The organism is Bradyrhizobium betae (assembly GCF_004123905.1).
Lineage (GTDB): Bacteria > Pseudomonadota > Alphaproteobacteria > Rhizobiales > Xanthobacteraceae > Bradyrhizobium > Bradyrhizobium betae_A.
Genome location: NZ_MZXW01000022.1, coordinates 333102 through 382513, shown reverse-complemented (window position 1 = coordinate 382513; position 49412 = coordinate 333102). Strand labels below are relative to the sequence as shown.

At 64.1% G+C, this 49412-nt stretch carries 49 protein-coding genes, 1 tRNA gene and 1 pseudogene; 28 read left to right on the top strand and 23 right to left on the bottom strand.

Going from position 1 to position 49412, the window contains the following annotated elements; genetic code table 11:
• Nucleotides 1-250: 250 nt before the first annotated feature.
• From B5V03_RS21540 to B5V03_RS21530, 3 genes are all read right to left on the bottom strand, one after another.
• Nucleotides 251-1243: a dienelactone hydrolase family protein gene (locus B5V03_RS21540; protein ID WP_129272387.1), complete on the bottom strand. Its 993-nt coding sequence runs from the start codon at nucleotides 1241-1243 to the stop codon at nucleotides 251-253.
• Between the two features lie 178 nt (nucleotides 1244-1421).
• Entirely contained in the window at nucleotides 1422-2015 is a 594-nt protein-coding gene (locus B5V03_RS21535; protein ID WP_164988178.1) for a hypothetical protein, read from the bottom strand.
• Between the two features lie 131 nt (nucleotides 2016-2146).
• Nucleotides 2147-2551, bottom strand: a complete 405-nt coding sequence (locus tag B5V03_RS21530; protein WP_129272385.1) for a DUF4260 domain-containing protein — start codon at nucleotides 2549-2551, stop codon at nucleotides 2147-2149.
• A gap of 149 nt (nucleotides 2552-2700) precedes the next feature.
• On the opposite strand from B5V03_RS21530, the gene B5V03_RS21525 reads away from it, so the two are divergent.
• The 3 genes from B5V03_RS21525 to B5V03_RS21515 all read left to right on the top strand — a co-directional run bounded on the left by B5V03_RS21525 (nucleotide 2701) and on the right by B5V03_RS21515 (nucleotide 5180).
• Nucleotides 2701-4233, top strand: a complete 1533-nt coding sequence (locus tag B5V03_RS21525) for an acyl-CoA carboxylase subunit beta (protein WP_129272384.1) — start codon at nucleotides 2701-2703, stop codon at nucleotides 4231-4233.
• Between the two features lie 112 nt (nucleotides 4234-4345).
• Nucleotides 4346-4828 carry a hypothetical protein gene (locus tag B5V03_RS21520; protein ID WP_129272383.1) on the top strand — a complete coding sequence of 161 codons (483 nt, stop codon included), beginning with the start codon at nucleotides 4346-4348 and terminating at the stop codon, nucleotides 4826-4828.
• A 4-nt stretch (nucleotides 4829-4832) separates the two neighbouring features.
• Nucleotides 4833-5180 carry a hypothetical protein gene (locus tag B5V03_RS21515; RefSeq protein ID WP_129272382.1) on the top strand — a complete coding sequence of 116 codons (348 nt, stop codon included), beginning with the start codon at nucleotides 4833-4835 and terminating at the stop codon, nucleotides 5178-5180.
• Between the two features lie 9 nt (nucleotides 5181-5189).
• Here B5V03_RS21515 and B5V03_RS41560 read toward each other — a convergent pair whose 3' ends face one another.
• The 5 genes from B5V03_RS41560 to B5V03_RS21495 form a co-directional block, all read right to left on the bottom strand.
• Nucleotides 5190-5342, bottom strand: a complete 153-nt coding sequence (locus tag B5V03_RS41560) for a hypothetical protein (protein ID WP_164988177.1) — start codon at nucleotides 5340-5342, stop codon at nucleotides 5190-5192.
• Between the two features lie 91 nt (nucleotides 5343-5433).
• Nucleotides 5434-6087 (bottom strand): glutathione S-transferase family protein, encoded by a 654-nt coding sequence (locus B5V03_RS21510; protein ID WP_129272381.1) that lies wholly within the window; start codon nucleotides 6085-6087, stop codon nucleotides 5434-5436.
• 124 nt (nucleotides 6088-6211) lie between these two features.
• Nucleotides 6212-7033, bottom strand: a complete 822-nt coding sequence (locus B5V03_RS21505; protein WP_129272380.1) for a DUF2182 domain-containing protein — start codon at nucleotides 7031-7033, stop codon at nucleotides 6212-6214.
• Between the two features lie 51 nt (nucleotides 7034-7084).
• A complete protein-coding gene (locus B5V03_RS21500) occupies nucleotides 7085-7741 on the bottom strand; it encodes a DUF1326 domain-containing protein (RefSeq protein ID WP_129272379.1) in 657 nt (218 codons plus the stop codon).
• A gap of 136 nt (nucleotides 7742-7877) precedes the next feature.
• Entirely contained in the window at nucleotides 7878-9839 is a 1962-nt protein-coding gene (locus tag B5V03_RS21495) for an alpha/beta hydrolase domain-containing protein (RefSeq protein ID WP_129272378.1), read from the bottom strand.
• 386 nt (nucleotides 9840-10225) lie between these two features.
• Here B5V03_RS21495 and B5V03_RS21485 point away from each other — a divergent pair, with 386 nt between their 5' ends.
• The gene (locus tag B5V03_RS21485; protein WP_129272377.1) at nucleotides 10226-10507 is read left to right on the top strand and encodes a twin-arginine translocation signal domain-containing protein; all 282 of its coding nucleotides are present in this window, start codon (nucleotides 10226-10228) and stop codon (nucleotides 10505-10507) included.
• A 147-nt stretch (nucleotides 10508-10654) separates the two neighbouring features.
• On the opposite strand, the gene B5V03_RS21480 is transcribed toward B5V03_RS21485, so the two are convergent.
• From B5V03_RS21480 to B5V03_RS21470, 3 genes are all read right to left on the bottom strand, one after another.
• Nucleotides 10655-10891 (bottom strand): GCG_CRPN prefix-to-repeats domain-containing protein, encoded by a 237-nt coding sequence (locus B5V03_RS21480; protein WP_129272376.1) that lies wholly within the window; start codon nucleotides 10889-10891, stop codon nucleotides 10655-10657.
• 221 nt (nucleotides 10892-11112) lie between these two features.
• Nucleotides 11113-12120, bottom strand: coding sequence for an alpha/beta fold hydrolase (locus B5V03_RS21475; RefSeq protein WP_129272375.1), 1008 nt, complete (start codon nucleotides 12118-12120; stop codon nucleotides 11113-11115).
• Between the two features lie 179 nt (nucleotides 12121-12299).
• The gene (locus B5V03_RS21470; RefSeq protein WP_164988176.1) at nucleotides 12300-12998 is read right to left on the bottom strand and encodes an ArsR family transcriptional regulator; all 699 of its coding nucleotides are present in this window, start codon (nucleotides 12996-12998) and stop codon (nucleotides 12300-12302) included.
• Nucleotides 12999-13165: 167 nt separating this feature from the next.
• Between B5V03_RS21470 and B5V03_RS21465 the strand changes: the two genes are divergently transcribed.
• From B5V03_RS21465 to B5V03_RS21455, 3 genes are read left to right on the top strand one after another with little or no spacing between them, the layout of a single operon-like run.
• On the top strand, nucleotides 13166-13474 hold the full coding sequence (locus B5V03_RS21465; RefSeq protein ID WP_129272373.1) for an NIPSNAP family protein: 309 nt from the start codon (nucleotides 13166-13168) through the stop codon (nucleotides 13472-13474).
• Nucleotides 13475-13501: 27 nt separating this feature from the next.
• Nucleotides 13502-13852: an antibiotic biosynthesis monooxygenase family protein gene (locus B5V03_RS21460; protein ID WP_129272372.1), complete on the top strand. Its 351-nt coding sequence runs from the start codon at nucleotides 13502-13504 to the stop codon at nucleotides 13850-13852.
• Between the two features lie 51 nt (nucleotides 13853-13903).
• Nucleotides 13904-14713, top strand: coding sequence for an isocitrate lyase/PEP mutase family protein (locus B5V03_RS21455; protein ID WP_129272371.1), 810 nt, complete (start codon nucleotides 13904-13906; stop codon nucleotides 14711-14713).
• A 74-nt stretch (nucleotides 14714-14787) separates the two neighbouring features.
• Here B5V03_RS21455 and B5V03_RS21450 read toward each other — a convergent pair whose 3' ends face one another.
• Nucleotides 14788-15183, bottom strand: a complete 396-nt coding sequence (locus B5V03_RS21450; protein ID WP_129272370.1) for a hypothetical protein — start codon at nucleotides 15181-15183, stop codon at nucleotides 14788-14790.
• A gap of 166 nt (nucleotides 15184-15349) precedes the next feature.
• Between B5V03_RS21450 and B5V03_RS21445 the strand changes: the two genes are divergently transcribed.
• On the top strand, nucleotides 15350-15994 hold the full coding sequence (locus B5V03_RS21445) for a trimeric intracellular cation channel family protein (protein ID WP_129272369.1): 645 nt from the start codon (nucleotides 15350-15352) through the stop codon (nucleotides 15992-15994).
• A gap of 4 nt (nucleotides 15995-15998) precedes the next feature.
• Here the strand turns inward: B5V03_RS21445 and B5V03_RS21440 are convergent, their stop codons facing one another.
• Nucleotides 15999-17207, bottom strand: coding sequence for a c-type cytochrome (locus B5V03_RS21440; protein WP_129272368.1), 1209 nt, complete (start codon nucleotides 17205-17207; stop codon nucleotides 15999-16001).
• 280 nt (nucleotides 17208-17487) lie between these two features.
• On the opposite strand from B5V03_RS21440, the gene B5V03_RS21435 reads away from it, so the two are divergent.
• The 10 genes from B5V03_RS21435 to B5V03_RS21390 all read left to right on the top strand — a co-directional run bounded on the left by B5V03_RS21435 (nucleotide 17488) and on the right by B5V03_RS21390 (nucleotide 32423).
• Entirely contained in the window at nucleotides 17488-20994 is a 3507-nt protein-coding gene (locus tag B5V03_RS21435) for an indolepyruvate ferredoxin oxidoreductase family protein (protein WP_129272367.1), read from the top strand.
• 215 nt (nucleotides 20995-21209) lie between these two features.
• Complete coding sequence (locus tag B5V03_RS21430; RefSeq protein WP_433995343.1) at nucleotides 21210-22205, top strand: hypothetical protein; 996 nt, start codon at nucleotides 21210-21212, stop codon at nucleotides 22203-22205.
• Nucleotides 22206-23098: 893 nt separating this feature from the next.
• On the top strand, nucleotides 23099-24256 hold the full coding sequence (locus B5V03_RS21425; protein WP_129272365.1) for a thiolase domain-containing protein: 1158 nt from the start codon (nucleotides 23099-23101) through the stop codon (nucleotides 24254-24256).
• Nucleotides 24256-24645: a Zn-ribbon domain-containing OB-fold protein gene (locus B5V03_RS21420; protein WP_129272364.1), complete on the top strand. Its 390-nt coding sequence runs from the start codon at nucleotides 24256-24258 to the stop codon at nucleotides 24643-24645. The genes B5V03_RS21425 and B5V03_RS21420 overlap by 1 nt, the downstream gene beginning before the upstream one ends.
• Before the next feature lie 261 nt (nucleotides 24646-24906).
• Nucleotides 24907-25767 (top strand): MaoC family dehydratase, encoded by an 861-nt coding sequence (locus tag B5V03_RS21415; RefSeq protein ID WP_129272363.1) that lies wholly within the window; start codon nucleotides 24907-24909, stop codon nucleotides 25765-25767.
• 198 nt (nucleotides 25768-25965) lie between these two features.
• Nucleotides 25966-26844, top strand: a complete 879-nt coding sequence (locus tag B5V03_RS21410) for an SDR family oxidoreductase (RefSeq protein WP_129272362.1) — start codon at nucleotides 25966-25968, stop codon at nucleotides 26842-26844.
• A 28-nt stretch (nucleotides 26845-26872) separates the two neighbouring features.
• The gene (locus B5V03_RS21405) at nucleotides 26873-27826 is read left to right on the top strand and encodes a dihydrodipicolinate synthase family protein (protein WP_129272361.1); all 954 of its coding nucleotides are present in this window, start codon (nucleotides 26873-26875) and stop codon (nucleotides 27824-27826) included.
• Nucleotides 27827-27830: 4 nt separating this feature from the next.
• Nucleotides 27831-28625 carry an NUDIX hydrolase gene (locus B5V03_RS21400; RefSeq protein ID WP_129272360.1) on the top strand — a complete coding sequence of 265 codons (795 nt, stop codon included), beginning with the start codon at nucleotides 27831-27833 and terminating at the stop codon, nucleotides 28623-28625.
• Nucleotides 28626-28704: 79 nt separating this feature from the next.
• Nucleotides 28705-29619 carry a DMT family transporter gene (locus tag B5V03_RS21395; RefSeq protein ID WP_129272359.1) on the top strand — a complete coding sequence of 305 codons (915 nt, stop codon included), beginning with the start codon at nucleotides 28705-28707 and terminating at the stop codon, nucleotides 29617-29619.
• Nucleotides 29620-29735: 116 nt separating this feature from the next.
• On the top strand, nucleotides 29736-32423 hold the full coding sequence (locus tag B5V03_RS21390) for a PAS domain S-box protein (RefSeq protein WP_129272358.1): 2688 nt from the start codon (nucleotides 29736-29738) through the stop codon (nucleotides 32421-32423).
• A 1-nt stretch (nucleotide 32424) separates the two neighbouring features.
• Here the strand turns inward: B5V03_RS21390 and B5V03_RS21385 are convergent, their stop codons facing one another.
• Nucleotides 32425-32778, bottom strand: coding sequence for a GrlR family regulatory protein (locus B5V03_RS21385; RefSeq protein ID WP_063986297.1), 354 nt, complete (start codon nucleotides 32776-32778; stop codon nucleotides 32425-32427).
• A 248-nt stretch (nucleotides 32779-33026) separates the two neighbouring features.
• Between B5V03_RS21385 and B5V03_RS21380 the strand changes: the two genes are divergently transcribed.
• Complete coding sequence (locus tag B5V03_RS21380) at nucleotides 33027-33524, top strand: hypothetical protein (RefSeq protein ID WP_129272357.1); 498 nt, start codon at nucleotides 33027-33029, stop codon at nucleotides 33522-33524.
• A gap of 57 nt (nucleotides 33525-33581) precedes the next feature.
• On the opposite strand, the gene B5V03_RS21375 is transcribed toward B5V03_RS21380, so the two are convergent.
• The gene (locus B5V03_RS21375) at nucleotides 33582-33968 is read right to left on the bottom strand and encodes a VOC family protein (RefSeq protein WP_129272356.1); all 387 of its coding nucleotides are present in this window, start codon (nucleotides 33966-33968) and stop codon (nucleotides 33582-33584) included.
• Nucleotides 33969-34148: 180 nt separating this feature from the next.
• Here B5V03_RS21375 and B5V03_RS21370 point away from each other — a divergent pair, with 180 nt between their 5' ends.
• The 3 genes from B5V03_RS21370 (at nucleotide 34149) to B5V03_RS21360 (ending at nucleotide 35644) form a co-directional block, all read left to right on the top strand.
• On the top strand, nucleotides 34149-34709 hold the full coding sequence (locus B5V03_RS21370) for a hypothetical protein (RefSeq protein ID WP_129272355.1): 561 nt from the start codon (nucleotides 34149-34151) through the stop codon (nucleotides 34707-34709).
• A 161-nt stretch (nucleotides 34710-34870) separates the two neighbouring features.
• Nucleotides 34871-35419, top strand: coding sequence for a hypothetical protein (locus tag B5V03_RS21365; protein ID WP_129272354.1), 549 nt, complete (start codon nucleotides 34871-34873; stop codon nucleotides 35417-35419).
• Nucleotides 35420-35567: 148 nt separating this feature from the next.
• Nucleotides 35568-35644: transfer RNA gene (locus B5V03_RS21360), tRNA-Arg, on the top strand.
• A gap of 52 nt (nucleotides 35645-35696) precedes the next feature.
• Here B5V03_RS21360 and B5V03_RS41555 read toward each other — a convergent pair.
• From B5V03_RS41555 to B5V03_RS21345, 3 genes and pseudogenes are all read right to left on the bottom strand, one after another.
• Nucleotides 35697-35849, bottom strand: a complete 153-nt coding sequence (locus tag B5V03_RS41555) for a hypothetical protein (protein ID WP_164988175.1) — start codon at nucleotides 35847-35849, stop codon at nucleotides 35697-35699.
• A 143-nt stretch (nucleotides 35850-35992) separates the two neighbouring features.
• Nucleotides 35993-36959, bottom strand: a pseudogene (locus B5V03_RS21355) (helix-turn-helix domain-containing protein).
• Nucleotides 36960-37408: 449 nt separating this feature from the next.
• A complete protein-coding gene (locus tag B5V03_RS21345; protein ID WP_129272353.1) occupies nucleotides 37409-37690 on the bottom strand; it encodes a hypothetical protein in 282 nt (93 codons plus the stop codon).
• A gap of 296 nt (nucleotides 37691-37986) precedes the next feature.
• Between B5V03_RS21345 and B5V03_RS21340 the strand changes: the two genes are divergently transcribed.
• Complete coding sequence (locus B5V03_RS21340) at nucleotides 37987-38466, top strand: host attachment protein (protein ID WP_129272352.1); 480 nt, start codon at nucleotides 37987-37989, stop codon at nucleotides 38464-38466.
• Nucleotides 38467-38496: 30 nt separating this feature from the next.
• Here B5V03_RS21340 and B5V03_RS21335 read toward each other — a convergent pair whose 3' ends face one another.
• Nucleotides 38497-38760 (bottom strand): hypothetical protein, encoded by a 264-nt coding sequence (locus tag B5V03_RS21335; protein ID WP_129272351.1) that lies wholly within the window; start codon nucleotides 38758-38760, stop codon nucleotides 38497-38499.
• 288 nt (nucleotides 38761-39048) lie between these two features.
• On the opposite strand from B5V03_RS21335, the gene B5V03_RS21330 reads away from it, so the two are divergent.
• The 3 genes from B5V03_RS21330 to B5V03_RS21320 all read left to right on the top strand — a co-directional run bounded on the left by B5V03_RS21330 (nucleotide 39049) and on the right by B5V03_RS21320 (nucleotide 41296).
• Nucleotides 39049-39495, top strand: a complete 447-nt coding sequence (locus tag B5V03_RS21330) for a hypothetical protein (protein WP_129272350.1) — start codon at nucleotides 39049-39051, stop codon at nucleotides 39493-39495.
• A gap of 98 nt (nucleotides 39496-39593) precedes the next feature.
• A complete protein-coding gene (locus B5V03_RS21325; protein WP_129272349.1) occupies nucleotides 39594-40466 on the top strand; it encodes a DMT family transporter in 873 nt (290 codons plus the stop codon).
• 86 nt (nucleotides 40467-40552) lie between these two features.
• Entirely contained in the window at nucleotides 40553-41296 is a 744-nt protein-coding gene (locus B5V03_RS21320; protein ID WP_164988174.1) for a hypothetical protein, read from the top strand.
• Between the two features lie 56 nt (nucleotides 41297-41352).
• Here B5V03_RS21320 and B5V03_RS21315 read toward each other — a convergent pair whose 3' ends face one another.
• A complete protein-coding gene (locus B5V03_RS21315) occupies nucleotides 41353-41640 on the bottom strand; it encodes a histone (protein ID WP_164988173.1) in 288 nt (95 codons plus the stop codon).
• 66 nt (nucleotides 41641-41706) lie between these two features.
• Nucleotides 41707-43098, bottom strand: coding sequence for a cryptochrome/photolyase family protein (locus tag B5V03_RS21310; protein WP_245502289.1), 1392 nt, complete (start codon nucleotides 43096-43098; stop codon nucleotides 41707-41709).
• 166 nt (nucleotides 43099-43264) lie between these two features.
• Between B5V03_RS21310 and B5V03_RS21305 the strand changes: the two genes are divergently transcribed.
• Nucleotides 43265-44995, top strand: a complete 1731-nt coding sequence (locus B5V03_RS21305; RefSeq protein WP_129272346.1) for a methyl-accepting chemotaxis protein — start codon at nucleotides 43265-43267, stop codon at nucleotides 44993-44995.
• Nucleotides 44996-45053: 58 nt separating this feature from the next.
• On the opposite strand, the gene B5V03_RS21300 is transcribed toward B5V03_RS21305, so the two are convergent.
• Nucleotides 45054-45713 (bottom strand): peroxiredoxin, encoded by a 660-nt coding sequence (locus B5V03_RS21300; RefSeq protein ID WP_129272345.1) that lies wholly within the window; start codon nucleotides 45711-45713, stop codon nucleotides 45054-45056.
• Nucleotides 45714-46104: 391 nt separating this feature from the next.
• Between B5V03_RS21300 and B5V03_RS21295 the strand changes: the two genes are divergently transcribed.
• Nucleotides 46105-46677 carry a hypothetical protein gene (locus tag B5V03_RS21295; protein WP_129272344.1) on the top strand — a complete coding sequence of 191 codons (573 nt, stop codon included), beginning with the start codon at nucleotides 46105-46107 and terminating at the stop codon, nucleotides 46675-46677.
• 51 nt (nucleotides 46678-46728) lie between these two features.
• On the opposite strand, the gene B5V03_RS21290 is transcribed toward B5V03_RS21295, so the two are convergent.
• Nucleotides 46729-48585 carry an alkaline phosphatase family protein gene (locus tag B5V03_RS21290; protein WP_129272343.1) on the bottom strand — a complete coding sequence of 619 codons (1857 nt, stop codon included), beginning with the start codon at nucleotides 48583-48585 and terminating at the stop codon, nucleotides 46729-46731.
• Between the last annotated feature and the right edge of the window lie 827 nt (nucleotides 48586-49412).

The following is a 49412-nucleotide window of genomic DNA, read 5'->3' as shown; positions in this document are numbered from 1 at the left end:
TCGAGTTGCACTCCCGTATACCCACAAATTAAGCTCCTCCCGAACAACCAAAAAAAAAGGGTGGGTGGTAAACGAACCACGCAACGCCTCTTTGGTGTTGGCGCAAGCCGGGTGAGCCGTAGGGACGCGCCCTCCCGACCTGTCATGGCGAGGAGCCCTTGCGACGAAGCAATCCAGACTTGCTCCGCGGCGCGATTCTGGATTGCTTCGGTGCGCGCGCAATGACGGAGTGTATGGCGGCGCGCGGCTTCTATCCCAGCTTGAACAGCGCCTGCAAAAATTCCACCACTGCATTGCGCGACTCGGCCGCCGTGGTGGGATTGCCGCCGACATGCGGGTTCAGCTCGACGCAGGCATCCTTGTAGGTGAAGGGCGCGTTGGTCTCGCCGTTCATCAACACGCCGCCGTCGCCTTCCTTGATGTTGCAGTTGCGCACGGTCTGCGCGCTGGTGGACACCGTAACGGTGTTGACGCCGAGCAGGCCGCTGTCAAAGCCGTGCGCACTCTCGGGGTATTCGGTCAGCACGACGTCGCGCCCGGCGGCCTTGAGCCGCTCGACGAACGCCTTGCAGCTCTTCACGGGATTGTAGTCGTCGGGCGCGCCGTGGAAGATGCGGATCGGGCGCGCGGCGACCTCTGCGTCGCCAACGTACGTCGTCGAGCAATCCGGATAGAACGGGATGTAGGCGGCGAACTGGACGCCGGATTTATTCCAGAGCTTGTTGAAGCGTTCGAGGCTGGCATAGAGCGTCGCCTGTCCGCCGCGCGAAAAGCCCATCAGCACCATGCGATCAGGATCGACGCGCGGATGTTTCGCCAGAATCTCCAGCGAGCGGTAGATGTCGACGATCAGATTGAGCCGGCCTAGCAGCGCCTGGTTCGGTCCGACCACCGTCAGGCCGCGGCCGGTAAAGCCGTCGATCACGAAGGTGGAGATGCCCATGGCGTTGAACGCGTGCACCCAGGCTTCCATGGTGGCACCGACGCCGCTGGAGCCGTGCATTAGCACCACGACGGGAAGTTTGCCTGTGCCTTGGGCAACGCGGAATTCGCCGGCGACCGTTACGGGCTTGGCGGCGGCGGCATCGCCGCTGAGGAATTGCTGGTCCGACAAAGTGAGCGAGGGGATCGGATAGATCTCGGCGCGGGTGGCGACCTCCTTGGGAAGGGCTTGAGCATTGGCGAGCATGATGGAAGCGCAGAGCGCAGTAAGTGCTGCAATGACGCGAAATGCCGTCGGCATCGGATGCTCCCTTTTGATTTTCAGAGAGTAGAACAACGGACCCGCGCGCTGTCAATTTCGTGCCGTCTGCCTCCACGGCGGTCATGGCCGGGCTTGTCCCGGCCATCCCCGGACTTTCTTCAACGGTGGCAAAGAACGTGGATGCCCGGGACAAGCCCGGGCATGACGACTCGGAGCCTCAGGCGGTGTCCGTCTTCTTCACCGTCAGGGCCTGGTCGATCGCAAAGCCGCCGATCTCGCTCATCGCCTGCGAGATCACGTCGCCCTTGCGGGCAAATCCGGCGGAGAGGACATCGAACTGGGTGCGCGCCAGCCGCAGCACCTCGATCGGCACCGAGACCACGGTCTCGTTGAAACTCTCGACGGAGGCGCGCAAGCTGTCGAGCTCGGTGGTAAGCTTGCCGATATGGCTCTCCGCATGCTGCATCAGGCCGAGCAGTTTGTTGCGTTCGGTATCGAACGCCGCGCGCTCGGCGGCGGCCGCCGCGGTGACCTCGGCAAGCTGCGTCCGCAGCGCCTCGATCTGGCCGACCATGGCATCGGAGGCGAGCTCGGCGGCCTCGCGCAGCTCGACATGGCGCGTGCTCTCTTCTTGCGTCTGGTGATAGAGCCGCTCGGCCGTCATCGCCCGCTGTGCCAGCGACTCGATCAGACCGGCGGCGCGCAGCAGCATCTCGCCGTTCCGCCCCGACACCATGCTGGCCATGCGCCGCAGGAAGTCGACGGTTTCGGACGATGGCTTCGGCGGCAGTGGGACGACCGTCGCGGACATGAGGTGATGCTTGAGCCAGGGCATAATGACAGCCGCCGTACCGACTGGGCTCACGCAACATTCGGCGCCTGATCGCAAGCCCGAGCAAGCCTGAATCGGCTGGCCGGGTCAACTGGCTGGCGCGGCAAATATCAGGCGTCCTTCTGCCGCCCGATCCGGCCGAGATGGGTGAAGCCGAATCCGGCCGAATATTTCAACCCGTAGCCCAGCGCCCGGTCGAAGCCGATATGGGCGAGCCAGATCATGGCGATGGACAGGGTGAGGGGGGAGGCGAGACCAAAACCCAGCGTCAGCAGCGCCACCGGCGCCATGTAGCTGTGCGCGGCGTTGTAGATCAATGCGCCGAATCTGGCGTCGGCGAGGTAGGCCAGGAAGCTCAGATCGGGCACGAAGAACAGCAGGGCGAACACCAGCCAGGAGCCCTCCCAGCATGCGTAGAGCATCACCATCCCTGCGAACAGGGTCAGGCCCTCCAGCCGCAGCAGGATCTTGACGCCGCCTGTTGCGGAGCCTGTCTCGGCCGATCCTTGGTCCATCGTCGCCTCCCGGGCAAAACTTTGTAATTCCTTGCGCTTTCACGCTGCGGCAAGGCAGCCCTGCGGCGCCGAAAGCGGCTTCCCGGCCCGCAAAATGCCGTGTTAGAACCCCCGCCAATCGCATTTAGGCTAAGAACTGGCGGGAGCAAATGAAGAATATTCTGGACGCCCTTGAAGACCGTCGTGCCGGCGCAAAGCTCGGCGGCGGGGAGAAGCGCATCGAGGCGCAGCACGCCCGCGGCAAGCTGACCGCGCGCGAGCGCATCGAGCTCTTGCTCGACAAGGGATCGTTCGAGGAGTTCGACATGTTCGTCGAGCACCGCTCCACCGAGTTCGGCATGGAGAAGAACAAGGTGCCCGGCGACGGCGTCGTCACCGGCTGGGGCACCGTCAACGGCCGCAAGACGTTTGTGTTTGCCAAGGACTTTACCGTGTTCGGCGGCTCGCTGTCCGAGACCCACGCGCTGAAGATCACAAAACTCCAGGACATGGCGATGAAGGCGCGGGCGCCCATCATCGGCCTCTATGATGCTGGCGGCGCCCGCATCCAGGAGGGCGTCGCCGCGCTCGCCGGCTATTCCTACGTGTTTCGCCGCAATGTGCTCGCCTCCGGCGTGATCCCGCAGATCTCCGTCATCATGGGCCCCTGCGCCGGCGGCGACGTCTATTCCCCTGCGATGACCGACTTCATCTTCATGGTGAAGAACACCAGCTACATGTTCGTCACCGGCCCCGACGTGGTCAAGACCGTCACCAACGAGGTCGTCACCGCCGAAGAACTCGGCGGCGCCTCGGTGCACGCCACGCGCTCCTCGATCGCGGACGGCGCCTTCGAGAACGACGTCGAGACGCTGTTGCAGATGCGGCGCCTGATCGATTTCCTGCCGTCCAACAACACCGACGGCGTGCCGGAATGGCCGAGTTTTGACGACATCGGCCGGGTCGACATGTCCTTGGACACGCTGATCCCCGATAATCCGAACAAGCCCTACGACATGAAGGAGCTGATCCTGAAGGTCGTGGACGAGGGCGATTTCTTCGAGATCGCGGATTTGTTTGCGAAGAACATCGTCACCGGCTTCGGCCGCATCGCCGGCCGCACCGTCGGCTTCGTCGCCAACCAGCCGATGGTGCTGGCCGGCGTGCTCGACTCTGACGCCTCACGCAAGGCCGCGCGTTTCGTCCGCTTCTGCGATGCCTTCAACATCCCGATCGTCACCTTCGTCGACGTGCCGGGCTTCCTGCCGGGCACCGCGCAGGAATACGGCGGCCTGATCAAGCACGGCGCAAAGCTCTTGTTCGCCTACTCGCAGTGCACCGTGCCGCTGGTGACTATCATCACCCGAAAAGCCTATGGCGGCGCCTTCGACGTCATGGCCTCCAAGGAGATCGGCGCCGACATGAACTACGCCTGGCCGACCGCCCAGATCGCCGTGATGGGCGCCAAGGGCGCGGTCGAGATCATCTTCCGCGCAGACATCGGCGACCCCGACAAGATCGCGGCGCGCACCAGGGAATACGAAGACCGTTTCCTGTCGCCCTTCATCGCCGCCGAGCGCGGCTACATCGACGACGTCATCATGCCGCACTCGACCCGCAAGCGCATCGCGCGGGCGCTGGCGATGCTGAAGGACAAGAAGGTGGAAATGCCGGCGAAGAAGCACGACAATTTGCCGTTGTGAGGGATGCGTAGCCCGGAGGGAGCGTAGCGAAATCCGGGTTTTCGTTTCCGTTCCGCAAGTCGTCGCGTTCATGCTACTCGACCAGTCTCTCTAGCAGTGCATCGTTGTCGGAATGTCCCGTCCCGCGAGCTTGTTCATCAGAATCCCGCTGTTGCTCGCAATGATACTCGCGACGGGCATTCCTCGCGCTGAGGCCGCGGAGCTGTGGGACTTCATCAGAGTTGGAAAGAGCTTCGCGTCAGGGCCGAAATGGGTGCCGAAGGGTGGAAAGGGGGAGGTCGCGTTTCGCGGAAGCAAAATCGAGCTTCGCGTTTTTGACGCAGCCGATTCAGGAGAGGCGGCGCCGGATCAATTGGGGCGCGAGACGATCAGGATCGTCGGCACGCTTGGATCTGACCGGACCATTCAAGCGACCTGCACGTTCCTGGAGACTGATGCAAATCCGCTCAAGATAACCGGTCGATACATCTCTCGTGACGAAGTCCAGACATGGGGCGACAAACGAAAGATCGTCACCCAGTCGGAGATCGTATTCCCGCATCCACCCAATTTTGAGTTCTTTGGATTTCTCAGGCAGTTTGCTCGGGACGAGTGAAGCGATGACCGAAGACGATCCGACCGACGAAATCTCCGATATCGAAGATCGGATCGAGCGGCTCGCCGAAATCGCCGAGCGATGCCGGAAGTACATTCTGGCATCCAAGATCGCGATCGGCGGCGGTGGCGCGCTGCTGTTGTTCACGATCCTCGGGCTGTTTGGGGCAGGTCTGACCGCCGCGCTGGGATCGATCGCCCTGGTGCTGGGCGGGATCGTGTCGCTCGGTTCGAACATCAGCACGTTGCAGCAAACTGAGGCCGCTATTGGCGCTGCGGAGGCGCGCCGCGCGGCGTTGATTGGAACGTTTGACCTGCGCGTGGTTGCCGATACGCCGATGAAGCTGGTGTGACGCGCTTCCTTACGCGGCGGTCCTGCGCGACAGGACCTGCAACTCCCCGCGGCATTCGGCTGCGAAGGTTTGAAGCCGCTCCACGGTTTGCTGGTCGAGGATCGCCTTCGCCAGTCGCTCGACGCGGGCAAGCTGATCCTTGAGATATTCGATGCGGGCCATGTGTCACCTTCGCCGGATTAATCTGAAGGAAATTGCTTCGTTCCGATGGCAGTGATCTTACGGCGAACCCCGCTCGATTGTGTGCGGCAGGTCACGCCCCGCGCGCTTTATCCGCCGCAGCGAAATGCGCCATCTGGTCTGCCCGGGCTTTTGCGAAGGCCGGGCGGCCGGTGGCGCGCGCGACATAGGCGCGGCAGGCTGGACTGACCGCCAGCCCGTCGAAGCCATCGACGACGCGCAGCACGTCCGACATCAGGATGTCGGCGACGGAGAAGGAGCCCGCCAGCCACTCGCGGGCAGCCAGCACCGTCTCCATGTGCTTGAGGCGAAGCTTGAGGAAGTCGTCGACGAATTTCCAGGCCGGCGTGTCGGTCGGATGTCCCATGAATTTCGACATCGTCCAGGGCAGGCTCGCCATCTCCACCGAATTGAGTGCCGCGAACACCCATTCCGTCGCCTCAGCGCGGCCGCGCGGATCCGGCGGCATCAGCTTTGCGCTGTGCCCGCCCAGATGCAGCAGGATCGCGCCGCTCTCGAAGATCGAGAGGTCGCCGTCGGTCAGCCACGGCACCTGGCCGAACGGCTGGTGCGCGAAATGCGCGGCTCCGCGATCGCCGAACGGCACGCTCGCGACGCGATAGGGCAGGGCGGCTTCTTCGAGCGCCCAGCGCACGCGAAGGTCGCGCACGAAGCCGCGCGGCGGCTCGGGAACCCATTCGAAGGTGGTGAGCGTGAGGTCGGGCATGCGGCGTCTCCGTGCTGTCTTGGCATAGGACGGATGTGAGGCGTGCGTCCCGACATGGTCGCAGGTTATTTTCGTCGTCGGGTCGATCGCGGTCGAGTTCCGGCGATCGGCCGAGCTGCGCCGGTCACCGCAGCGACGACACCAGGAGCCACGCGCCGGCCATCGCACAGGCAACGCCGGCCGCACGCGCGATCCATCGTCCGACCGGCGTCAGCTTCTCCAGCAGCACGAGCAGTGCCAGCAGCGCGATCCAGAGCACGTTCATCACGCCGCCGACGAAAAGGATCGCCATCAGGAGCCAGCAGCAGCCGACACAATAGCCTCCGTGCCGAAGCCCCAGCAGAAGGCAGCCACGCGGATGGTCGCGAAAGCCGCCATGGCGAATCAGGAACAGAAGCGGTGACTGGCATTGGACGAGACAGACGTCCTTGAGCGGCGTCCATTGATAGATGCCGGCTGCGATCAGCACGACTGCGCCGAGCAGGTTGCTGGCGAGCGTCATCCGGGAGTCCAGCAGGGCCGCCCGCTCGACCAGCCATTGCAGAAAGGTTGCGACAAGCGAAAAGCCGCTCCAGGCGAGGAGATAACCGGCTGCAAACCAGCCCGTCGCCGCGAATGGCTTGCCTTGCGCCTTTGCCTGTCGAGCCACGCGGGCGTACATGAGGATCATGGGTGCTGCCGATGGCGCCATCATTCCGACCATCATCACCGCCCACATCAGGAACACGTAGGCGAACTCGATCGCCCGCCACGGCTCGTCGGCCGGCAGCATGATTCCGATCCCCGCCGGAATCATGCGGAATCCGGTCATGTCCATGCCGCCCATGTCCATGTCGCGGGCGAGCCAGAGCACATAGCCCCATGCCAGCGCGACGATGATTCCGATCGCGCCGCCGACGATCCAGCGGTCGCGCCGCAGCACGGTTTCGAGGGCGCTGTCGGTCATTTGCGAAGCGTGTTGCCGGCCTTCTCGCAAGCCGTCACGTCAGAAGCGCCATCAAGCCTGGTTCGACCACTGGATCGGCGCATAGAGGCCGTTCTTGCCCGAATTATCCCAGCGCATGCCATGATCGCTGAAAATATTGCCGGGGGCGCCGACCGCCATCACCATTCTGTCGGGGCTCACGGGATGGCCGATGTTCGCCCACATTTCCCCGCTCGGATGCATGGTCGGCAACGGATCGACGGACATGTGCAGAATGCCAGGGATTTCCGCGGATCGCGTCTTGCCGTCGATCCGGAATGTGATCGGGACTTTGCTCACCCCGAGGTTCTTGCTGATCAGCGGCGCGAACGCGGCCATGGGACCACCGGCCGTGCCGCCGAAGATCGCCGCCAGCGCCTCGGTCTGCCGATCGTCCGCGCGCTGATCGACATAGGTGGCCTGCGACCAGTCTCCGTCGGCCATGATGCCCGGCGCGTGGAGAATGACCAGAACGTTGAGTCCATCGAGCGCAGTGTCACCGTAGCGGCCACTCGCGATGTGGAAGATCAGCGGCACGTTGCAGAAGCCCTCGGTCGGTCGCGCCGTCAGCGGGGCACCCGCCGATACGAGGCACGGACACACGATGTTGCAGCTGCAATTTTCGAAATAGTCACCGACAAGGTGCCATGAGATTTGAGACGAGACCTGAGATGAGACTTCGTCCACCATCGCTGCCTCCCGCCAGGCCGAACCCGGCAGATCGCCTTCGAACGCGCTACCTGCGGTGGAAGGCTACGCCGCGTACACAGGAACCGCAAGGCAATGCATCGATCAAGCTGATGTGATGCGCCGGCTGGCGCGCGTGTCAATACGGCCCGAGCTTTTCCAAAGTGCGTTGCTTTGCGGCCTCGATCGCGCGTTCCGCATCCTCCGGCAACAGCAATCTCTCCGCCACCTGCCGCGCCGCCTCGCGCTTCACCGCCGCCACATACGCCCCATCATCCGCATATCGCTCCGCGATCGACAGCCTGGGATCATGCACTTCCTTGCGCGCGGCCTCCGTCGGCGCGAATGGCACGACTGCGCCTTGCAATGGATAGAGCGCCGTCGAGCCAAATCCCAGCGCGCGCGGATTCCATGCGGTGTAGGTCGCGCGCGGCACGGCCAGCGCAAGCTGGCGGACACCAGCGATGGCCATGCCGCCATCGTCCGCCTTCGGCACGAACACGGGATAGCGGCCGATCTCCTTCGGCGGCAGCACACTCTGGTCGGAGAAGGCGGCGAGCGTGTGGATGCCGGCATAGGGCAGGCCGGGGATATCCGTCGGCACCGCGCCTTGCGCCGGCACAAGCGTGCCGTGGGCCCGCATGGGGACGCGGCTGGCAGGCGGTTTGATGCCGTCGCTGATCCAGGCGTTGAGGTCGGTGAGCAGCGCACGCATCGGCATGCCCGCATGCATCGGGTTCTGCGGCAGCGACATCGCGGGCACGCCCTTGCGCATGGTGTCGGCGGCTTCGGCGAAATGCGGCGTGCCAGAAATCATGTAGGCGCGGACGTTGTCGGGGAGGTCGAGGTGGTTGCCGGCGAGGTCGGTGACGAGCAGCGAGGCGTGCGAGGCCCACCATTCATGCTCGCTGTCGGTCTGCATCACCTTCGGGCAGGTGGCCGAGAGCGAGCAGCGGTGCAAGAGGCCGTCGGTCTTGCCGGAATAGGGATCGCTGAGACTCGCGTAGGTGAAGGGGAAGAGGTCGGCCTGCCACGCCGGATCCTGGAGATGGCGCGGGTTGCGGCCGGGTTGGCCGAAGCGGACATTGGTCGCCATCCGCCGCGTGCCCGCGACATGCGGCATCAGGCCGTCGAACACCGTGCGTCCCGACAAATCCTCGTTGAAACCGAGATAGAGGAAGTCGCGCAGGAAGCGGCCGGATTGCGAGACACCAAAACCGATGGTGCGGCTGACGGACGGATGCAGGCCGTTCAGCAGCGGATTCGCTTGTGTCTCGTCGTGGCGGAGGAAGCTGACGATTTCGCGCACGGCGGCATAGCCCATGCCGAGCGGCACAGGATCGCGCGCGGTGTAGGTGATCTCGTAGAGCGCGCCGGCGTCAAAGTTTTCGGGGCGGGTGATCTCCACCGTCGCGGGATCGACCAGCTTTGCCGAGAGGCCCGGCGGCGTCTGCCGCGGATCGGCCCAGGCGGCGCGCACGGTGATATTGAGATTGGCAGCATCGGCCGCTGGCCATGTGAGCGTCGCGCGTGCGGGATTGGTCGTGTTGTCGAAGACGAATTCTTCGCGCGCTGGCCCAGCGATGGTCTTGATCACCGGTGCGGTCAGCGCGAGTTGTCCGGGCTTGGAGGGGATGTCGCCCTGCCAGCCGACCCAGACCATCGTAAAACCCTGACGGTGCAGGAAGCCGATGCCGGCATCCTCGGCCTTGTCGGCATTGTTGGCGCCGGGCTGGGCGGAATCGTCGAACAATTGCGGCGCCAGCTTGCGGCCGCGATTGGGCACCTCCAGCAACAGCGTGCCGTTGCCGTGCGTGGGATCGATGGGCCTGAGGATCACGACATCGGCGACGGCCTCGACCTTGCCGTTGGTATTGCGCGGCGCGAGCGCGAGATCGGTGATGACGGCATTGCGGTCGTCGGCCGGGTTCAGCGCAAAAGTCGCGCGGGCGGTGATGCGCTCATAGGGGCCAACAGTGCCGAAGCTGCGCCCGGCGAAGGCGGGCTCGCGCGCGAGGATGTCGAAGCGGACGATTTCGGCCGGCGAGGCGGCCGGCCACAGGCTGGCAATCGCAACGAGACCCGTGATGATCCTGCGCATGGCCATTCCTTCCCTTATTGGCGCGGCGGTTTTGTCCGTCGTGCGGGCTTTTTGTTGATGCCACTATAACCGTCAATGCTGCGGCCGAACAACAGGAGGAAACACATGCCCGCTGCACCAGGCTATGTATCAGTTCGATGACGAGGCCAAGCTGGCCGCGATGCTGAAGGGTTGATGCGCTCAAGCAGCTCGTTGCCGATTTCAACCGCGGCTGGCCCGAGGTGAAGCGCTCGCGCGAGACGCTGGTGCTGACGCAGGAGTTTGGGAAGTAGGAACGAATCCTGTCACCGTTGCAATGAATCTGAACGCGCGATTCAGCCGCAGTTCATGTCGCGCGCCCGACACTTGTTCCGCATCATGCAACGCTCGCCTGAGAGGAAGATGTCATGGAACGCCGCAATTTTCTGAAGCTCGCATTCGGTGCCGCCGCGGGGGCCGCCGCGTTCGCGACCGCCGCACAGGCCGCGCCGCTGTCGCCGCAGCCGCTCGGCGGTACCGCCCGCATGCCGGAAGGCAATCCGGATGCTCATCCCGCCGTCACCACCAGCGAGGAAGCCGCGCAACTCAAGCCCGAGCAGGTGCATTGGCGCGGTCGTGGTCATCACTGGGGCTGGCGCCACCGCCATTGGGGCTGGCGCCGCCGCCGTTGGCATCGTCACCACTGGTAAGCTTCGCGCAAGCCAGGTTTTGAACGGGGATCGCGATTGCGGTCCCCGTTTTGATTCCAGCCTGGCTGGTGCGACGTCAGGCGCGCAAAAAGAAAGTGGCCGCGCAGCTTTCGCCGCGCGGCCACTTCGCAATGCGAAAAGACGAGATCAGAACGGGCGGCAGCGGCCGGCGTACCAGCGGAAGCCATAGGGGCACCCGCGCGGACGCACGACCACGACCGGAGCAGGTCGGACCACGACAACGGGACCACGGGCGGCCATGGGACGGCAGCCACCATAGGGGCCGCGGGCCCAGCCGGGGCCGCAGCCCTGCATGGCGCTGGCGGACTCGCTGAAACCGACGGCCGCGCTGGCGAGCATGACGGCGGCGAACAGATATTTCATTTGGTCTTCCTTCTCGTCCTTGGGGCAGGTTCTTGGGGGGCAGGTTCTTGAGGGCAAGTTCTTGAGGAGCAGGGCGCTCGCGGCGCACAATGAATCAAAAGACACGATTCGACATGTTAAATTTTGCAACACATCGACACGTCGCGATCCAAATCTGCCAATCAAGACCTGAATGCGGCATGAATGGTCTCCGCATGCGGCTTCGCGCGACAGCAGTGGCGCTAGCGGCCGAGGAAGCCCAGCACCAACTCCTTGTACTTCTCCGGCGCCTCCAGGAAAACGAGATGGCCGGTGTCCGGGATCACCTCGGCCCGCGCATTCGGCATCTTCGCGGCAAGCGCTTTTGCCAGCTCGGCGTTCTGCCCCATTTTCGCGCGCAGCGCTTCCGGCGCCAATGGGCGGCCCGGCGCATTGTGGTCGTCGGCGCCCATGATGAACAGTGTCGGCTCGGTGATCAGGGGAATCTCATGCGCAACCGGCTCGCGGTAGAGCATCTGGCCCGAGCTGACATAAGCGCGCAGCCAGCGTGGATAATCCGGGCTGTTCTTGATGTTGAAGCGGGCGTCGATGAACGGCGCGATCTGATCCGGCGGCAGCTTGATCGCATAGTTGGTCTGGAGCTGCTTGCGATAGCCGTCCGCGGTGAGCTTGTCCTCGGATTCGATGATCTTCTCGGTCGGCGTCGGCGGCACGTAGAGGCGGTAGTCTTCGAGACCAATCGGGGTTGTCAGAACAAGGTGGGCGACGCGGTCCGGATAGGCACGCGCAATGCGCACGCCCAGCATGCCGCCGAGCGAATGCGCCACGACCTCTGCTTTATCGATCTTGAGATGGTCGAGCAGTGCGACGGTGTTGCGCGCCAGCGTGTCGAAATGCAATTCGCCCTGCGGCTTGGAGGATTTGCCAAAACCGATCTGGTCCGGCACCACGACGCGGTAACCCGCCTCGCTCAGCATCTTGATCACGGGCGCCCAGTAGCTCGACGGAAAATTGCGCCCGTGCAGCAGCACCACGGTGCGGCCGTTCGGCTGCTGAGGCGCGACGTCCATATAGGCCATGCTGAGCTGCTCACCGTCATTGACGACGGGCAGCAAGTGCACGGGATAAGGATAGGCAAAGCCTTCGAGCGCAATGCCATAGGGCTCGCGGGGAGCGGTGTCGGCGGCGTGGGATGCAAGCGGGATAGCAAGGAGGGCGCCAGCGAGCGCGGCCGAGAAGATGCGGTTCATAGGGATGCTCTGGGTGGAAGTGAGGTCAGAGACACAATCACCGTCATGCCCGGGCTTGTCCCGGGCATCCACGTGATGCGGCGTGAACTGGACTAAAGGCGTGGTTGGCCGGGTCAAGCCCGGCCATGACGACGGTGAGAGTTCACACGCAAATGTGCGATTTCACGCGGCCTGCCTGATCAGTCTTTCCCATTCCCGAACAGCGTCGCAAATTGCTTCTCGCCGGTGCGGGTAAAGTTCACCACACGGCTGCCGGGCGTGGCGTCGCGCGCGGCCCATTTCAGCTCGTTGAAGCGCTGCATCATGGCAGCGCCCAAGGTGCCGGCGAGGTGATGGCGCCGCTCGCTCCAGTCGAGGCAGGCCTTGCATACCGGGCGGCGCGGATGGGCCAGCATCTCGGGCGAGATCTGCAAATGCTTGGCAAGAAAACGCTCGCCCTCGGCGGTCAGCTCGATCTCCTGCTTCTTCTGCCTGACCAGGTTCCGGTCGCGCATGGTGTCGAGCATCTGCACGCCGAGATCGCCGGCGAGATGGTCGTAGCAGATCCGCGCGCGCCGCAGCGCCGGATCCTTCGGACCCGTGCGCACGCGCATATGGCCGGTGCGTGCGGCGAGGCCCGCAAGTCCTTCGAGCACGCCGGCGACGTCGTCGTCCGTGAGGCGGTAGTAGCGGTGCCGGCCCTGCTTCTCCAGCTCGACCAGCCCGCCGGCCTCGAGCTTGGAGAGATGCGAGCTCGCGGTCTGCGGCGTGATGCCGGCCTCCTGCGCCAGCTCGCTCGCGGTGAGCGCGCGGCCGTTCATCAGCGCCGTGAGCATGTTGGCGCGGGCGGGATCGCCAACCAGCGCGGCGACCATGGCGATGTCAGGACCTGATTTCATGCTTCGATGGTAGCCGAAGCATTGTGGTCGGGCAAGCCAGTAATCTCTCAACACGTCGTCATTGCGAGGAGCGAAGCGACGAAGCAATCCAGACTGTCCCCGCGGAGGGATTCCTGGATTGCTTCGCTGCGCTCGCAATGACGGTGTGGGAACAGAGGAGAACTTGCATGTCCGTCACCGTCTTCATCCGCTACCAGCTCGATCCGTTCAAGCGCGCGCAGTTCGAGGAGTATTCAAAACGCTGGCTCACCATCATCCCGAAATGCGGCGGCGACCTGATCGGCTATTTCATGCCGCACGAAGGCACCAACAACATCGCCTTCGCGCTGATCACCTTCGAGAGTCTGGCGGCCTACGAGTCCTATCGCGCCCGGCTGCGGCAGGATGCGGAGGGCATGGCCAACTTCCATTTCGCCGAGGAGAGCAAATTCATCCTCGCGGAAGAGCGCACGTTTTTGCGCAAGGTGGTATTGTAGCCACGACATCGTTAGCAGGAGACGCCTATGATTGCCGTGATTTTCGAAGTCTGGCCCAAGCCGGAACATCGCCAGGACTATTTCGACCTCGCGGCCGATCTGAAGCCGATCCTGCAAACCATCGATGGCTTCATCTCGGTCGAGCGTTTTGAAAGCCTGACCGAGAAGGGTAAGATCCTGTCGGTGTCGTTCTGGCGGGACGAGGCCGCCGTGCAAGCCTGGCGCAATACGATGGAGCATCGCCGCACCCAGGCCAAGAGCAGGGCAAAGATCTTCGCCGATTATCATCTGCGCATCGCCAGCGTCGTCAGGGACTATAGCATGAATGATCGCGAGCAGGCGCCGAAGGACAGCCGCGCCGTGCACGATGCGCACTAGCAAGCGCGACAAGGCGCGCCTATGTCTGCGCGGCCAACAAGGGAGAGAAACATGCATGTGACAACCGCTGACAAGCGCGCGGCGTTCAAGAAGATGCACGAGAGCGGCTGCTTCATCCTGCCCAATCCGGTCGATGTCGGCAGCGCCAAGGCGTTGCAGCATCTCGGTTTCAAGGCGCTGGCCTCATCCAGCGCGGGCTTTGCCTGGACCATCGGCAAGGCCGACAACCACGTCACCGTCGAGGATGTCTGTCAGCATCTGGCAGCATTGAGCTCGTCCGTCGACATCCCCGTGAACGCGGATTTCGAGGGCGGTTTCGCGGTCGAGCCCGACAAGGTCGCCGACAATGTCGAGCGCTGTGTGCGCACTGGCGTCGCGGGCCTGTCGATCGAGGACTCCGCCGGCGACAAGGACAAGCCGATCTACGAGCGCGCGCTCGCGGTCGAGCGCATCAAGGCTTCGCGCAAGGCGATCGGCGACAGCAACACGATGCTGGTCGGCCGTTGCGAGGCTTATCTCTGGGGCGTCACCGATCTCAAGCTCGTCATCGACCGGCTCACCGCCTACGCCGATGCCGGCGCCGACTGCCTCTACGCGCCGGGCCTGAAGACCCGCGAGGACATCGCCGCGGTGGTGAAGGCTGTCGCACCAAAACCGTTCAACCTGCTGATCGGTGGCTCCGGCCTGTCGCTCAGGGAAGCCGAGGATCTCGGCGTGCGCCGCATCAGCGTCGGCGGCTCGCTCGCCCGTGCCGCTTGGGGTGGTTTTATGCGCGCGGCAAAGGAGATGGCGGAGAAGGGCACCTTCACCGAGCTCGGCAGCGGCTATCCCGGCGGCGAGCTCAACAAGATGTTCAGCTAGGCGAACAGTCAGCCAGGCAAACGAAAAGCGGCGGGATGTTGTGTCCCGCCGCTCTCACATGTCATTGCAAACTGTTACTTCGCACCCTCAGACGGGGCCGCCGGATCAGGCGCGGCCGGCTTGCTCGGCGCGGCACCCGTGGTCACGCCCGGCTCGGTGTTGCGCGGCGTCACGTCGCGCATGCCGGGAGGTGCGGCCGGATTGGTCACAGGCGCCTGCTGGGCGGTCTGCGTCGTCGGTGCGTTGCTCGCCTGGTTGCCCGTGCTGCTGTTGTTCAGGCCGTAGAACACGGCGCCCAGCACCAGGGCGACAGCTACGGCAAACAAAGCGACCTTGCCGCTGGAGGCGGGACCTTCGCCGAGTTCGGGATCGGCCTGGAGGTTCGCATCCTGGCGCCGCGCCATGCGAAGATATTCTTCGTCGGTGAGGTTCGGGCGATACGGATCGTTGGGAAAACGGTCGTCAGCCATCGATTGGGTCTCCTCGTTTATTGCGGCCTGACAACCCGTAGATGCGAGATTCTGTTCCGCCCACTTTATGCTTTCGTCGCATGTTGCTCCCGCCCCGGGAATCGGGAACCTGTTCATCGGGGAACCCGGGACGTAAGTTCCATCACAGGGAGGAGGGAACAAGGCGATGTGGAGCCTGCCACCGACCGATAGCGTGTTGCATTTCCTGTCTCTGATCGCCGTCGCCGCGCAAGGCATGAGCGCCGCGCTCGCCGCCGGCCGGCGCAGCATGGACTGGCTAGGGGTCTGCTTCCTCGGCTGCATTACCGCGCTCGGCGGCGGCACGCTGCGCGATCTCTTTCTCGGCCACTATCCGCTGGCCTGGGTGCAGAGCCCGATCTATCTCGCGCTGGCCGGCGGCGCGGCCTTCCTCACCATTCTGACCACCCGGCTTGTGCACCGCTTGAGGCTCGCCTTCATCGTGCTCGATGCCATCGGCCTCGTCGTCTTCACCATGGCCGGCTGCGACATCGCCTGGCAGATGGACGCCACGCTGCCGATCGTCATCGTCTCTGGCATGGTCACGGGCTGCGCCGGCGGTGTGTTGCGCGACGTGCTCTGCAACGACGTGCCGCTGCTGTTTCGCTCCGAGCTCTACGCCAGCGTCTCAGTGGTGACGGGGCTGTTCTATGCCACAGCCTTCGGCTTCAATCTCAATGCCGAGCTCTGGACCATCTTGACCTTCATCCTCGGCATCAGCTTCCGCCTGCTCGCGGTGCGCTACAAATGGGAGATGCCGAAATTCGTGTTCATGGGGGATGAGGAGAAGTAGGCGATCAATCCTGCTTCCGCGCCTTCGCCACCTGCGACGGCGTCACCAGCGGCCCCGCATTGCCCCAGGAGTTACGCATGTAGTTCGTCACCGCCGCGATCTCGTCGTCGGACAATTGTTTTGCGTAACCCGGCATCTCGCCGGTGTTGGGCGCGCGCGGCGTCGTCACGGTGTGGGCGCCGTCGAGGATGATGCGCAAGGTCGAGGACGGATTGACCGATTGCAGCAGCGCATTGCCGGGCAGTGGCGGATAGATGCGCGGGGCGCCGGAGCCATCGGCCTCGTGGCAGGCGATGCAGAGTTTTGCATAGACCGCCTGGCCGGCTTTCATCTCGGCCTCGTCGGGCGGCGTGACGATGGTCTCGCGCCGCGACGGCGGCAGGCTCTTCAGGTAGGTCGCGATCGCGCGCACATCGGCATCGCTCATCTTCGAGGTCGAGTTGACGATCACCTCCGCCATCAGCCCGCCGGCGTGGCTTTTGGCGTTGCGGCCGCTTTGTAGATATTCGGTGATGTCCTCGGCGCTCCATGATTTGAGCCCGGTGCGCGCGGCGCCATCGAGCCGTGGGGCATACCAGCCGCCGACCTCGCTGCCTGACAGCGCCTGAGCGGTCTTGTCCGCGCCAAAATAGTTCTTCGGGGTATGGCAGGCGCCGCAATGGCCGAGCCCGGTGACGAGGTAGCCGCCCCTGTTCCACGCCGCGCTCTGGCTCTGGTCCGGCTCGAACAGGCCGGGCTTGAAGAACATGGCGTTCCAGACCCGCATCAGGCCGCGATAACCAAACGGCCAGCGCAGCTCCGGCGGCTTGTTGCGGCTTACGACGGGTGCGAGCGTGCCGAGATAGGCCCGGATCGCCAGCGTGTCGTCCTTGGTCATCCTGGTGAAGTAGGGGTAGGGGAAGGCCGGATAATAGTTCGAGCCGTCTGGCGCGACGCCTGTGCGCACCGCACGGGTGAAATCGGCATCCGTCCAGGCGCCGATCCCGGTGCCGCTATCCGGCGTCAGGTTCGGCGCGTAGATCGCGCCAAAGGGCGTGTCGATGCGCTTGCCGCCCGCGAACGGCTTTGCCGGATCGGCGGTGTGGCAGCCCGCGCAGTCGCCGGCCTCGACCAGCGTCTTGCCATAGGCGATCAGCTCCGGCGGAGGCTCGGCAGCGAGGGCCGTGCTTGCAACGGCACTGCACAACGCGAGACCAGCCAGAATCGTCCGCATCCTGAGGCCTCCTGCGACCAATTCTCCCCATCGCGCATGAGACATGCGTCGATTCATTTCGCGACGGCGGGGGTATGGTGACACAAATTGAAAATGCGTGATGCCTTTGCAGCCACGAAATTGCGATTTTTACCCGGCGCTCGCTTTGGCCCAGATTTGTGATGCGCGGCGTTAAATATCCGACATAGAGTGGCGGAATTGGTCGGCGCGCCCTAGCTAAAAACAACGGGCAGGCAACGGCTTAGGCAGCCAAGCTCAAAAAAGGGCGGAAGAGGACATAATGGGTATCAACCAGGGTCCGATCAGTCTCGATCAAAAATACACGCAAAGTACCGGCCATATTTTCACGACCGGCATTCAGGCGCTGGTCCGCCTGCCCATGGCCCAGATCCGCCGAGACCGTGCCGCGGGGCTGAACACCGCAGGCTTCATCTCCGGCTACCGCGGCTCGCCGCTCGGCGGCTACGACCAGCAGCTCTTCGCCGCCCGGAAACATCTCGAACAGTACAACATCAAGTTTCAGCCCGGCGTGAACGAGGACCTTGCGGCGACCGCAGTCTGGGGCTCGCAGCAGCTCAACCTCTCGCCCGGCGCCAAATACGACGGTGTGGTCGGCATCTGGTACGGCAAAGGACCGGGCGTCGACCGCTGCGGCGACGTGTTCCGCCACGGCAATGCCGCGGGTTCCGCCAAGAACGGCGGCGTCTTGTGTCTGGCCGGCGACGACCACGGCGCGAAATCCTCCACCGTCCCGCATCAGTCCGACCACGCCTTCATGTCGGCGCTGATGCCGTATCTCTATCCCTCGAGCATCCACGAGATGATCGAGATGGGCCTGCTCGGCATCGCGATGTCGCGCTATTCCGGATGCTGGGTCGGCATGAAGGTGATCACGGAGACGGTGGAGACCACCGCCGAGATCGACCTCACCGACGAGATGACGCCGTTCGTGATCCCCGCCGATTTCGAGATGCCCGAGGGTGGCCTCAATCTGCGCTGGCCCGACGACCGCTTTGCCCAGGACCGCCGCCTGCAGGACTACAAGGGCTTTGCCGCCATTGCCTTCGCGCGCGCCAACAAGGTCAACCGCATCACCATGGATTCGCCGAACGCCCGCTACGGCATCATGGCGTCCGGGAAGAGCTACGAGGATATAAGGCAGGCGCTGCGCGAGCTCGGTATCACGCCCGAGGTCGCCGCCAAGATCGGACTTCGATTGTACAAGATCGGCATGCCCTGGCCGCTGGAGCCGGAAGGCGTCAGGCAATTCGCCGTAGGCCTCGAGGAAATCTTCATCATCGAAGAGCGCCGCGAGATCGTCGAGAATCAGGTGAAGCAGGAACTGTTCAACTGGCGCGACGATGTCCGTCCCCGCATCATCGGAAAGATGGACGATCACGACAAGCGCTTCCTCCCCTTCGCCGAAGAGCTCAGCGTCGCCTCACTGGCCAGTTCGCTCACCGAGCGCCTGCTTCGACTTGATCTCAATCCGGAAATCGCAGCCATGCTGCGCGCCAAGGCCGACTGGTTCAACGGCCGGCAGGCCTCGCAAATGCAGGCGACCGCGCCTGTCTCCCGCACTCCGTATTTCTGCTCCGGCTGCCCGCACAACACCTCGACCAAGGTGCCCGAAGGGAGCCGCGCCTTTGCCGGCATCGGCTGCCACTTCATGGCGCTGTGGATGGATCGCTCCACCGAGACCTTTACGCATATGGGCGGCGAGGGCGTGCCGTGGGTCGGCGTTGCCCCCTTTACCAAGGAAGAGCACGTGTTCGCCAATCTCGGCGACGGCACGTATTTCCACTCCGGCAGCCTTGCGATCCGCCAGGCGATCGCCTCCGGCGCCAACATCACCTACAAGATCCTCTATAACGACGCGACCGCGATGACCGGCGGCCAGCATGTCGACGGCGAATTGTCGCCGCAGCAGATCACCTTCCAGCTCCACAGCGAAGGCATCCGCGAGATCTATCTGGTTTCCGAAAATCCCGACGCCTATCCGGCGAGCGAGATTGCGCCCGGCGTCAAGACCGCGCATCGGGACGAACTCGACACGGTTCAGAAGACGCTACGCAAAGTGAAGGGCGCATCCGCGATCGTCTTCGTGCAGACCTGCGCTGCCGAAAAGCGCCGCCGCCGCAAGCGCGGCACGCTGGAGGATCCCGCGCGCCGTGTACTGATCAACCCCGCGGTATGTGAAGGCTGCGGCGATTGCTCCGTGCAATCGAACTGCATTTCGGTCGAGCCGCTGGAGACGGCGATGGGGCGCAAGCGCGCCATTAACCAGTCGACCTGCAACAAGGACTATTCCTGCGTCAAAGGCTTCTGCCCGTCCTTCGTCACCATCGACGGTGGCAAGATGCGCAAGCGCGCGCCGGCAAATCTTGGCGAAAATAGCGTCGGTGATATTGGCGATCTGCCGGAGCCGGCGTCGCGGCCGACGCTGGAGCGGCCTTACAACGTCGCGGTCGGTGGGGTCGGCGGCACCGGCGTGCTGACGATCGGCGCGCTGCTCGGCATGGCCGCCCATATCGAGGGCAAGGCCAGCATGATCCTCGACATGTCCGGTCTCGCGCAAAAGGGCGGCGCGGTGCTGAGCCACGTTCGGCTTTCCGAGCACACCGCCGATGTCACCTGCTCGCGCATCGTCACCGGCACGGCCGATCTCGTGCTCGCCGCCGATGAGGTGGTCGCCGTTGCCAAGGACACGATCTCGCTCTGCGACACCAGCCGCACTCACGGTATCATCAACAGCCACGTCATCCCCACCGCCGATTTCGTCCTCAACCGCGACTTCAACTTCCAGACCCGTAAGCTGAGCGGCCTCCTGGAAACGGCGCTGCACAAGGACTCGGTGTTCTTCGACTTCACCAAGCCGGCCGAGCAGCTGCTTGGCGACAGCATCGCCACCAACATGATGATGATGGGCTATGCTTATCAGAAGGGGCTCTTGCCCTTGTCGGCGGCAGCGATCGAGCAGGCGATCGAGGTCAACGGCGTCTCGATCAAGATGAACAAGGAAGCCTTCCGCCTCGGTCGCCTCGCGGTCGCCGAGCCCGCACGTCTTGCCGATATGCTGAAGGGCACAGACGAAGTTGTCGCGCCGAAGACGCTGGACGCCATGACATTCGACGAGGTCGTCGAGCATCGCGCCAAGCATCTGACCGCTTATCAAAACAGCCGCCTTGCCAAACGCTATCGCAAGCTGGTCGACCAGGTCAGCAACGCCGCGAAGCAGGGCGGTTATGACGATGCGCTGCCGCGCGCGGTCGCGGTGAACTACGCCAAACTGCTGGCCTACAAGGACGAATACGAAGTCGCGCGCCTGTTCACCGATGGTGCTTTCGAGCAGCAGCTGCGCGACCAGTTCGAGGGCGACTTCAAGTTCAGTTTCAATCTGGCACCGCCGATCCTCGGCGGCGGCGTCGATGCGCTGGGACGCCCGAAGAAGCGTGCCTTCGGCCCATGGATGCTGAAGGCGTTCCGCGTGCTGGCAAAGTTCAAGTTCCTGCGCGGCACCCCGCTCGACATTTTCGGCGGCAGTGCCGACCGCAAGCTCGAGCGCGATCTGATCACGGGCTACGAGAAGGACGTCGCCACCGTGCTGGGCCTGCTGTCGCCCGTCACTGTCGACACCGCCGTGGAATTGCTGTCGCTGCCCGACCGCATCCGCGGCTACGGCCCGGTCAAGGAGAAGGCTGTGGCGGATGCGAAGGTGCGTTACGCCCAGCTCGCCGCCGACCTCGCGAGCCCGCCGACGGCACCGAGGCAGATCGCGGCGGAGTAGGTGCCGTAGGGTGGGCAAAGGCGCACTTGCGCCGTGCCCACCATCTCACCATGAGCAAAAGACGTGGGCACGCTTCGCTTTGCCCACCCTACAGACATGTTTGACAAAAGTTGCGCCAGCAGGATATCAGCAACTTGCGATAGTGAAGCGCGCCGGGCGACGTGGTCGTGCGCTAAGCGAGGCGGCGATCGATGTCATTGCGCAATGTGTTGATAGTGTTTTTGGCCGTCGGCGTGTTGGCGACGTTGGGGCTGTACTGGAATCAGCATGCCATCGAACGCGTCATGCGCGATGGCTACGGCGCCACGGGGAAAATCACTTCGGCCCAAGCCGTCTCGCCGCGATTTCCGTTCGTGTTCGACGGAGTCTGGCCGCGCTATGTCGACGAAAACCTGTCGATCGGATTGCAATGGACTGGACGGGATGGCGTTGCGCGCGAGCGCAAGGGCATCGCGGTCAGCGCCGCCTATGCGGCGCGGGTCACGGTTGGCAATCAGCTCAGGCTCCTGACGATTCCCATTCAGGTCGTTGACGACGATTCATCGCTTCCGGTGGCGGTTGAGGATCTCGACGACCATCTGAGCCATCTCCGGTCCCTGTCCGGCTTCATGCTGGCGGGAACAGCCATTTGCGCCGTCATCCTGTTGCCCGTGATCGGATGGCAGGCATGGTCGGCGCGTCGAGGCGGGCCCGGAAGCGCCGCAATCGCCAGCCGAGCGCGGCGTCCCTTTCCTTACACCCTCGCGCTGCTGGCCGCCGTGATGCTTTCATTCGGCGGCTACATGCTGGTGAGCTCCTATGCCGAGCAAGGCACGTTGAAGGAGATATTCGACCACGGCGATGAAGCGACTGCGGATATCACCCGTGCCTATGGTGAAGTGAACAAGGCCGGCGAGCCCCCGAGCTATCTCGTTACGCTAGCGTGGACCGACAGAAGCGGACAACAGCAGACCTACGGGCCGACCCATATCAGCCCGGCCTTCTGGCGGCAGATCACGCGTAACGGCGTTCAGACGGTCAGGCAGACCAGGATCCGCTATCTCACTGGCAGGCCGGATGCGCGGCCTCTCATCGTCGACGACGCGGCCGAACACCAATACCAGAACAGTTTTGGCGTGAAGGGCGGCGCTGCTTTCCTGGCCTTCGGCCTGATCCTGGCCGGGGTGATGCTGTTCTTCCGTTATCGCAGGCGTCCGAGTGCCAGCTCCTAGCTCGGGTGAGCGTAGCGACACCCGAGACGGTTTGCGCGGAATCTCCTGGATTCGCTGCGCTGATCCGGGCTGCACACCATCCCTTGCGTGGCCCGCCGGGCAAAACACCCATGCCGTGGGTCAATCCAGACGCGTAAAAACATTCCGCTTTACCGAAATTCGGAATTGTCGTATCCATCCGTCACCTCATCCCTCTCAGAGGGGCGTATCGCGATCGTCACGAAACGCGGGGTGAGTGGCGGTGGACGCGGGCTGCGTCGCACGAGCGATTGCTCGTGTACGACGGGCGCGGTTTCGCGTACGGCAAAATCGTGTGGTCCTGACGCCCGGGGTCTGTGCGTCAAGTCTTGCGGTTACTCGCAAAGGCGACGGGGGCAATAGTGCAACGCTCCCCGGGGAGAGCACGACATAAGCCGTAAAGCCACTGCGCAGGGAAGGCCGGATGTTTGGCCGCACCTGTATGCCGCTGTGCAGCCCCTTGTAGCGCAACCTTCGCACAGTGGACCGTGGGTGCCCAGCCGGCACCCGGTCTTCCCTGCGCCCTCTGTTTTCAGAGGGAGGCAAGACGGAGGCAAGGCTCGGGCAAAACATGCCGCGAGGATGCGGGGGTGTGTCTGCGAGCCAAGCTCTCGTGCCCCGGACGCGGCGCAGCGCGGAGCGGTGCGCTGCAGAGCCGGGGCCCAGAGCCTTCGTGCACCGGGTTCGCGGCCGCATGGGTCCCGGCTCTGCGCAGCAACGCTGGAGCGTTGCAGCGCGTCCGGGACACGAGAGCATCACCTCACTTGCGCCAACCCGCTGCCCTCTCGCCCGACGGAATATTTCCGCGCTTGCCAATCTGCCCAGTGCGGTTCAGAAAAAAGAGCCAAGAAGAAACGCGACCGGAGACCTCTGTTTTGACCATCAAGGGCAAGGCCTACATTGCCGGGATTTTCGAACACCCGACCCGGCATGCGCCGGACAAATCCACCGCCCAGCTCCATGCCGAGGTCGCCAAGGGCGCGATCGAGGATGCCGGGCTCAGCAAGGACGATGTCGACGGCTATTTCTGCGCAGGCGATGCGCCCGGCGGCGCCTGGCCGATGGTCGATTATCTCGGCTTGAACACCAAAAAGCTCCGCCACGTCGATTCCACCGAGACCGGCGGCTGTTCCTACATCATTCATCTCGGTCATGCCGCGGAAGCCATCGCCGCGGGCAGGTGCTCGATCGCGCTGATCACGCTCGCGGGCAAGCCGCGCACCGGCGCGATGCCGCCGCGTGCGGCCGGCGCCGAGGCCGATTTCGAGTCCGCTTACGGCGCGACCACGCACAATGCCTATGGCATGTGTGCCATGCGCCATATGCACGACTATGGCACCACCAGCGAGCAGCTCGCCTGGATCAAGGTCGCGGCCTCCCATCACGCGCAATACAATCCGCATGCGATGCTCAAGGACGTCGTCACCGTCGAGGACGTCCTGAACTCGCCGATGATCTCCGATCCCCTGCATCGCATGGATTGCTGCGTCGTCTCCGACGGCGGCGGCGCGCTGATCGTGACGACGCCGGAGATAGCGAAGAGCCTGAAGAAGCCGCTGGTCAAGTTGATCGGCCATGGCGAGGCGATGAAGGGCCCGCGCGGCGGCAAGGATCTCGATCTCACGTATTCCGCCGGCATCTGGTCCGGCCCGCGTGCGTTCGCCGAAGCCGGCATTACGCCGCAGGATATCAAATACGCCTCGATCTACGACAGCTTCACCATCACGGTGCTGATGCAGCTCGAGGACCTCGGCTTCTGCAAGAAGGGCGAGGGCGGCAAGTTCGTCGCCGACGGCAATCTGATCTCGGGCGTCGGCAAGCTCCCGTTCAACACCGACGGCGGCGGTCTCTGCAGCAACCACCCGGTCAACCGCGGCGGCATGACCAAGATCATCGAGGCCGTGCGGCAGCTGCGCGGCGAGGCGCATCCGAAGGTGCAGGTCAAGAATTGCGATCTCGCCATCGCTCACGGCACCGGCGGCCTCCTGGGTGTTCGCCACGCCGCCTCGACGGCCATTCTGGAGCGCGTGTGATGAGCGAAGCAAAGAAGTATCCCGCCCCGGTGACCAATCCGGAGACTGCCGCGTTTTGGGACGCCGCCAGCCGCGGCAAGTTCATGATCAAACGCTGCACGGCGTGCGGCGAAGCGCATTACTTCCCGCGTTCGATCTGCCCGTTCTGCTACTCCGACAAAACGGTGTGGGAGGAAGCGTCGGGCGAGGGCACGATCTACACCTGGAGCCTGATGCGGAAGTCGCCGACCGGCCCTTACGCCATCGGCTACGTCACGCTGAAGGAGGGGCCGTCGGTGCAGACCAATTTCGTCGACTGCGATCTCGAGAAGCTCAAGATCGGCCAGAAGGTGAAGGTGGTGTTCAAGCCGACCGACGGCGCCCCGCTGCCGTTCTTTACGCCGGCCTGATTGCTTTCTTCCTTCCCCCTTGTGGGGGAAGGTGGCATAGGCCGCCTCCGGCGGCCGTTCTAAAAATGGACGCCGAAGCGAAGCTTCGGCTACGGCGCCGGATGAGGGGTATCGCTCCGCAGAGAGACTTTCACTGCGGAGCCGACCCCTCACCCAAACGAGTTTGTTGCGGGCAGCATTCTGGCCCTCTCCCACAAGGGGAGAGGGCACATCAATAGGCGCCGCCGCCCGCTGAAAGAACGCCGGGAGGAAACACACAAAATGTCCGCCAGATACGAAGAGCTCAAAGCCCTCAAAAACCTCGGCCAGAAATATGCCTACAGCGATCGCGAGGTCATGCTCTACGCCTACGGTATCGGCCTCGGCGCCGATCCGATGGATGAGAAAGAACTCGCTTTCGTCAACGAAGGCACGCTGACGCCGCGGCCGCTGAAAGTTGTGCCGACCTTCGCCTCCGTCGCAGCGTGGGGCTCGGGGCCCGGCGAGATGAACCTCAATCGTGTGATGGTGGTGGACGGCGAGCGCGACATCACCTTCCACCAGCCGCTGCCGGTGGCCGCGCACATCACCGCGGACTCCTCCGTTATCGAGGTCTACGACAAGGGCAAGGACAAGGGTGTCGTGATCGCTCACCAGACCGTGCTGAAGAACGAGAAGGGCGAGAAGCTGGCTACGCTCGTTGCCTCGCGTTTCGCCCGCGGCGACGGCGGGTTCGGCGGGCCCAACCTGACCCAGCCTGATCCGCACAAGATTCCACCGCGCGCGCCAGACAAGACCATCGACATCGTCACGCGCCCGGACCAGGCGCTGGTCTATCGCCTCTGCGGCGACCGCAATCCGCTGCACTCGGATCCCGAGTTCGCCAAGAAGGCCGGCTTCCCGCGCCCGATCCTGCACGGCATGTGCACCTACGGCATCACCTGCCGCGGCGTGCTGCAGACCTATGCTGATTATGACGCCAGCGCCTTCCGCCAGCACGTCGCGCGGTTCTCTTCGCCGGTCTATCCCGGCGAGACTGTGACCATGGACCTCTGGAAGGACGGCAACACGATCTCGTTCGAAGCCAAGGTGAAGGCGAGGGGCGTCACCGTGATCAAGAACGGCAAGGCGGTGTTGGGTTAGGGCAGTCTCGTGCCCCGGACGCAGCGCAGCGCCATAAGCGCGTCTACGCGCGTCTTCGACGCACTATGGTGGTGCGCTGCAGAGCCGGGGCCCAGCGAGCCTGAGCGAAGAAAGAACTGGGTCCCGGCTCTGCGACGCAGCGTTTCACGCTGCATCGCGTCCGGGACACGCAAGAAAAACCAACAGGGAGAAGCCACCATGGGACTACTCGATGGCAAGGTTGCGCTGATCACCGGCGCGGGCGGGGGGCTCGGTGAGGCCTATGCAAAGCTGTTCGCGCGGGAAGGGGCGTCCATCGTCGTCAACGATCTCGGCGGCCCCCGTGACGGCTCCGGCGCCGACAAGTCGATGGCGCAGACGGTGGTCGACGCGATCAAGGCCGAGGGCGGCAAGGCGGTCGCCAACGGCGCCGACATCTCCACCATGGAAGGCGGACAGTCGCTGTTCGACGACGCCATCAAGCACTTTGGCCGCGCCGACATCCTCGTCAACAACGCCGGCATCCTGCGCGACCAGACCTTTTCCAAGGCTTCCGAATCCGACTGGGACAAGGTCATCAAGGTGCATCTGAAGGGTACCTTTTGTTGCACCATGCCGGTGTTTCGCTGGATGCGGGAAAACGGCGGCGGCGTCATCGTCAACACCTCCTCGACGTCAGGCCTGATCGGCAATTTCGGCCAGACCAATTACGGTGCGGCCAAGGGCGGCATCTGGGGTCTGTCCAACGTGCTGGCGATCGAGGGCCGGAAATACAACATCCGGATCTGGACTCTGGCCCCGGGCGCCCTGACCCGCATGACCGCAGACCTGCCCCGCTATAAGGAGAACCCCTCGGCGGCGCTGGGGCCGGACGGCATCGCGCCGGCCGTGCTATACATGGTCAGCGATTTGTCGGGCGATCAGACCGGCAAGGTGCTGGGTGTGTCCGGGCCCCGCGGTGTGCGCGAAATGCGGATGATGGAAATGGAAGGCTGGAAACCGCCGCACACGGGCTGGAACGCCCGGGACATCGCTGAGCATGCCAAGGAGATCTTCTTCTCCGACGAGCAGATCAAGATGGGCGCGAGGCGGTTTTAGCCATCGACAGAGAGAAACAAGGACAACGATGAAACTGACCGCCGACGCCAAGGGCACCTTCGCAATCGCGCCGACGCCGTTCCACGACGACGGCCGGATCGACGAACGCTCGATCGATCGCCTGACCGACTTCTACGAGGAGGTCGGCTGCGACGGTGTCACCGTGCTCGGCATTCTCGGTGAGGCGCCGAAGCTCGACGCCGTCGAGGCCGAGCAGGTCGCGGTGCGCTTCGTCAAGCGCGCCAAAAAGATGCAGGTGATCGTCGGCGTCTCCGCACCGGGCTTTGCCACCATGCGTTCGCTGGCCAAGGCCTCGATGGATGCAGGCGCCGCCGGCGTCATGATCGCGCCGCCGCCCTCGCTTCGCACCGACGACCAGATCGTCGGCTATTACAAGCAGGCGGCCGAGGCGATCGGGCCTGATGTGCCCTGGGTGCTGCAGGACTATCCGCTGACCTTGCAGGTGATCTTCACCCCCGCGGTCATCCGCAAGATCGTCATGGACAATCCGAACTGCGTGATGCTCAAGCATGAGGACTGGCCGGGGCTGGAGAAGATCACGACCCTGCGCGGTTTCCAGAAGGACGGCTCGCTCCGTCCGCTCTCGATCCTCTGCGGCAATGGCGGTACGTTCCTCGACTTCGAGATGGAGCGCGGCGCCGACGGTGCCATGACCGGCTATGCTTTCCCGGAGCTTCTGATCGACGTCGTGAACCTCTCGAAGGCCGGCAAGCGCGATGCCGCGCATGATCTGTTCGACGCCCACCTGCCGCTGATCCGTTACGAGCAGCAGCCCGGTGCCGGCCTTGCCGTGCGCAAATACGTGCTGCAGAAGCGCGGGATCATCTCGTCCAGCGCCCAGCGCAAGCCCGGCGCGACCATCACGCCGACGGCGAAGGCCGAGGTCGAGTATCTGCTGTCGCGCGTCGCCCGCATCGACAAGCGCGCCAATCTCGGCCCGCAATCCAGCGCCGCAGGCTAGTTGAATGCCCGAGACATCAGCATCACGCCCGGCCTCGACGATCCTTCTGCTCCGTGACGGAGCGAAGGAAGTTGAGGTGTTCATGATGGTCCGCCATCATCAGATCGAGTTCAACTCCGGCGCGCTGGTGTTTCCGGGCGGCAGCGTCGATGCCGGTGATCAGGAGATCGTCAAGCGGTCCGACCTGTATTCGGGTGGCGAGGGCCTGAGTGAATCGGATCGCGGTTTTCGGATCGCCGCGATCCGCGAGACCTTTGAGGAGAGCGGCATTTTGCTGGCGCGGTCGAAGGATTCGGGCGCACCGGTCGATGCCAAGTGCGCCGGCGAGATCGCCGATGCGCATCGCGTCGCGCTCAACGAGCACAAGATCAGCTTCCTCAGCATCTTGGCCGACAACGGCCTCCAGCTAGCGCTCGACACGCTCGTACCTTACGCGCACTGGATCACGCCGGAGGGCATGCCGAAGCGGTTCGACACCTGGTTCTTTCTCGCCGCGGCACCGCCCGACCAGCTCGGTGCCCATGATGGCCGCGAGTCCACCGACTCGATCTGGGTGTCAGCACGCGAAGCAGTGGAGGGCGGCGAGAGCGGTCGCTTCAAGCTGCCGTTCCCGACCACCCGCAATCTGATCCGGCTTGCCAAGCAGCCAAACGTGAGCACCGCGCTCGACCATGCCAAGGGAATGTCCATCGTCACGGTGATGCCGGTGATGACCAAGACCGAAACCGGCCGCCAGCTTCGCATCCCCCGCGAGGCCGGCTATGACGGCGAGGTGTTCGAGGTCGGCGCGGTCGGCTAGGACACTTCGACACGCAACGAAGTATTGGCGACCACGGACGCGCTAGGTTCCATCCATCGCGGAATGGACGGGACGCATCATGGACATCAGGCAGGACACCAACATCGCCGTCGAACTGGCGCTGCTGGTCGCGCTCGCAACACTGTGGGGCGGCTCCTACACCTTCATCAAGCTCGGTGTCGCCACCATTCCGCCGATCACGCTGATTGCGGCCCGCACGGCGATTGCGGGCCTGCTGCTGCTCGTCGTGATGTGGGCGCGCGGCGTCAGGATGCCCGCGGATGCCGCGACCTGGCAGCGCTTCGCCTTCCAGGCCGTGCTCAACAGCGTCATCCCCTGGACGCTGATCGCCTGGGGTGAGCGCCACGTCGATGCCGCGCTCGCCACCATCCTCAACTCGGCCGGGCCGATTTTTACCTTCCTGCTGACGGCGGTCGTCACTCGCCACGAGGTGACGAGCCCGCGAAAGCTGTTCGGAGTCGTGGCGGGCATGGCCGGCATCCTGCTGATCGTCGGCGTCGATGCCTTTCAGGACATCGGCAGCGGCCTCGTCGCGGAGGCGGCGATTGTCGCCGCCACCATCTGCTATGCCTGCGCCGCGATCTTCGGCCGGAGCTTTAAAGGCCTCGATCCCATGGCGCCCGCCGCCGGCTCGCTGCTAACAGGCGCGGCCGCGCTGATCCCGGCCTCGCTGATCGTCGAGCAGCCCTGGACGCTGACGCCCTCGCTGAGCTCAGTCCTGGCGCTGCTGGCACTTGCGACCTTTTCGACCGCTGCGGCCTTCGCAATCTACTTCCGCCTGATCCAGACGCTCGGCTCGGTCGGGACCACCGCGCAGGCCTATCTGCGCGTCCCCATCGGGGTCGCCATCAGCGTCGCCTTCCTCGGGGAAAGCCTGAGCCAGACGGCCTGGGTCGGCCTGGCCTGCGTCGTCCTCGGCGTCGCCGCCATGACGATCCCGGCCCGGCGGGCGGCCAGCGTCAAAACGTCATAAAGCCAGGCGATCGTGCCGCGATATTAAGGATATTTGGCAGCCCCAGGCATGTTCCCCCGGGGCCGCAATACGTCGTATATTGGGCCCTCCAGTAGCCCGGTTCCTCAAAAGCCCCAATGTCCGCCGAATTGACGCCGACCCCTGAGAAAAAGCGAACATTCTCGCTCTCCATCGGCCAGCTCACCTTCGGCAGCTTCCTCCTGGTGCTGGCGGTGATCATCGTCACCTCGACCGCGAGCGTGATCGCGATCCGGCACATCGACACGACCTTCGCCGAGTTGCAGCGGCTCCAGAGCGTCGGCGACCTCGCCGAGGACATCGACCGCCGCATGAACGAATTGCGGCTCGCCGCGCGCGACTTCGTCACCGATCCCGGCGCCGGCATCCAGTTCAAGCAGGTGGGCGAGGCGGCCTCGACGCTGAGCGATATCCTGAAGAAGACCCGCATCGAGCTCGCTCCCGAGCAGCAGGACATGATCGACGGCGTCACCGAGCGCCTTGCGACCTATCGCAATGGCCTTGAGCGGATCTCGACCCTGATCGACCGCCGCGCCCAGCTGCTCGCCGGGCTGCCGCCGTTGCGTGACCAGTTCGACGCGGCCGTCGGAGCCACGGCGGACCGCGAGCTGGCCTCCCGCCTGTCGGAGGCACAAAGCCGGATCGCGCTCGGGCTGCTCGCGCGCAACCCGTCCGCGGCGGAGCAGGCTGCGCAGAACATGCGGACGATGGACATCGCGGATGCCAAATTGAGGGCGGCGGTGAACGACTACGCCGAGGCGATCATTGCGGTGGCGGTCCGGGAAAGGCAGATCGCCGATATCGACCGCGAGGTGCTGGGCACCGAGGGCCGGCTGATCGGCCGCGTCACCGAATTGCTGCGCGAGGTCAGCGCAAGGCGTGGTCACGTGCTGTCGCGCGATTTCGCCCGCACGCTGACCGAGGCGCGATGGCAGAGCATCGTGTTCGGGACCATCGGCGTGCTGATCGGCATGGTCGCGGCCGCCTTCGTGGTGCGGCGGACGGTTCGGCCGCTGGCGAAGATCGCAAGGTCGATCCGCGCGCTCGCCGCCGGCGAGAAAGACACCTCGATCCCGTCCGCCGACCTCGACAACGAGATCGGCGACATCGCACGCGCCGCCGAAGTGTTCCGCCGCGCGCTGGAGGAGGCCGACACCGCGCGCGAGGCGGCCGTGCGCGCGCTCACCGAGCAGCGGCTGGCCGAAGAGAGCTATCGAAAGCTGTTCGAGGGTTCGGTCGACGGCATCTATGTCACGACGCCGTCCGGCGATCTCCTCAACGCCAATCCGGCGCTGGCGCGGATGATGGGCTATGACAGCCCGCAACAGCTGATCGAGAGCATCAACGACATCGCCCACACCATCTACGTCCATCCTGAGGCGCGCGTCGAATATCAGCGGCTGATGACGCGCGACGGCATCGTGCGCGAGTTCGAGTACCAGGTGCGCCAGCGCAGCGGCAATATCCTGTGGCTTTCCGACAGCGCCACCGGCGTGCGGGACGAGGCCGGCAACATCGTCCGCTACGAGGGCACGCTGCGCGACATCACCGACCAGAAGCGGGCGGAAGACGCCATCGCCGAAGGACGGCGGCTGCTCCAGCAGGTCATCGACACCGTGCCCGCGGTCATCAACGTCAAGGACCGCGATCTGCGCTATGTCTTGATGAACCGCTACATGGCCGGCATCTTCGGCATCGAGCCCGGCGACGCGCTCGGCCGCACCACGGCGGACCTGATGTCGCGCTATGGCGCGGCCAAGACCGACGAGAACGACAAGCGCGTGCTCAGCCTCCGCAAGGGGCTCGGCTTCTACGAGGAAGAATACAAGGATGCCTCCGGCAACATGCGGCAATGGCTGGTCAACAAGCTGCCGCTGCTCGATGCCGAGGGCGAGATCGAGCGGATCGTGACCGTGGCGCTCGACATCGGCGAGCGCAAGCGCGGCGAGCAGGAAATGCGCAAGGCCAAGGAATCCGCCGAGACCGCGCTGCGCAATCTGCGCGAGACCCAGGCCTCGCTGATCGAGGCGGAGAAGCTCGCTGCGCTCGGACGTCTCGTCGCGGGCGTCGCGCACGAGGTCAACAATCCCGTCGGCATCAGCCTCACGGTCGCCTCCGCGCTGGAGCGCAAGACCGCGATGTTCACGTCGGAAGTGGAGCGCGGCGAGCTTCGCCGCTCCACGCTCAACGACTTCCTCAACACCAGCCGCGATGCATCCTCGCAGCTCGTCTCCAATCTCAACCGCGCCGCCGAGCTGATCCAGTCGTTCAAGCAGGTCGCCGCCGACCGCAACTATTCGGACCAGCGCTCATTCGATCTCGGCGATCTCACCGAGCAGGTGGTGATGAGCCTGCGGCCGGGACTGCGCAAACACAATCTGACGCTCAATGTCGAGTGCCAGCCCGATCTGACGATGAACAGCTATCCCGGCCCGTATGGTCAGGTGCTGACCAATCTGTTTCTCAATTCGGTGGCGCACGCCTTCCCCGACGGCCGCCCCGGGACCATCGACATCCAGGTGCGCGCGTCCGGCAAGGACAATGTCGAGATCATCTTTTCCGATAATGGCTGCGGCATGTCGCTCGACGTTCGCCGCCGCGCATTCGATCCGTTCTTCACCACAAGACGCGATCAGGGCGGTACCGGCCTTGGGCTGCACATCGTCTACAGCATCGTTACCAACCGGCTTGGCGGGCGACTCGATCTCGATTCAGAGCAAGGCGAGGGGACGCGCATCCAGATCATCCTGCCGCGCACCGCGCCGCTGGAGCAGGCCGCGGAGTGATCTAATCGGCCTCTGCGAGCTTGTGCAGGGTGGCGCCGAAAATCAGGCTCGCCTTGCCGACCAGCGCAGTGCCCGTCATCTCCGCGCGCGTATCCGTGTAGGTCCCGCTGACGCCGATGCCGACCGGGGCAGGGCCGCCGAACAGTGGATTGTCGTCGCCTCGCGGCGAGGTGTGCCGTTGCACTAGCACCTCGCCTTTGAAGGTATGGTCGTCCTTCACCACGTAGCTGCCGGTGTAATAGAGGTAGGCATCGCCGCCGAGGATCTTGCCGTCGCGGAAAAGAATCACGCCGCTGCCCTTGCCGACTCGACCATCGAGCAGGTTGACGTGGATCGAATAGAGGCCGTTCTTCATAACGTCCCGAGGCCGGCCGCCATCGCCCAGTGGCGTAACCGGTAGCGCTTTTATGCCAAAGCGCATCCCCTGGCGCAACGTGGCAGTTTGCGGTTGGCAAGTCTTCAAACCGTAATTGTCCCGGCTTGTCTGTGACGCACTTATGACTGTCTCATCATGGGGCGAGGCTGACAGTTGCGAATCAGAGTTGGCCCGCAACATGCATAACCATAGTTGCACTGGCCGCGGGGTGCTGGAGCAAGACAAACGTGAGCAACTGGATCTATTCCGGCGGCAATGAGCCGCGTCTGTACAGTGCGCGTTCCACGACATGCAAAAGCGAAAAATGGAGGACAGGCAACGCGACACGCTGGCGAAGCGTGACGAGGCTGGCTTGCGCCATGGCTCTGATCGCGCTCGCAGCCCCTTTGGGGCATGCACGCGACCGCGGTCAGTTCGTCAACACCAATGCCGAATTGAAGGCCTGGTTCGACGGCCTGCGCAGCGGCAAGGGGCCATGCTGCTCGGATGCCGACGGCTCGGCGCTCTCGGACTCCGACTGGGACAGCAAGGACGGACACTATCGTGTCCGCGTCCCGCGCCTCGGCTACGTGCTCGATGGTCAGCAGCAGGAGCTGGTCTGGGTCGACGTGCCGGAGGAGGCCGTGATCTCTGAGCCGAACCGGGTCGGGCGCACCATGGTCTGGCCGATCTACGGCTACATGGGCGTGACCATCCGCTGCTTTATGCCCGGTAGCATGACATAAGCGCGCCAGGCGGCATGCCGCCAAGCCTCGCTGTTACCTGATGCGGCTCGTGCCGCGTCAGGTATATTTCTTGTCGCGCTCGAGCAGCTCGATGGAGATGCCTTCGGGGCCGCGGATGAAGCAGATGCGTACGCCGGGGCGGATCGTCGTCGGCTCGCGCGTGAAGGTGACGCCCTTGGCCTTGATCTCGGCCGCGACGGCGTCGATGTCCTTTACCGTGAGTCCGAAATGGTCGAGGCCCTGATGCGGGTGCGGCGGCGGCGGGTTGACGGCGTTGTCGCCCTCGAGCGACGCGATGAAGATTTTTGCGCCGCCGAGATTCACGTCGATCCGTCCCGGCGCGCGCACGACCTCGCCACCGAGGATGTCCTGCAGCCAGGCCGCCGTGGCCTCCGGATCGGGGCTGCGCAGATGGACGTGATCCCAGGTGACGGCGACTGGCATTTCATGTTCTCCCAACGGGGGCTTTGGATGTTGCGGCGCATGTTAGCGGCCTCAGGCAGTGATCGCTACCGTCCTTGCCGACTCGCATGAAGCGCGGGAACCTTAGTTCGTGTGCCGGATTAAGGTAAGCAGTGGTCTGGTCCGTCGTCGAATCTGTTTCGGCCACCATCGGTGATACCCATGAACGCCAGGCTTGACCTGACAGGGTTGGGACGCTTCGCCGGGATCGGTGAGCGCTTGGCGCGGGCCGTGACGGTCGCGAGCGTGTCGTTGGGCCGAAGCCTGCTTTGGCTGATGGCTGCGATCATCGTCGGGTGCAGCGTCTGGATGCTGCTGCCCCTCTCCAAGGGCAACGGCACTGAGCCGGTGAAGCCGGAGCTGGCAGCCGTCGAACCGGCTGCCCCTGGCGATGCGGCAGCCGTGGCCTCGCCGATTGCCCAAGCTTCGGCTGAGCTCGATCGTCTCAAGGTCTCATCGCAGACCTGGCGCCGCGGTGGCCTCGGCTCGAAGGCGCTGGTGACGTTCACGCTGCGAAACGACAATGACTATGCCGTAAAGGATCTGGAGATCGTTTGCGCATTCGCACGACGCGATGGCAGTCATCTCACCGACCGCAGCCGCGTGCTGGCCGACACGGTCACGATGAAGAGCCGCAAGACCTTTGCGCGCATTCCTGTCGGCTTCGTCAACGTGAATGCCGATCAGGCGAAGTGTTCGCTGGTTGCGGCCCGGCGCGCGTAAAGGCCGGCGCTTTCGGGTAGCGGAAAAGTTACCGTTATTGCCCCTTGGTCAAAATTCCTGGCGTTGCCATTTGAACCAAAGGCTGGGTGTAGGAACCAATTAGAGTATCGCCTGTTAAGGCGAAGAGCCCACGCGGGGATGCGGGGGGCGGAGCGTGGCCAATGCCCATCTTTCGGTATTTCGTTTTTGTCGGTGGAGCCCTGCTCACACTGCTGTTCGCGGTGAGTTACCTCGTGCCGGCGTCACCCGTCGCGCAAGCGGTTGCGACCGCTAGCAACGATCAACCCCTGATCCGGATTCGGTCCGATCGCCATCTGCCTGAGCGTGTCGTGCTCGACACCAGTCAGCCGACGATCGCCGCGCCTGTGGTGAGGACCGCCTCTGTCGCTGCCCCTCAGCCTCCGGTGCATGATGCCGCGTCGCCGGCCCTTGCCGAGATGTCGGCCAAGGCCCGGGTGCGCGAGACGTTCGCCCAGTTCACGCCCAATTTGAAGGTCGACACCGCCTCGGCCAGGAAGGGCGAGGCGAAGCCGCAGATCCAGGCCCAGCAGGCTCAAGCGCAGGCTGCTCCGGCCCAGGCTCAGCCCAAGCGCAAGGTTGCCAGAGCACGCCCCCCGGCGCCGCAGTATCAGTATGGCGGACCGCAGTTCGGCCGGCCGATGATGGTGGCGCAGCAGCCGCATTTCGGCCTGTTCAACACGACCTGGTGACAGTGTCTTTGATCCGCCTCGATCGAGGCGGGGAGGGCTTTTTATTGGGCAGCCTCTCTGCTAATTCGAACGCGTCCGAACGTCGGCCGGCGATGGCAGTCCAGCACCGTCAGGTGGCGTTCGGCCACGGTCCGTCTGCCGGGCCAGGGCGCTCGTAGCTCAGCTGGATAGAGCATCGGATTTCGATTCCGAGGGTCGGAGGTTCGAATCCTTCCGAGCGCGCCATTCGTCAGGCCGGGGCGATCAGGGCCGGCCTGGTTGGTCCGTGCACCCCCACTTACTTGCCTTGGATCTTCAACCCATTGGGTCCGACATTGATCTGCAGGCCGTCAGGCTGCTTCTTCGCCTGGTAGAGATTGTAGCCAAGCACGGCCGCCGTGACGACCAGAGCGCCGATGATCAGAAACAGGACGTTGCGGCTGATGGACATTCGCTTCCCTGAACCCCTTGGTTGACGGCGAGAAAAACCCCGCGTGCAGGATGCGCGGGGTGCCTGAGGCTGTAACGTGGCGCGAAGGAACTGGTTCCACGACGCTCGACGCGCGTGCCGGCTGGCGCGTCGGTGTGTGTGTGTCAACCTGCCCGAAGACCGGTCTGCCGCCCCCGTGCCAGCGTATCCGAGGGTGCCTCGTGGAAGGTCGCGCGGTAGGCGGAGGCGAACTCGCCCAGGTGATGAAAGCCCTGAGCGCGCGCGCAGGTCGCAACCGATGCGCCACTGCTCCTGAGGAGCTGGGTGCGGGTGGCCCACAGCCGCTTCAGGCGTATGTATTGATGCAGGCTCATGCCGCGCACCTTGGCCACCGCTCCGCTGAGGGTCCGAACCGAGACGCCGAATTCGTCGGCGAGATTGGCGGTATAGATCGGTGAGGTCGGATAGGCTGCGACGTAATCGTCGATCTGCTGCACGAGCCTGGCGGATCGCGCGCTTGCACAGGGGGCGCTGCGCGCCGACATCGGGTCAATTTGAAACAGGTCGTCGAAGGCGAGCAGCAGGCCTTCCTGGAGGTGTGCGGCGACCTCTCGCGTTTCGAACATGTAGGGATTTACGGACGCGGTCCTCAGGATATCGAGCACAAGCTGTCGGGCATGAAGATGCGCAGCCGGGTCTGCGATGCGAACCCACAGTGCATCGGCGCGATCGAACCAGCCGCGATCCCGCAGCGCGGGTGAGAACATGATCAGCGCGTGGTAATTGGTCTGATGCTCGACGAAATGGCAATGATGATTGCCGCGCAAGGCGATGAAGATGCGCGAGTCGAGATCGATCCCGCTCGAGGAGGCCCGCAGATCGTCGGTCATCGGCAGGATCACCATGCCACCCGGCGCGCGATAGGTGGTCTCCAGAATGCGCGCAAACGACCGTGCCACGATGATCCGGCACCCCGGCAGGTTCACGACCGCGCGGGCTGCCGCGAAATTCGCGACGTCCAGGGGAATGCTGCGGGCATCCTCCAACTGCTCGGCCGGCCGAAACGCGTCGACATCGGCGAACTGGACCAACTGAAGTGCGGAAGAGGGGGGCGAGAGCGTCGAAAAACATGCGCCTGGCCGGATGCTGAAATGTGACAATGAAATGAACGTCGGTACATCGCCATCAATGGCGAAACATGACGATTCAGTAAACCGGATTCCTGGCCGTAGTATTGCGGACATCATGCCACGCTGCGCGGCAAATCGATGTCACCCTCAACGGTCCCGGCTCATTGGCTGGCCGGAGGCGAGGTCGATGAAATGCAGGCGCGTGCAGGCGGGACAGGCGAAGGACTCGAAGCTGCGCCCTTCGGGTCTCTGCTGCTTCTCCAGATGCGTCTGCACATTCATGCCCGTCTGGGGGCATCGGAAAACAATAAGATCCGCCATCGGCGCAGCATGACGGGACGGGGCTCGTCGTCCTTGATCTAGATCAGTTTTGGAGCCGCTCCAGATCGCAAGAGCGCATCGCCACCCGCATCTCGCAAAAGCGAAGGGGCCCGAAGGCCCCCTCATGAATCACCAGCGGCGATAGCGTGGCCCGTAATAGCGGGGGCCATAATAGCGTGGCCCACCATATCCATAATAGCGCGGGCCGTAATACGGCGCCGGCGCGCCGTAGTATCCATAGTTCGGGCGCCAGAAACAGCGTCCCCAGGCGTCGCAGACCATACGGACCTGCTCGACGTCGGAGGCCTGCGGCACAGCAGGTACGGGCGCGATGGGCATGGCGGACGCCGCCGGCGATGCCATGATGGCACCGAACAGGGATGCGGCGACGAGGCCAATCTTAAAGTTCATGATGTCTTCCTCCGCTTACGCAATACAGGATATCGAAGTTGTTCTGATCAAATTGTGGCGGAACCGAAATGTAATGCTGATGAACAAATCTTCAGCTGGCAGCCGCCGCAGCCCTGACCTCACGCGCCCCTAGACTATCCCAGGTTTGCGCGGGTGACCAATGCTGCGTCTGCGCTGGCGCTGCCCCCGCGAACATTGCTGCGATGCTTGATCCTGCGCAATTCGCCGGCGCTACTTCGTCCCTAATCTTGTCGTCGTGGCCAGTCTTTCGAGAAATTCGAAGGGCAGGCTCACAGATGCTTGGAGCTGTGCAATGGACAAGATGGAGACTGGACAAGGGCGACTGGCTGGTCGTGTGCGACGGGCGCAAGGCGCTCATTCTGGAAAACCTCGGCGACGAGATGTTTCCGCACCTCCACACCAGGGAGGTGCACGAGCAGCCCAATCCCGCGACCAGCGCGCAAGGGACCGATGCGCCGGGCCGGCTGCATGCGGCCGCCGGCGGTGCGCGCAGCTCGGTCGAGCAAACCGATTGGCACGATGAGGCAGAGCGCGCCTTCCTGCGGAGCCTGGCCGGTCGGCTTGATGCCGCCGTCAGCGCGGGCGAGACCTCGGCCCTGACCATGGTGGCCTCGCCGCGGGCGCTCGGCATGATCCGCGCCGATTGTTCCGACGTTGTGCGGAAGGCTCTCCAGAACGAGGTCGGCAAGGACCTCGTCAAGCTGCCGGTCTACGAGATCGCGAGGCAATTGCTGCTGTCGGGCGCGGCGAAATAGCGACGCCCTTGGCGGACGCGCCGGCGGCCCTCAGTAGCAGGGATGCCGGCGGCGGTCCTGGCCGACATAGGCGGCCGAGCTCTGGTAGCAATGGTTGGTCGACGGGCCGTCGTAATAGGCGAAGGTGCCGGGGGTGATGCCGGGGCCGTAATTGTGGACGTAGCTGATCGGGTAGGGCAGCGGGTTGGTGGTGTAGCGGTGGTACCGGTGATGTCCCCGTGCCTCCGCCAGGCTGGGGGCGAGGATTGCGGCCGACAGGGCAGCAACTGCGGCTACAAGCTTCAACGTGCTCATCTCGATTCTCCGGAACCCGCGTAAATAACCCAGCCGTTATAGCCATTTCAGGCCGCCAGGGCACCCGTCGGGCGGCCGGAAAACCGAGCCAGTCCCGCAGATTTCCGGGTGGGTGTGACAGAATTGCCCGATGCGCCCTCCAGGCCTGCCCATTTTTGGCCTTTTCGGGATGCTTAACGAATTCCCCACACAAGTGTGACCAAAGAGACTTCGGTTAAAGATTCCTGCCGGCCCCTTGGGGTCCTTCGAGGCCGGTCCATTCATGCAAGGTTTCGCCGTCACCTCGCCATGCGCATCACGCTTCTGAGCCTGCTGTTGCTCTGCCTCGCCGCCGCCATGCCGGCGCGGGCCGAGCTGCATATCACCCGCGACCACGGCGGCTATGTCGAGGAATACAAGACCAAGTACAAGCGCGTCCGCGAGAAGGGCGAGCGGGTCATCATCGACGGCATCTGCAACTCGGCCTGCACGCTCGTGCTCGGCATCGTGCCGATGAACAAGATCTGCGTGACGCCGCGCGCCAGCCTCGGCTTCCACCAGGCCTATTACGACAAGGCCTTCACCTTCGGCATCAAGGTCACCAGTTCGGAAGGGACGTCCGACCTGATGTCCTACTATCCTGACACGGTGAAGGACTGGATCCGCCGCAATGGCGGGCTCACCACCGACATGAAGAAGATCAAGAACGGCGTCGACCTCTGGAAGATCATCGACCCCTGTCCGGAAGAATGGTGAGCGGCTGAGCTGAGGCTGTCGCAGCGCAGCATCGTCAGGACCAAACTCGCCGAAATTCGCATTGCCGCATCGGCCTCCATCGGGCAATGAGGGCGGCAATGAACCATAATCAAGAAGCCCTGACCGCCCGCGCCGCGCCGATCCTGTTCGTGCTGCTGTGGAGCACCGGGTTCATCGGCACCAAATACGTCATCAACAACGCTGATCCCTTGACCTATCTCGCCATCCGCATGGCGATCGTGGTCGGCCTGATGGCGATCATTGTTGGCGTGGCGCGGCCGAAATGGCCTGATAGTATCGGCATCGCGCATAGCGCGGTCGCAGGCATCCTCGTCCACGGCTTCTATCTCGGCGGCACGGCAATCGCGATCGCTCATTCGATTCCGGCCGGGCTCTCTGCGCTCATCCCAGGCCTTCAGCCGATCCTGACCTCGACCATCGCCAACCGCTGGCTCGGCGAGAAGGTGACGCCGGTGCAATGGGCCGGCCTCGTGCTCGGCCTTGGCGGCGTGGTGCTGATCCTGCACAATCGTCCTATGACCGGCGAAGCCGGGCTCGGCTGGCTCGCCTCGGTGGTCTCGCTGATCTCCATCACGCTCGGCACCCTCTACCAACGCCGCTACTGCAACCATATCGACTGGCGCGCGGGCAATCTCGTGCAGTACGTGGCCGTCACCATCTTCTTCGCGATCGGTGCCTTCCTGTTCGAGGACCGCGTGGTGCACTGGACGCGGGAATTCGTGTTCGCACTGGCCTGGCTCGCGGTGGCGCTCTCGATCGGCTCGATCGGACTGCTGTACTGGCTGATCCGCCACGCCGCGGCGACATCGGTGGCGAGCCTGTTCTACCTCGTGCCCGCCGTCACGGCGCTGATGGCCTATCTGCTGTTCGGCGAGAAGCTCGATGCCCTGGCGATTGCCGGCATGGCGATGTGTGCGGCGGCGGTGTTCGTGGTCAACCGGCGCTTCTAGGCTGCGTCTGAATACATCCCTGACGTGCGCGGCGCACCGTGTTAGGCTGGGCCTATTTCAGCTTCCCTTTCGCAACGGTGATTTTCATGAAAAAGGCGAGACGTGCGCTGCTCGGCAGGTCCCTGAAGCCGGTCCGGATTGCCTGCATCAACTACGCGGAGGAGACGATCAGCGGCCGCATGATGCGCGAGCTCACCGCGGCGCTCCAGAAATGCTACGACCGGCATTTCCTGCCGGTGTGGGGCTATCCGGTTGACCTCTATGTCACGAAGACGCCGAAGCCCGCGGATTGGCAACTGGTCTATTTCGACGATGCCTCGCACAAGAACATGCTCGGGCGCCACGAGCTAACGCATCAGGGCCAGCCGATCTCAAAGATCTTCGTCAAGGCGCTGGGCGATGAGCCCGTCAGCGTCGCGGCCTCGCACGAGCTGTTCGAGATGGTGCTCGACCCCATGGCCAACCTCTGGGCCGACAAGAACCCGAACACCCAATATGCCTATGAGGTCTGCGACGCCGTGGAGGAGGACTCCTTCCACGTCAGCGGCTTCGAGATGTCGAACTTCGTCTATCCGTCCTGGTTCGAACCGTTCAAGCATCCCCGGGGCACCAAATTCGACCACAAGGGAACGCTGAACGAGCCGTTCTCGATGACCGAGGGCGGCTACGTCATCAAGAAGGTCAATGGCCGGAAGGTGATCAGGGCGTTCGGCTCGCCGGCGAAGCGGCGGCGGTTCAATGCCGAAGACCGGCGCGGCCATCGCAGCGAATTTCGCGATCCGCAAGGCAAGCATCACCCGGGCCGGCGCGCCGACAAGAAGCAGGGCTAGGGGGATCGCGGGCGAGGTCTCCGGGCGCCCCCGGAGACCTGCTTCAAGTGCTGCGATCAGCGCTTGGACTTCTTGGCCTTCTTTTTTGTCTTGGCGGCCTTCTTCGCGGATTTCTTCACCGCCTTCTTCGCGCTCTTCTTGGCTGCTTTCTTTGACGACTTCTTTGCAGCCTTCTTCGCAGTCTTCTTGGCTTTTTTGGCCTTCTTCGGCGCTACTTTCTTCGCGACCTTCTTGGCGGCTTTCTTCACCTTCTTGACGGCGGTAACGGCTGCGTCCTTGGTCGCTTCCACGGCGGTGGTCATTGTCTCCATCACCTGTTCGGTGACCGGCTTCTCGTCGTCCATATCGTCCCCCACGGTTTGTATGGAGTGATGACGATAGCGGGTTTCATAATTGTGTCAAAGCGACGCTCAACCTTTGCGGATCTTTGCATAGGCGGCGAGCGCGCGCTCGCGTCCCTTTGCATGGTCGATGATCGGTTGCGGATAGGTCTTGCCAAGCGTAACGCCGGCGCTCGCAAGCTCGATCGGTGTCGCCTGCCAGGGCTGGTGGATCAGCTTGGCCGGCACATCTTTCAGCTCCGGCACCCAGCGCCGGACATAGGTTCCGTCAGGGTCGAACTTCTCGCCCTGGAGCGTCGGGTTGAACACGCGGAAGTAGGGCGCTGCGTCAGCGCCACAGCCGGCGCCCCATTGCCAGTTGGCGGGATTGCTGCCGGCATCCGCATCGACCAGCGTGTCCCAGAACCAGCTCTCGCCGTCGCGCCAGTCGATCAGCAGGTGCTTGACCAGGAAGGACGCGACCACCATCCGCACCCGGTTGTGCATCACGCCAGTGTGCCAGAGCTCGCGCAGGCCGGCATCGACGATGGGGTAGCCGGTGTGCCCGCGCTGCCAGGCGGCAAGCGCGTTCTTGTCGCCCTTCCAGGGGAAGCCGTCGAAATTGGTTTGCAGGTTTTCGGTGGCAAGGCTCGGATGGTCGTGGAGCAAATGGCGGCAGAATTCGCGCCAGCCGAGTTCGCTGAGGAACTTTTCGATGCCGGGGCCGAGCGCGGGATTCTCGGCCGCGGCGAATCGCGCGGCGTGCCAGACCTGACGCGGGCTGAGCTCGCCGAACCGCAAATGCGGCGACAGGCCTGAGGTGCCTTCGCGATCCGGACGGTCGCGATCGCCGACATATCCGCGCGCGGTGTGCTTGAGGAAGTCGCGCAGGCGGGCGCGAGCCGAAGTTTCGCCCGGCGTCCAGCTCTCGCGCAGACCGCCGGCCCAGTCGGGCTTGGTCGGCTCGAGCTTCCAGCTCTCCAGCCCGTCGCTGGCGAGCTTCGGACCCTGGCGCAGCTCCTTCGGCGCAGGCAGCGGCTTGGGCGGATCGCCAAGCGACAGCACCCGCCGCCAGAACGGCGTGAACACGCGCAGGCCCCGGCCTTCCTTGTTGCGGATCGCCGAGGGCGGGACCAGCAGGTCGCCAGGAAAACTTTGCGAGTCCACGCCGAGCTTTGCCAGCGACGCTTCGAGCTGTTTCTCCACAGCCTGATGCGGGGCCTGAGCGATCGTGTTCCAGTAGACGGCGCCGGCGCCGCTCTCGCGCGCGACGTCAGCGATCACCGTGGCCGCCGGTCCCTTACGCAGGACCAGCGATCCGCCGCGCGCGGCGATCTCGGCGCCGAGCGCCCGCAGCGACTGTGCCAGCCACCACCGCGCCGCGCCGCCCGGCGCACGCCCGGCCGCGTCATCCAGCACGTAAAGGCAGACCACCGGCGCGCCGGTCTTCGCGGCGGCGTGCAGGGCGGGGTGGTCGGACAGGCGGAGGTCATCGCGAACCCAGACGATGATGGGCGACGTGCTTGGCGGGGGCAGGGGTGTCCTCGTTTACAATTTGTAAAACATGCCGGGTCGGCGGCTGTGAACGGTCGTTAATGCGGTCGTAAGCCGACTGCAGGTATATGCAGGAATTACGGGGGTGGTTCCATTGACCAAGGTTTTGACGGGGAAGTTCTTGCCGCAGTTCAAGTTAGGTACCAAGGCCGTCCTGTGTGCCGTGCTGCTGATCGCCGTGAATACGGCGCTCGTGGTCGGCGCCGGCTATTGGTCGCTGACCACCGCCTTCAATGATCGTGCGCTGCGCGACATCGAGGTCAATCTGCGTACCTTGGCGCTGGCCTTTGCAGAGGTCATTCCCGACGCCAAGATCACGATGCGGGATGGCGCGGTCGCGCGCGCCGAGATCCCCAAGATGCCGGACTTCAAAGATCACGCCATCGTCGACCGCGCGGTGTCCTATGTCGGGGGTAACGCGACCCTGTTCGTGTTTGACGAGGCGAGCGGGCAGTTCGTGCGACGCTCGACCAATGTGAAAAAGGAAAACGGCGATCGCGCCGTCGGCACCCAGCTCGCCGCTGACCATCCGGCGCAGGCCGGCTTGCGCCGTGGTGAGGCCTATAAGGGCCCGGCCACCCTGTTCGGCAAGTCGTTCATGACCGCCTATTTCCCGGTCGTGGACGCGGCCGGCAAGGTCGCCGGCATCCTCTATGTCGGCATCCCCATGGCGCAGTACGAGAGTATGCTGGCCCAGGCGATTGAGAGCATGGCGATTGCGGCCGGCATTGCCGCGCTGCTCGTCCTGGTCCTCACCTTGCTGGTCGTCCGCCGCATCACCAAGCCGCTCACCTCGGTCACGCGCTCGCTCACGGCGCTTGCCAACGGCCAAAGCGACGTCGAGATCGATTGCGAGGACCGCGCCGACGAGATCGGCGAGATCGCCCGCACCGTCGCGGTGTTCAAGAGCAATTCGCTGGAGCGCGCCCGCATGCGCAGCGAGCAGGCGCAGGCTTCGGCTGCCGCGGCCGAGCAGCGCAAGGCGGAGCTACGCAATTTCGTCGAAGAGTTCCGCGGCAGCGTCGGCGGCATTCTCGACAAGGTGCTGAGCTCCTCCGGTGAGTTCGAACGGGCGGCGCGGCAACTCACCGATACCGCGCGTTCCACCGCCGATCTGTCGGCGCAGTCGGCCGGTGCCTCCGAAAACGCGTCCGGGCACGTCCGCTCGGCGGCCTCGGCCTCTGACGAGCTGTCCCAGTCGATCTCCGAGATCACCCGCCGGGTGCAGGAGTCGAACCAGATTTCCGCCGAAGCGGTGCGGCAGGCCGAGGCGACCGACCAGCGCATCGCGCAGCTCTCCGAGGCGGGCGCGCGCATCGGCGACGTCGTCAAGCTGATCACCTCGATTGCCGAGCAGACCAACCTCTTGGCGCTGAACGCCACCATCGAAGCCGCGCGCGCCGGCGATGCCGGCCGTGGTTTTGCGATCGTGGCTCAGGAGGTCAAGACGCTCGCCGGCCAGACCGCCAAGGCGACCGAGGAGATCTCCAACCAGATCGCCAGCATGCAGCTTGCCACCGAGGAATCGGTTGTCGCCATCAAGGCGATCAGCCAGACCATCGAGCGCATCAGCGGCATCGCCGGCTCGATCTCGGCTGCGGTCGAGCAGCAGAGGAGTGCGACCCACAACATCGTGGCAAGCGTTCGCGCCGCGGTATCAGGTACGGCCGAGGTCGCCATCAACGTCCGTCAGGCCGCCGAGGGCGCGAGCGAGACGGGCGAAACATCGAGCCGGATGTTTGCGTCGGCCCAGGCGCTGTCGGGCGAAAGCCTGCATCTGAAGGCCGAGGTCGACAGTTTCCTGGACCGCGTGCACGCGGCCTGAGATCCAACGTCGTCATGTCCGGGGCGACGCTGACGCATCGCCCCGGGATGTCACTGGGTTATTTCGGCTGCGGCACGATCCGGATGTAGGGCTTCGGTTCCTTCCAGCCCTGCGGATAGATCGTCTTGGCCTCGTCGTTGGAGACCGAGCCCGCGATGATAACGTCCTCGCCCTGCGACCAGTCGGCAGGCGTCGCAACGCGATGCTTCGCGGTGAGCTGGAGCGAGTCGATGACGCGCAGGATTTCCTGGAAGTTCCGGCCCGTGGTCATCGGATAGACCAGCACCAGCTTGATCTTCTTGTCCGGCCCGATGATGAAAACGTTGCGAACAGTCTGGTTGTCGGCCGGCGTGCGGGTGAGGGGATCGCCCGAGGTCGAGGCCGGCAGCATCTCGTAGAGCTTCGAGACGTTGAAATCGGTGTCGCCGATCATCGGGTAGTTCGGGGCCGCACCTTGCGTCTCCTTGATGTCCTCCGACCATTTGGAATGGCGGTCGACCGGATCGACCGAGAGGCCCATCAGCTTGACGCCGCGCTTGTCAAACTCGGGCTTCAACTTGGCGAGAGCGCCGAGCTCGGTCGTACAAACCGGCGTGAAGTCCTTGGGGTGCGAGAACAGCAATGCCCAGCTGTTGCCGATCCAATCGTGGAACTTGATCTTCCCTTCGGTGGTCTCGGCTTCGAAGTCGGGGGCGGTGGTGCCGATCGGAAGTGTCATGGTTCTACCTCATCGTATTGAATTTATTCGAAAATTCACCTTCGGTCGTCGCCGTCAGTATAGGGGCTTTGCGAACCCAAGTGAACGCCGACTGAACCGCTTCAAGTAAAATGTGAATTCCTTCTCTGAAGGGCCGATCTCCTAGCACTTTTCTGTTACAGCGGCACCTGCGGCGAAACATCTCCACCGGGGCTGCACGGTCTCGATTGCCCCGATAAAGCCGTTTATGACTTCCATCACGCTCGCCCGGCGCTTCTAGAACCAAAACGGTCCTGATAGCGACCAATTGGCAACCATCTAGAAAAGTCGCGATCCCCGTATCGAATCATTAACCACCCCTTTACGCCCGCATGGAAATGCTGGTCGATCAGAAGAAATCTGGAAGTGAACTATGTCTGCCGCAATGCCGAAGTCCGTTGAGTCGCCGTCCCTCGAACCGTCCTGCCGCGATACCTCGGCCCATGCACTCTCCATCGTGCGCGACGGTGTGATCACGGGCGAAGGCCCGACCACCAAGGGCCGGGTCCACTTTTCCCGCTCGCTCGATGCCGATGACACCGCCTGGTGCACGCGCATCCTGACGGCCACCGCCGTCAACGACCAGCCGGTCAGCCGCGCCGAAGCTGAAGCGCTGTTCGAGATCAACGAAGCCGCGACCGAGCGCACCGACGGTGGCCGGTTCGACGATTTGCTGGCCAAGGCCGTGGCGCACTATGCCGCCAGCGCCTCGGGCTTGAAGGTGCCGCCGCGCAGCGTCGCGCTGTCGGCCGAGGCCGACATCGAGAGCTGGGCGCCGTCCTATGCGTCGAAGGTCAACAGCGAGATGCTGGAGTGGATCGCCGGCCAGATGCGCGGCAAGCGCCAGAACAACCGTCGCCTGATGGCGATGGTGGCGACCTTCCTGGGCGCCACCGCGCTGCCTCTGGCGGGCCAATTGCCGAACGTGTTCGACATCGGCATGTGATATCCGAGATATTCTCGCGCCCCTTGCGGGGCGCGAGCGAAAACGGCGGGGTTACTTCCCCGCCGTTTTTTGTTTGTCGGTGTCCGGCTCGAGGCCGAGCGTGCGGCCGGGGAAGCCGGCGGCGTCGAAATAACGCTGGCTGCCGACGCGCTGGACATTGAGCACGGTCTCCAGACCGTTCTCGGACTTCTTCTTCGACCGCTCCACGGTCTTGAATGCCTTCGGCACGATGCCGTTGGGCAGCGCCTCCGACATCACGCGGCCGACGAGGCCGCCATTCTGCGAACCGCGCAGGCCGAGCAGCTGGGCGGCGGTCATGCCGCCGTCGGCGTTGCTGACCGGGATCTCGCTGACATAGCCGGCTTTGAAGTCCGGACCGATGGCGGCCATGAAGTTCATGGTGTCGCCGCGGCTGAAGCTGCCATGCATGCCCTGGCCCTGGCGCAGCACGGTGTCGGCGACCTGCACCGAGCAGTTGGTCGGTGCCTCACCGCAATCGCTGGCATAGGAGCGGAAGTTGACGACGATCGCCGGCGTTGGCGTCGCCGACTTGCCGCGCAGATTGATGCTCGACAACGGCAGGGTGCCGGGGATGCGGCCGAGCGAGTCATCGACGAACAGGCCGGAGACGTAATCCTGCTCGAGCAACGCCTTGACGGTCCTGGCCGCCAGCTTCTTGTCCTTGTTGGGCAGGTAGATCAGGTCCGAGCCGCCATTGGTGGCAACGACGAGGTCGGGTTTCTCAGGATCCTTGCCGAGCACGCCGTTGCCGGCCTTGGGATGCTTGTTGCCCTCGATCTTTGCATTCTTGTCGTTGGGGTCGAACAGCGGCAGGTCGAGTGTCTTGGCGAGATCGAGCGCCAAAAAGCCCATCGGCAGGAAGTCCTTCGGCGTGTCGTCATAGCTGACCTTGGCCGAGGGGCTGGTCTTGCTTTCCTTGGAGATGGTCGAGAAGCCGTGGTCGGCCTGGACCATGATGTTGGTGCTGGCGGAAAGGCCGAGCTCGTCCAGCGCCTTGCGGAGCTGGGCGAGGTTGTCGTCGGCGTTCTTGATGCCGGCCATCGAGGTCGGCCCGTTGATGCCGGGCTTGATCTGGTTGAGGCTGTCGCCTGTGTTGTGCTGGCTGCCGTCGGGGTCGCGCGACCAGAACACCAGCACGAACGGCTTGTTGCGCGCCTTGAACATCGGCAGCACGACCTTGGCGGCGACGTCGGCGAAATAGGCCTGCTGCGCGACGTTGGCGACAATGGTGCCGGGCGTCTTGGCATCGCCCGCCTTGGAATTGTCGCCGCGCGGCGGCGTGGCGAGGGGGAGGCCGGCCTTGGTCAGCGCTGCCTTCACCTCGTCCGAGAGCGCCACGCCGTTCTTGCCGCCGGTGGAGTCGTCGAACACGACCGAATGCAGGCCGGCTTTCTCGGGCTTGTCAGTGTGGTCGAACTGATAGGTCGGGCCGACCTTGCCGATCGCCGCGGTGCTCAGTCCCTTGTCGCGGGCCAGCTTCAGGATGGTCTCTTCGTTGAGATAGTCGCCCTTGAAGTGCTCGTCGATGTCGCCGAGCACGGCGTCGTTCTCGATGAAGGGGACCACGGTGTCGCCGGCCGGGACTGAGGTGTAGTTGGTCCAGATCGTGTTGGAGAACACGCCAGTGTCGCCGAGATAATGGCCGGTCGACATCGCCGAGCCATTGGCCATGGTGAAGGTCGGGAACAGCGAGTGCGAGTTCTTGAAGTTGACACCCTTGTCGCGGACCTCGGCCATTGCCGGTGCCGTCTCCGGCGTCACCTTCAGCGCGCGCAGGCCGTCCGGGATGAACAGGATCAGGTTACGGGGCGTGTTATTCTCAGCGGAAGCAAGTCCCGTGGACAACACTGTCAGTCCGGCTGACAGCAACACCAGTGAACGGCGCATCAAAATCTCCTGACGGTGAGGCGGCTCGGCCGCGACCGCGGCCCCCGGCTATCGTTTAGTTTTGCTGTATGACGGTTTTGTTACAAGGGCGGTTGCCCGATGCAAGAGGGCTGGGGAGGGGACTCGTTGGTCTCGTGTCCCGGACGCGACGCAGCGCGTAGCGGTGCGGCGCAGAGCCGGGACCCAGCAGGCCGGCGCACTCGCTGATGCATGGGCCCCGGCTCTGCAGCGCATCACTTCGTGCTGCGCAGCGTCCGGGGCACGAGAGCAGAGTCTTGGCGCGCAACTGTTTCAGCATCGTCATTGTGAGTGCTGCGACTTGTCCGCCGCAGCCTTTGGCAAAGGCGGAAGCAATCCAGAATCTCTCCGCGGAGGCAGTCTGGATTGCTTCGTCGCAAGGGCTCCTCGCAATGACGGAGTTTGCGGTTGACGGCGTCGCGTTTCAGTTCGCGCCTTTATTGCAGACACACCATCGCATCCTCGCGGCGCATTTCGCCCGAGCTTTGCCTGGTCGCCTCGCCCCTCAACTGAAAGAGGGCGCAGGGAAGACCGGGTGCCGGCCGGGCGCCCACGGTCCACTGTGCGGAAGGTGGCAACAAGAATTTGCACAGCGGCATACAGGTGAAGCCAAAACATCCGGCCTTCCCTGCGCAGTGGTTTGACGGCTTATGTCGTGCTCTCCCCGGGGAGCGATGCACTATTGCCCCCGTCGCCTTGCGGATGGCTGATGCGCGGACCCGGTCGGGCCGCCACATCACCGCAAGACTTGACGCACAGACCCCGGGCGTCAGGACCACACGATTTTGCCGTACGCCGATCACACCGGT

Coding starts and splice junctions, on each gene's coding strand:
- B5V03_RS41555 (WP_164988175.1), bottom strand. CDS start 35,849: ATGTCCATCAGCCGCAACGTCCTGTTTCTGATCATCGGCGCTCTGGTC.
- B5V03_RS21540 (WP_129272387.1), bottom strand. CDS start 1,243: ATGCCGACGGCATTTCGCGTCATTGCAGCACTTACTGCGCTCTGCGCT.
- B5V03_RS21475 (WP_129272375.1), bottom strand. CDS start 12,120: ATGAACCGCATCTTCTCGGCCGCGCTCGCTGGCGCCCTCCTTGCTATC.
- B5V03_RS21470 (WP_164988176.1), bottom strand. CDS start 12,998: ATGAAATCAGGTCCTGACATCGCCATGGTCGCCGCGCTGGTTGGCGAT.
- B5V03_RS21525 (WP_129272384.1), top strand. CDS start 2,701: ATGAAGAATATTCTGGACGCCCTTGAAGACCGTCGTGCCGGCGCAAAG.
- B5V03_RS21320 (WP_164988174.1), top strand. CDS start 40,553: ATGAAAAAGGCGAGACGTGCGCTGCTCGGCAGGTCCCTGAAGCCGGTC.
- B5V03_RS21530 (WP_129272385.1), bottom strand. CDS start 2,551: ATGGACCAAGGATCGGCCGAGACAGGCTCCGCAACAGGCGGCGTCAAG.
- B5V03_RS21300 (WP_129272345.1), bottom strand. CDS start 45,713: ATGACACTTCCGATCGGCACCACCGCCCCCGACTTCGAAGCCGAGACC.
- B5V03_RS21515 (WP_129272382.1), top strand. CDS start 4,833: ATGACCGAAGACGATCCGACCGACGAAATCTCCGATATCGAAGATCGG.
- B5V03_RS21480 (WP_129272376.1), bottom strand. CDS start 10,891: ATGAAATATCTGTTCGCCGCCGTCATGCTCGCCAGCGCGGCCGTCGGT.
- B5V03_RS21435 (WP_129272367.1), top strand. CDS start 17,488: ATGGGTATCAACCAGGGTCCGATCAGTCTCGATCAAAAATACACGCAA.
- B5V03_RS21500 (WP_129272379.1), bottom strand. CDS start 7,741: ATGGTGGACGAAGTCTCATCTCAGGTCTCGTCTCAAATCTCATGGCAC.
- B5V03_RS21455 (WP_129272371.1), top strand. CDS start 13,904: ATGCATGTGACAACCGCTGACAAGCGCGCGGCGTTCAAGAAGATGCAC.
- B5V03_RS21450 (WP_129272370.1), bottom strand. CDS start 15,183: ATGGCTGACGACCGTTTTCCCAACGATCCGTATCGCCCGAACCTCACC.
- B5V03_RS21390 (WP_129272358.1), top strand. CDS start 29,736: ATGTCCGCCGAATTGACGCCGACCCCTGAGAAAAAGCGAACATTCTCG.
- B5V03_RS21340 (WP_129272352.1), top strand. CDS start 37,987: ATGCTTGGAGCTGTGCAATGGACAAGATGGAGACTGGACAAGGGCGAC.
- B5V03_RS21335 (WP_129272351.1), bottom strand. CDS start 38,760: ATGAGCACGTTGAAGCTTGTAGCCGCAGTTGCTGCCCTGTCGGCCGCA.
- B5V03_RS21385 (WP_063986297.1), bottom strand. CDS start 32,778: ATGAAGAACGGCCTCTATTCGATCCACGTCAACCTGCTCGATGGTCGA.
- B5V03_RS21415 (WP_129272363.1), top strand. CDS start 24,907: ATGTCCGCCAGATACGAAGAGCTCAAAGCCCTCAAAAACCTCGGCCAG.
- B5V03_RS21510 (WP_129272381.1), bottom strand. CDS start 6,087: ATGCCCGACCTCACGCTCACCACCTTCGAATGGGTTCCCGAGCCGCCG.
- B5V03_RS21315 (WP_164988173.1), bottom strand. CDS start 41,640: ATGGACGACGAGAAGCCGGTCACCGAACAGGTGATGGAGACAATGACC.
- B5V03_RS21330 (WP_129272350.1), top strand. CDS start 39,049: ATGCGCATCACGCTTCTGAGCCTGCTGTTGCTCTGCCTCGCCGCCGCC.
- B5V03_RS21465 (WP_129272373.1), top strand. CDS start 13,166: ATGTCCGTCACCGTCTTCATCCGCTACCAGCTCGATCCGTTCAAGCGC.
- B5V03_RS21460 (WP_129272372.1), top strand. CDS start 13,502: ATGATTGCCGTGATTTTCGAAGTCTGGCCCAAGCCGGAACATCGCCAG.
- B5V03_RS21410 (WP_129272362.1), top strand. CDS start 25,966: ATGGGACTACTCGATGGCAAGGTTGCGCTGATCACCGGCGCGGGCGGG.
- B5V03_RS21325 (WP_129272349.1), top strand. CDS start 39,594: ATGAACCATAATCAAGAAGCCCTGACCGCCCGCGCCGCGCCGATCCTG.
- B5V03_RS21440 (WP_129272368.1), bottom strand. CDS start 17,207: ATGCGGACGATTCTGGCTGGTCTCGCGTTGTGCAGTGCCGTTGCAAGC.
- B5V03_RS21365 (WP_129272354.1), top strand. CDS start 34,871: ATGCCCATCTTTCGGTATTTCGTTTTTGTCGGTGGAGCCCTGCTCACA.
- B5V03_RS21290 (WP_129272343.1), bottom strand. CDS start 48,585: ATGCGCCGTTCACTGGTGTTGCTGTCAGCCGGACTGACAGTGTTGTCC.
- B5V03_RS21370 (WP_129272355.1), top strand. CDS start 34,149: ATGAACGCCAGGCTTGACCTGACAGGGTTGGGACGCTTCGCCGGGATC.
- B5V03_RS21395 (WP_129272359.1), top strand. CDS start 28,705: ATGGACATCAGGCAGGACACCAACATCGCCGTCGAACTGGCGCTGCTG.
- B5V03_RS21375 (WP_129272356.1), bottom strand. CDS start 33,968: ATGCCAGTCGCCGTCACCTGGGATCACGTCCATCTGCGCAGCCCCGAT.
- B5V03_RS21495 (WP_129272378.1), bottom strand. CDS start 9,839: ATGCGCAGGATCATCACGGGTCTCGTTGCGATTGCCAGCCTGTGGCCG.
- B5V03_RS21505 (WP_129272380.1), bottom strand. CDS start 7,033: ATGACCGACAGCGCCCTCGAAACCGTGCTGCGGCGCGACCGCTGGATC.
- B5V03_RS21345 (WP_129272353.1), bottom strand. CDS start 37,690: ATGAACTTTAAGATTGGCCTCGTCGCCGCATCCCTGTTCGGTGCCATC.
- B5V03_RS21520 (WP_129272383.1), top strand. CDS start 4,346: ATGTCCCGTCCCGCGAGCTTGTTCATCAGAATCCCGCTGTTGCTCGCA.
- B5V03_RS21485 (WP_129272377.1), top strand. CDS start 10,226: ATGGAACGCCGCAATTTTCTGAAGCTCGCATTCGGTGCCGCCGCGGGG.
- B5V03_RS21400 (WP_129272360.1), top strand. CDS start 27,831: ATGCCCGAGACATCAGCATCACGCCCGGCCTCGACGATCCTTCTGCTC.
- B5V03_RS21535 (WP_164988178.1), bottom strand. CDS start 2,015: ATGTCCGCGACGGTCGTCCCACTGCCGCCGAAGCCATCGTCCGAAACC.
- B5V03_RS41560 (WP_164988177.1), bottom strand. CDS start 5,342: ATGGCCCGCATCGAATATCTCAAGGATCAGCTTGCCCGCGTCGAGCGA.
- B5V03_RS21420 (WP_129272364.1), top strand. CDS start 24,256: ATGAGCGAAGCAAAGAAGTATCCCGCCCCGGTGACCAATCCGGAGACT.
- B5V03_RS21445 (WP_129272369.1), top strand. CDS start 15,350: ATGTGGAGCCTGCCACCGACCGATAGCGTGTTGCATTTCCTGTCTCTG.
- B5V03_RS21405 (WP_129272361.1), top strand. CDS start 26,873: ATGAAACTGACCGCCGACGCCAAGGGCACCTTCGCAATCGCGCCGACG.
- B5V03_RS21295 (WP_129272344.1), top strand. CDS start 46,105: ATGTCTGCCGCAATGCCGAAGTCCGTTGAGTCGCCGTCCCTCGAACCG.